The sequence below is a fragment of the Treponema maltophilum ATCC 51939 genome, assembly GCF_000413055.1.
In the GTDB taxonomy this organism is placed as follows: domain Bacteria; phylum Spirochaetota; class Spirochaetia; order Treponematales; family Treponemataceae; genus Treponema_C; species Treponema_C maltophilum.
This window is the reverse complement of sequence record NZ_KE332518.1, coordinates 132,833-190,503: the sequence shown is the minus strand read 5'-3', so window position 1 is coordinate 190,503 and position 57,671 is coordinate 132,833. Positions and strand designations below refer to the sequence as shown.

The following is a 57,671-nucleotide window of genomic DNA, read 5'->3' as shown; positions in this document are numbered from 1 at the left end:
GCGGAATGTCGGGGAGCACGTCGGAGGGCTTATAGCCTTTGTCCAGCGCGAGCGCGTACAAAAAAGGTTTTGAGCTCGAACCGCTTTGGTTCATCGCGGTAACGCCGTCGATTTGCCCCTGATGGTCGCGGTCGAAATACGAATTGGAACCGACCCAAACGATGATGTTCCCCGTTTCGTTTTCGATTGCAAACACCGCGCCGTTGTACACGCGCGCATATGAATTGTTTGCAAGTTCGCCCGCCAAAAGATTTTCGGCGTGAAAAGAAAAAAGCGCATCCGCAGTCAAACGCATTTCCGGGGGAAGAGAGCGGCCCTCGCGCGCAAACCGCTTTTTCAAAAAATCAACGCAGTGCGGCAAATAAAACGGATATTCCGCCCGCCGCGCGTTTTCGGCAATGCGCACAAAGTGTTCAAGCGGCACGGATCCGATTGATGCGCCGAGACCGGAATCGGCGGCAGCTAGCGGACTGCGGAGCGAACGGTACAGTTCACAGGCACGCTCGGCGCACACCTGCGGGTGCTCGAGCGGATTGTTGCCCGAAGGGCGGCGCGGTATAACCGCAAGGCAGCACAGCTGCTCGATGCTCAGCTCTTCAAGGGGTGCGGCAAAAAAAGTTTTTGCGGCGGACGTAATGCCTTCGGTTTGGAAACCGAAGGGCAGCGTATTCAAATACAACTCGAGTATTTCGTTTTTGCTTAAGCGCCGCTCTATGCGAAGCGCGTTCCATGCTTCGTTGAGTTTTGCCGCAAGCGTGCGTTTTTTTGCCGGAACGACGATGCGTGCAAGCTGCATCGTAACGGTCGAAGCGCCGCTCACTCTTTGAGCGTTCCGTATATTTTGCAGCGCGGCGCGCACTACGGCCGAAAAATCAAGTCCGCAGTGCGAAAAAAAACGTTTGTCTTCCGCTGCTAAAAAAATATCAATGGCTTGCCGCGGCATAGCCGAAAGCGGAGTAAATTCTCGGCGCACGCCGCCTTCGAGCGCAAGCACTTGCACCAATGTGCCGCGCCTGTCGTAAATGCGCGTACTCCAATCCCGCTTCCTGAATGCATTGAGCTTCGGAAACGGCAAAAAGAAGAGGTCAAGCGCGGCAAACAAAAGCAGCGCACCGGCCGCACAAAGGCCGGCGGCGCGAACGTTTTTTTGTATCTTCGAAACGACCTTCATTATTTTATCACAAACAGGTATCCGTCGGTACGGCCGAACACTTCGTTTTCATACATACATTCGGCGGTAAGCGGCGGACAGGGATACACTCCTTTTCTGACGGCGCGGAATTTAAAACGCACCGTATCGCTTCCCTTTACCCAATCGTTCCAAAAATACTGCACTTCGTTGTCGTAAATGCGCTGACTGCTCATCGGCCTTCCGTAAAACCAGCTATACCAATCGTCTTCATCGTCGGCATCCTCGTCTTCGGCACGATTGCTTCCGGTAAGGGAGGCGGTTGTAACAAAGGCCGCATCGATAATTTCCGCCCCCGACGGCACCGGTGCGCGCAGAGCGACAAAGCTGCGATCGCGTCCCGACGACAATTTTATTTCCATTTCGTAGGTTTTGCCGCTTTCAAGCTCGATAAGGGAAGAAGAAGCCGAAGACGGTTTTACGATTTTATCGGTTTCGGCATCGCGGAGAATATACGAAACGCCCAAGCCTTCATCGCGCGACGTTTGCATTTCCTGCGGAATGGCGTATCTGAGCGATGTCGTATAGTACAGCGGATTCGAACCTTTTTTTGTAATCGTAAGCGGAAGCAGCATATCGCGCTTTACGGTGCTCAACGGCTCTTCGTCAAAATCGGCGGTAAACGTAAGAGCTTGCGCTCCCGCGCCTTTAAAGCTTCCGGAAACCAATTCCTTTCCGTCCACCGATGCCGAAGCGCTCATATTCAAGTTGTCGAGTTTAGCCGTTTTTATAACCGTATATACCGAATCGAGCACAAAGGCGGTAACGGCCGTGCTTTTCCAATAGCCGGCTTTTTGGCGCTGCAAAAGCGTATACAAAAGCTTTGTAATCATATCGTCGTCGGCATTGAGCAGCGTAAACAGTTTAACCGTCAGCGCATAATCCATGGATTTGTCGTTTGCATACCAATAATAGTACCGCGATTCGTCGGGAGAAGTTATGTCCACGCCGCGCGCATCGGGCCGCAGGTAGCGGCGTATGGTGTCCGCGTACTGCTGCGCCTTTTCCTTATCGCCGGAAGAGCCGCGTTGGAGGCAAGCCAAGCCGGCCAAGGCCGCAGTCGAAATATCGGTATCTTTAGCGGATACGGACGGCAGCAAAGAAGCGGGGAAACTCTTTCCGTTGAGCGCGAGCACATAACACGCATACGTGCGAAGGTAATCGCTCAAATAGTTTTTGTTGATGTTTGACGAAACATATGAAGCAAGTCTTTCCGTATTGAGCGTAATATCCTTGGCACTGTAGCCGCGTTCCTTTGCAAGCGCGCACAAATGAGCGATGCGTACGCTCACGTAAAAACTCGACTCCGTACCCTCGGGCCAATACGGGAAACCGCCGTCGTCCTGTTGAATTTGCTTCCACGAGGCAAAGGTTTTTCTTACGGTTTTCTTTACATCGGGCACTTCGGTTTGCAGACCGAAGGTAGCGATGTAGTCGCCGAAAACAACCAAGGGCAATAAGCGCGCGCTTTGCTGTTCCATACAGCCGTACGGATAATTGAACACGTAATCGACCGCCGACGAAAGCGTCGCCAAGCGGGTTGCATCCAGCGTAATCGACAAAGAACCGGCGTTCAAATCGGCAAAAGACGGGAGCGCCACCTTTTCGGAAACCGACGAAGCGGAACGCTCGACGGTTCCCGTCGCCGTAAAGGTTTCGAACACAAAGGGGTGCTCGATAACAAGCGGCTGCACCAAACGCTCTTTTAAAATATCCGACGATACCGAAAACACGACTTCGACTTCTCCCGCTTTTTGAGCGGCAAGATCGAAATACACCGTCGACTGTGCGCCGCTTTCGACCTTCACCGTTTTTTGCGCGCTGCCGTCGAAAAAGGCTTTACCGGCGGCTTTGCCGAGGTTTGCCGAATCGGCTCCCTGCGGAGAGCGCACTTCGGCTTTTACCGTTATGCTGTGAGAACGCGAATCGAGGTTTGAAATCAGCACGCCGCATTCGGCCGTGTCGCGCTCGCGCAAGCGACGCGGTTTTACCGCAAGCACGTTTACGGGATTTTGCACGAGCATTTCATCTTCCTGCAAAGCGAGTAAATCCTCGTGAACGCCGAAGGCCGTAATGCGATAGGTCGTAAGCGTATCGGGCAAAGTGAATTCGGCACGGGCTTGACCGTTTTTATCGGTTTTTAAAACCGGTATAAAGACGGCTGTCGGGTCGAATTTTTTGCGCTCCTGTTCTTTTTCTTCATCGGAAGCATCTCCGCCTTTCAAGTTTTTTATTTCGTAGGTTACCGGATCCATAAGCAGCGCGCGCGAATCTCCGCCTTTTACGCACAGCGGAAAGTTGTGTTCATTGTAAAAAAAGTCTACGGGATTCGGAACGTGATAATTGATTAAATCCAAAACGCCGCGGTCTACCGCCATAAGGGTCAGCTCCGCGTCGGCAAGCGGTTCCCCGCCCTTTGTCGCATTCAGCACGATAACGGCTTTTTCGCCCGGACGGTACGAGGGTTTGTCGGCGGCAACGTCGATCGAAAAAGCTTTTACGCGCGGATTTACAAACACGGCGGTCGAACCGAAAAAGCCTTTGGGCTTGTCCATATCGGCTTCGCCGTACTGATGAGTCGGCTTTCCCGAACGCACGGAATACGAACACACGCTCACGTATATAACCGGCACGTAATTGAGCGCAATCGGGATTTCCAACACGGCGGTGCTTTCTTCAAAACGGCGCACTTCTTCGGTAAAAATTCCTTCGCGCTCAACGGTAATAAGATAGTTGCCGGCAGGCAGCGGGCTTTCGAGCAAAATGCGCGCCGTATCGCCGGGATTGTACTGCGATTGGTCGGGAGTGAGGCGCAGCGAAGATTCGAAGTCGCGGTTCCAAAAAACGGCTCCCGAACCGGTTACAAAAAAGGAATATTCGGTTTTTGCAATTTTACCGTTTTTATCGGTTCCGCTTAACACGAGCGTATAATAGCCGGCGTTTTTAGGCGTAACTTTTACCGAGCCTTTGAGCGAAGGTTTTACCGCCGCTGAATATTCGCTGACGCTTTGTTTTTCGTAGCTCGCGTATACGCTGCCGGAAGAACCGTACTGCTGCACCAAATGCCAATCGTCGCGTATAAGTTCGGCCGACAAATTGCCTTTAACAAAATCCAAAGAAGCAAGTGCTTTTCCGTCCGCGGAAGCAAGCATAAGCGGGAAATTCAATTCCTGCCCCTTTTTTGCGAAGCCGGTAACGCCGTCGGGTTTTACAACTCCGATGTAAAACGACGCGGGGTGAACCGTTACCGCATTGCGCGCCGCAATAAGCTGGTTGCTTATATCGGTTACCGACGCCTCGGCAAAGTAGCGGTACGGAGAACCGACAATGCCTTCTTGGGCGGTCGTATACGAAATGCGTGCACTGCCGTCGGCGGAAAGTTTTCCTTCAAACGAAGAAAGCTGTTCCATTGAGCGCTCGATTTCGCGCGGGCCGAAGGTATAATTTTTAAGTGCGGGGTCGTCGCTTGTAAAATCGCAGCCTTGGCGCACCCAGCCTCCCGTGTACGTCGCTTCGGGCAAAGAGCCGCCCGACAAATACGAAGCTTTAATCGAACCGCTTATCGTGTCGCCGGCAACGAGGGTCGCTTCGCTCAAGGCAACTTCCGCTTGGAATTTTAAGCGTTCAAAATACGCGATCGTAATATTGATTTTGCGGCTCCGCCACTCTTTTCTTCCGGGTCGCTCGTATACAAGCACGTATTGACCGGGCTTTACGTTTTCGGGAAGTTTAATCGAACCCCAAAATCCGCCCGATTCCGAACAAGTGCCGTTTAAGCATGCAATCTCTTCGGCATCGCCCCACACGTTTTCTTTTAAGGTTATCGTATACTCATCGGTATACGGAGTAAACGAGCCGAGCCTTTGCGTACGATCGATGCCGCGGAACGTAATCGTTTCGCCGGGCTGGTACAAGCCGCGGTCGGAAAACATAAATGTACGTTGAAAATTCTGCGCGCCGAAATCAATATCGCCGACCGAAGAAACGGAACGCCATTCGCTGTGCGTATCCGGATAAAACACCGCGCGGTCTCCGTCTTTTTCCACACAAACGGCTTCCCTGTATGAGTCAAAAAACGCCGCACTCCAACGATCAAACTTCAAAACGGCAAGTCCGTTTTTATCCGTTGTACCTGAACTGTACGCGGTTGTTGCCGCAGCGTTTACGGGTTGCTCACCGTTGTACATGTACACATTCGCGCCTTCAACGGGATTGCCGGTGGCAAGGCTTGTTACGAGCACAACCGCCCTATTTAATCCGTATCGAACCGTAATGCCCAAATCGGTTACCTGAATCGTCGTGCAGTTTTTCTGCGTGTAAAGATTATTTTTATCCCAATAGGACGGAACGGTCATCTCCGCATCGAAGCGCACAAAACCCTTGCCGTTACTATCCAAAAGCGGATCCAAATCGATAACTTCAAACTGCCTTTGGTTGCGTATTTTTATCTTCGGCTTTACAGCATCCTCTTCGTAAACATGTGCGTCCCACGACGATATGTCGAGCGGGTCCAGGGTTCTTACGATGCTGTAACGCGAGGGTTCGTACAGGTTTTGGTATTCGAACAAAAATTTATGCGGATAGGCGGCTTCGAGCATTTTTGTGCCGCTGTCCAAAAACCTCACGTAACTTGCCGCTTCGGGAACCTGAACCGAAACGGACTTTCCTGCTTTTAATTTTCTGCCGTATACATCCTTTATGCCGTCTTTTACAGTCAGCGTATATTTTGAATTAAAGTTGACGGGAAGGTCGTACACGATGACCGTACTTCCGTTTACTTCGATGTTTTCTTTCTTTATGGGCATCGACGGCTCAGTCGAAAGATTCGCCAAAACCGAGGAGGGGTCAACATTATGCGAAAAGCGTAGGTACACGGGATTTAAAAAGCGCCCTGCCGAACGCTCGACGTCGGTCCGTTCCAATCGGAACGGCAAAAGCGTGTGGTAACGGATGCACAGCTTATCGACATAAACATACACGTCGGTATCGAAAGGAATGTTTCCCTTTACCGTAACCAGCAGCGATTTGTCGTCTTTTTGGCTTACGGTGCAGGGCAAAACGCCGCCGTCAACTTCGGCACGGATACGGTTTGAAAAATCCTGCGCCTTAACCGGATAGTTGAACGTAAGCAGCACTTCGTTCGCCGCTTCGGGCACCACGTCGTCAGTGTCGATCCACATGCCGGATTTTTTTGCAAACGAATAGCCGACCGTAGAACCGGTAATGCGCAGCTCTTCGCTTTTGATTTTAAAAACGCGCTCGCCGGTAATCGGCTTTCCGCTCAAGGATTTTACGCTGCCGTTTACGGTAATCGTGTATTCCAACAAAGGATTGATGTTTTCGCTCGCTTCAAACGCCAAATGGCGCGAACCGTACCAGCGGAACACGCCTTCAACCGCAGGCTCAACTCTCATATAATCCGACTTTGAAGACGGTTCTTCGAGCGCGCTTATCGCCTTTACGGGAAGCGAAAACACGACGTAAAAAGACGGCTGGCGGATTGCCGCGGGCAACTCTTTTTGAGGCCCCCAATCGACGACGGTTAAATCGCCCTCTTCTTCCGCCGCGGGAAGAACTTCCCCCGAAACGCCTGCGGGTACGGCAAACGCATTTTTTGCAGGGCGCGTTGTCGTATACGCCGTTTTATATTCTTTTAAGGGGCGCACGCCGGAAGCTGCCGTTCCGGACGCGTTTTTTTTGACGGAATTCGCGGAAGGACCGCTTAGATTCCGTTTTTTTGCCGGCCGCTCGGGTTCCGGTTCGGCTTTTATATACAGGGGAACAAACGCATATCCAAAGTCGGGATCATTGGGATTATAGGCAAGAAAATCGCGGTGCCCTTCCCGCCACTCCGGTGCACTTTGCTCGGTTTCGGTTTTCTTTTTACAGCCTGCGGCACAAAACAAAACAACTGCTGCGATTAAAAGCACCGCCGTAAACGGTACAAGCATATTTTTTTTCATGGGAAAATCCTCCTCAAAATAACCGCGCCGACAGTCGGCAAGACCTCACCGCATACGGATATTGCCGCGGCGCAGCGGGCACAGCCTCGTTTTAAGCATATATTTTATCAATAAAACAATCGGCAAAAACCGTCATTCATCCTTACATAATATGCCGAATTTACTCGGAGCGCAAGTACCTCGGGGCGGACAGGCCCATAAAAAAAAGCACCGAAATTCGCCACAAAGAAAAAAAACGGAGAGAACTTGACTTTATTATTAAACATTGTTAAATTATCACCGTTCAATAAAATGCGGCAAAAAGCAAAAGAGGGCGAGTATGAGAAGGGCGAATACGGAAATCACGGCGACGATAAAGACAAAGACGCTTGAACTGCTTATGACAAAAAATCCCGATGCGATTGCCATGCGCGACATCGCCGCAAACTGCCGCATTACGGCGGCGAACATTTACCACTACTACAAGGACAAAGACAGTCTTTTTCAGGAAATCAGCCTCGATTGTTTGCGGGAATTGAACGAAAGGATACTTAAAGCCGTACACGCTTTGCACGCGGATAAAAAGAAACTGAGGGCCGCCATAGATATGTTCCGCGATTGGTGCTTCGAAAACCCGCGGCGCGCGCAGCTTGTTATGCAAGGGATCCGAACCGTTTCCGATGCCGACGATGAATTTATCGAGTCCTATTTTGTGTGCAATAAAACGGGAGCGGAACTTTTGAGAGCGTGCATACAAAACGGAAACGCCCGCTCGGCAAACCCGCAGCTCGACGTCGACATTCTCGTGTCGGGGCTGTGGGGCTGCGTTGAATCGGTTTTTCTTAAAAAATGCGATAAAAAATATTGGGACAACGGGATCGCGTATACGAACCGTTTTATTTCGCTATGGATGAATGCAATCTTCGGAGGTACAAAATGAAAAGAGCATTTGCCGTATTTATGATTTTATCGGCAACGTCGGCGCTTTTTGCAAAAGAAGTTACGGTCGCTATCGGCGCGGGAAAAAACTGGAAAGCGAAAATGGACCCGCAGTGCGCCGTATGGCTTGAAGATGCCGACGGCAATTACGTGCGCACGCTGTACATAACACAGCGCTCAAGCAAACGAAATTGGATTTTCGGTCCTAAAGAAGGAAGACCGGAATCGCTTCCGGTATGGTATCATGCGGCAAATTACGGCAGCGTAAAAAATGCGCCGATCAGCACAGAGGTGGATGCGGTAACGTCGGCAACGCCGAAGAGCGGCATCGTATTCACCGCACAAATCGGCGACGCCGAATATGTAATCAAAGCCGAATTCAACACGAGCTTCGATTACAACGATTTTTACACAAAGAAAAACTCGGGCGTAAACGGTCAACCGTCCGTCGTGTATGAAGCAAAAATTCCGGCAGGCGAGGCATCGAACGGAGAAATAACGCTTTCGCTTGCCGGAACGGGTTCGGAAAACGGTGCCGACGGAAAGATTTACGAAGACGTTTCAAAGCTGACGACGGCAAAAAACATCGTCGAAAAAATCACCGTAACGCAAAAATAAAACCACTTTCGGTTTACGCTTTCAGCGGGCCGCGGTCTTTTGAAAATCGTCCCAGAGCGGATTCAAAAATTCCGCGGCTTTTTTGTACAGCGCATAGCGCGCATCATACGCGTTTTTGTTGCGCACGTCGGGTTCAAAGCGCGCGACAATACGGCACATTTTTTCGGACGCTGCGGCAAGCGAAGGACTGTCGCCCGCCGCCGCCGATACCGCCATTGCGCAGCCCAGTGCGCCCGCTTCGTGCGCATCGGTAATTTCCACAGGCAAGCCTAAAATGTCGGCAAACATTTGCGCCCACAACGGGCTGTTTGCGGCCCCGCCGGTTAAGCGGACGACGGAAAAGGGCTTTTGCGCGCCGACAGCCAGCCGGTCGATATGCACGCGGTGGCAAAAGACAATGCCTTCGTAGACGCTGCGCAGCACGTGGGCGCGCTTATGAGATGCCGAAATTCCTAAAAAACAGGCTTTGGCGTTCGGGTGGGCATTGCTTCCCATCACAAAGGGTAAATACAGGGGAAGGTGTTCGTAAGGCAAAACGGAAGCGACGGTTTCGTCCAGGCGCTTGTACACGTTTTCGTTGTTCCGTTCGGCTTTTTCAATCAATTCGGGAAACAGTTCCTGCACGACCCACGTCAGATTTCCCGCCGAGGTTGCGCTCGATTCTTCGATAAAATAGCGGCCGGGAATGCAAAAAAGGCTGTTCATGCGAACGGAACCGTCCGTTACGGGGTCGGCGGCGATGTAACCGTTTATCGACCAGGTTCCGGCAACGACAATCAGTTTTGTTTCGTCGACAACGCCGGCGGCCAAAGCGCACGAATCGATGTCGAACATGCCGCCGATAACGGGCGTTCCCGCGGCAAGGCCGCATTCCTTTGCGGCTTCTTCGGTTACAACGCCGCATACGTCGGAAGAACGGCAAAGCGGCGGCAGTTTGTCTGCAACGGCTTCGATACCGAACAGCTTTAACAATGCGGGATCGTAAGAGTTCGTGTGCAGGTTTATCAAGCCGCTTCCCGAATAATCGGTCAGTTCGGCGCATGCCTTGCCGGTCATTCTGAAACGCACATAATCTTTACATTCGAACACCCATTGAATATCGGCGTATGAATCGCTTTCGTGGTCGCGAAGCCATACAAGCAGCGCAACAGGCTGACAAGCCAAAACGTGCTGACACGACAGCTCAAACGCTTTTTGCTCCGTACCGTCTTTTTGCCAGCGCGCCGAATATTCGTAAGCGCGGTTGTCGGAAGAAAGAATACCCTTGCGTACCGGCTTGCCGTTTTTTCCCCACAAATACAAGCCCTTGCCGTGCCCGCATATTCCGACACCGGCGATGTCCGTATTTTGTACGCCGCTTTTTGCAAGCACGTGCCGAATGACGGCGCAATTCGCCCGCCACATTTCTTCCATGTCGCGTTCGGCAAAATCGCTTTGAACGGTAATCGATGCGGTATCGACACGCGCAACGGCGACTTCTTTTCCGTCGGGAGTAAACAGAGCCGCTTTGGTTGTCGTCCCGCCGTTATCCAATCCCAGATAATACTTTTTTTGCTCATTCATTCCGACATCCTCCTTGTGTATTCAATCAATTCGGGACGATATTCAAAATGCATATTATCCCAAATGGGCCACTTGCCGCCCCAAATAAATCCTTCCGATTCAAAAGCTTGAATGACTTTAAGCGGAGGCATCCAGCGCTTATCGAGCGGGAGCGTCATCCAGCCGTCGGGATCGATGTCGCGCCGCCATGCCCAATAAATATTTTTTTGTCCCCAGCCGCGCGGAAGAATATCGATCGCAATGCCGTAGCTGTGGAAGGAACGCGATGCCCTGTCCGCAATTTCGCGCCAGTTGTAGCCGTCGCCGCGCGATACATTGTCGACAAAATCCTTTACTTCGGCGTCGGTTTTTGCAAGTTTGCCGATCTTCGCTTCGACGCGCGCAAGCGGTGCGAAAATCCATTCGTGCGCATTCGTGTATTTGCCGAGAAAGGATACGCGCTTGATATGAGTTTCAGTCGATCGGCGCGTTGCGCTGTCATACACGGCGTCAAAAAAGTCAAGCGACACGCCCGCTTGGCGCAAACGGTTTTCGGCCGAAGAAAAATTGCGCAAGCGCCGTATGTCTTCCTGCGAAAACCGTGCAGGATCGGGAATATCTTTCGCATACGCATACATAAGGTTCCAATAGGATTCCTTATCGCCGAGTTTTTCGGGCGGAAGCATTTTACCGCCGGCCCAATAAAAAACGGCCTTGTGCCGCGTACCGCCGCTGCCGGAGGCTTTGCGCGCAACTTCAATTTTAAAATCCTTTTGTTCATCATCGTACACACAGTTGAACGCTAAATCGGGATACGCGCTACGCAAAAAGGCAAGCTCGCCGGGTTCGGCGCGGGATTCGAAGGGAAGCGCGGCAAGGGTTACCGCAAAGCACAAAAACAAGGCCGGCACAATCGGCGCGCACAAACCGCAAAGGCGGCAAAGCGCTTTCTTTTCGGTAAACATTTTATTCATTATATGATATACTGCGCACGAGGTTCAACTATGGCATCACTGCCGGGATTTTTCAACACGCTTTTTGCGATTGCGGTTCCGATTATTTTGCAAAACTTTCTCCAAACATTCGTCAACATGCTCGACACGATAATGGTCGGCCGACTCGGAGCAACCGAAATCGCCGCGGCGGGATTGGGCAATCAAATCTTTTTTATTCTGAATATGATACTGTTCGGCATTTCGAGCGGCGGCGCGATTTTCGTCGCGCAATTTTGGGGCAAAAAAGACATTGCGGGCATACGGCGCACGCTCGGAATTACGCTTACGCTTTCCGTCGTACTTTCCCTTATTTTTATGAGCGCCGCGCTGTTTTTTCCGCGCGAGCTTATCGGGCTGTATTCTTCGGACGCGCGCGTTATAGAACTGGGCGGCCAATACCTGCGCTTTGTCGCGCCGAGTTATCCGATGCTTGCCGTCAGTTTTGCGTTTCAGCTTACTTTCCGCGCAACCGAGCACGTAAAACTGCCGACGGTGAGTACCGCCGTGTCTATTTGCGTGAACGCTCTTTTTAATTATCTGTTTATCTTCGGCGCAAGCATTCCGTTTTTCGGCACGGTCTTGGTCATTCCCGCAATGGGCGTAAAAGGCGCCGCAATCGCGACGGTGCTTTCCCGCTTTGTCGAACTGGTCATCACGGTCGGTTGGGCATACCGAATGCAATACGAAGCATGCGGGAATTTTTTCCAGCTTTTTTCGTTTACAAGCGATTTTCTTGCGCGCTTTGTGAGGATCGCCCTTCCCGTCATTATAAACGAAACACTGTGGAGCATCGGCATTACGACAGAAAACGCGATTTTTTCGCACGCGGGCACCGATGCAATCGCCGCATTCAATATAACGGGAACGATTTCTCAGCTCACGTGGGTGTTTTTTATCGGGGTCGGAAACGGTGCGGGAATAATCATCGGCAAAAAAATAGGCGAAGGAGCCGAACGCGAAGCGCGGCAATACGCGAACCGATGCGCATGGTTTATGCCCGCTTTGGCGGTTTTTATAGGATCGCTGCTGTTCCCGCTTTCGCTTGCGCTTCCCGCTTTGTTTAATGTCGAATCACACATTATAACGCAAGCGCAGATCATGCTGCGGATCCTCATGTGTATGTACCCGATAAACGCATTCAATATGTTTTTTATTGTGGGATTGTGCCGGTCGGGAGGCGATACCGTGTATGCCGCGTTTAACGACAGCGTATGGATGTGGTTTGTTGCAATTCCGTCGGCCGCAGCCGCGGCCTTTGCGCTGCACGCACCGCCGTACCTCATATACATGTGCCTGCAAATCGAACAGTTTTTAAAAGTCGGCGCCGGACTCCTCCGCGTACGCAACGGCAAATGGCTGCACAACGTAACAAAATAGAACTATAAGTTTTCCACTTCTTTTTTACTGAGGCCGGTAGCTTGCGCGATAATTTCAATGGAAACGCCGAGTCGTTTTAAGTTGCCTGCATCCTCTAACGCTTTTTGGCGCGAACCGTCGGAAAACCCTTGTGCAATACCTTCGCTTCGGCCTTCTTCCCGAGCATCCATTTCAAACCCCGACATAAAGCGGTATTCCTGTCGCGCCTGTTCGTTATTCTTTACTGCCTGTATCATCGTTTCTATCCTCCCGGTATACTTCGTATTCACCGTTCCGATTTTGACATATTCCAAAAAGCCTTTCAGTTCTTTATCGGTTGCTTTGCTGAAAGCTTCCGCATTTATTATAACCTTTTTTGTCCCGTCGCGTAAGGGTGTGTGCCGGTCTTCAAGACAAATATTTTCAAATGTATAAATCGGTTTATTCTTTCCGATTGCATCGAACACGCACACAAAGATAATGTAGCTGTCGTTTAATGCTTTGTAATGCACACCCTTGTCCAAGAATGCAATGTCGATTGCCGCCTGATAATAACGCATACGTTTCGGAAGATTGTGTTCGTTGCTTACCTGCATTTCTATATCATAGGACTTGCCGGCTTCGTCTTTTACAAACACATCAAGACGCACCGATTTTGCTTCGATACCGGTTGCAACACTGTTTTGCGGCGACAGGTAGGCGATTTTCCCGATTTTATCGGATAAGACCATTTCAAGGAACTCTTTGCAAATGCCTTCGTTCTGCATGACTTTACAAAACATAAAGTCATCGGCGATGGTTAAGTCATCAAAGCTTTTTGCCATAGTGTACCTCCACCCTTTATTATAGACGCGGACAGTACAAAAATAAGACAATGGCTGCACAACGTAACAAAATAGAACTAAACTTTCACTTTTCCCCGATTTTTTTTGATTTCCGAGCGCAGCTTTTTTACTTTGATTCGCCGTTCACGGGAAGCCTTTGTGGGCTGCGTCGGTTTCCGTTTTTTTACGGCGCGCGCCGCCGTAGTGATTTTTTCTTCAATGCGCATAAGCGCGATTTTTTTATTGCGTTCCTGAAAGCGCTCGTCCTGCACATCGACGGCAAAAACACCGCCTCGTATGCTTTTTGCAAGGCGCTGCATAACCAGCTTCCGCTCGGTATCTGAAAGTCCTTTTAAGTCGCCGAGTTCAATTGCCGCATGCACTTTCGTATTGACTTTATTTACGTTTTGACCGCCCGCCCCGCTTGAGCGGGCAAAAGTCATCACGGTGTAAACGGCAATGCTGTCGCGCAATTCCTGTTTGTTCATGGCGTGAGTATAGCACAGGCACCGACTTGCGGCAAATTGCAGCCGCCCTGTTCCTGTACAAATTCCCCGATTGCAGGCCGAGCGTTTTTTTGATATGATGAGCGCATGGCAAAAACGGTTGACGATAAAAAAATCATTTATTCCATGGATCGCGTATCGCGTTCATACGGAACAAAAACGGTGCTCAAAGACATAAGCATCTCCTATTATTACGGTGCCAAAATCGGCGTTATCGGTGCAAACGGATCGGGTAAGTCGAGTTTGTTCAAAATTCTTGCAGGCGTCGATACCGAATTTACGGGCGAAACATCGGTATCGCCGGGCTACACGATAGGCTATTTGCCGCAGGAACCCGTGCTCGACGACAATAAAACGGTAAAAGAAATCGTCGAAGAAGGCGTTAAGGAAGTAACGGATTTATTGGCCGAATTCGACGCTATAAACGAAGCTTTCGGCGAAAGCGATGCGGATATCGACAAATTGTGCGAAAAACAAGCCGCCGTTCAGGAAAAACTCGACGCGCTGGACGCATGGAACCTCGATTCCCGCCTTGAATTGGCTATGGACGCTTTGCGCTGCCCGCCGTCCGATATGAAAATCGGCGTACTTTCCGGCGGAGAAAAAAGGCGCGTCGCCCTGTGCAGGCTTTTGTTGCAAAAGCCCGATATTTTGCTTTTGGACGAGCCGACAAACCATTTGGATGCCGAAACGGTCGCGTGGCTCGAGCGGCACTTGCAGCAATACGAAGGAACGGTTATCGCCGTTACCCACGACCGCTATTTTTTGGATAACGTTGCGGGCTGGATATTGGAACTCGACCGCGGCGAAGGTTATCCGTACAAGGGCAACTATTCGGGCTGGCTCGAGCAAAAACAGGCGCGGCTCGCTCTTGAAGAAAAGGGTGAAAACGAACGCAAAAAAGCGTTGGCACGGGAACTCGAATGGATCCGCATGAGTCCGAAAGGCCGGCAGGCAAAGCATAAAGAGCATATTGCAAAATACGAGCAGCTTTTGGCGGCCGAAAATAAAACGCCGGTAAAAGACAGCGTTATTTCGATTCCGGCAGGACCGCGCTTGGGCAATGTCGTTATTGAAGCGCAAAATCTTACCAAATCATTCGGCGATAAACTTTTGTTTGAAAACGTAAACTTTACGGTGCCGCCGGGAGCCGTCGTCGGTATTGTAGGACCGAACGGTGCGGGAAAAACAACCCTGTTCAAAATGATTGTCGAAGCGGCCGGCTGCGGATCTCCGAGCGGCTCGAATTCGAAAAACGGCGAAAAGCCCGACAGCGGAACAATCCGCATCGGAGAAACCGTAAAAATCGCTTACGCCGATCAAATGCGAAGCGGCTTGGACCCGAATAAAACCGTATGGGAACAGCTTTCAGGCGGTCTCGACATCATAAAGCTCGGCGCGGTCGATAAAGACGGGAGAGCCGTAAACGGGGCGCTCCGCGAAGTAAACAGCCGGGCCTATTGCTCGTGGTTCAACTTCAGCGGCGCCGACCAGCAAAAAAAAGTCGGCGTGCTTTCAGGCGGGGAGCGCAACCGGCTCAATTTGGGCATGATGATAAAAACCGCCGCAAACGTTTTGCTCTTGGACGAACCGACAAACGATTTGGATGTTGCGACCATGCGCGCACTTGAGGAGGCCATAGAACGGTTTGCCGGCTGCGCGCTCATAATCAGCCACGACCGCTGGTTTTTGGACAGAATATGCACGCACATTTTAGCTTTTGAAAACAACAGCACCGTGCGCTGGTTCGAAGGCACATGGAGCGACTATGCCGAACAGCGCCGCAAAGAATTGGGCGCCGATGCCGACCGTCCCCATAAAACAATTTACCGCAAAATGGAACGGTGAAGTTGAAAAATACTTGACCGCCGGCTGCAATACATTATAGTATTATTTATCGAATAAAATGCATTCGGAAGCAAAGACTAAGGAGGAGTGCAAAAATGAAAATTATGAAAACGGTCTTGTCGGTATTGATCGCGATGGCTGTGATTATTTCGGCGGCCGGCTGTAAAGCAAAATCATCGGAATCGGCGGCTCAAAAGAAAGTTGTGTTGAATGTTTTATTTAACAACACGGATGAAAACGTCGTTGCAGAAATGAAATATGTCATGGATCGGCTACCGGAAATACTGCCGAACGTTGAAGCAAAATTGGAAATGGTTCCGGGCGACGCTCAAACGTATGAAACCAAAGTGCGAACGATGATCGCGGCCGGCGGCAGCGGCATTGACGTATGGTGGGAAAGAGGCGGAAGTTTCGCCACGTCGATATTAAAATCAAACAGTGCATTGGCGCTTGATCAATATCTCGATGCAAACGGATATTGGGATCAAGTTATTCCCTCGGCAAAGCTTCCGGCCGAAGACGGTAAAATCTACGCCGTTCCGTTTGAAGATATCGCCTATGAGATTTTGCTGTACAATAAACGGATTTTTTCGCAAAACAATCTGCAGGTTCCGAAAACCGCGGCGGAATTAAAAACGGTCGTGGAAAAACTTGCCAAAACCGATGTCGTACCGATTTCGGTCGGCGCTAAAGACGGATGGTGCGCGGCAATGATGGCGGAAGGATTCGCTTACTCGATAGATCCCGAAATCACCGAAAAAATCGTTAAAGGCCAAGCGAAGTTTTCCGACGAACCTTACGCCAAGAGCGCGGCATTTTTAAAAGAATTGCTGAACATGAAGGCTTTTTCCAAAAACGTCGCATTAACCGGAATCGACGAAGCTCTGCCGTTGTTTGAATCGGGCAAGGCGGCAATGATGGCCAACGGCTCTTGGGCTGTCGCTGCAGGCGCCGAAAAGATGGGCGACGACTTCGGATATTTTTACTATCCCGTACTTAACGATTCCGATCTGGCACGTTACGGTAAAAATGCCGCAGGCGGCGTTAAACAAAATTCGGGAATGATGGCCTATGCTAAAACCAAATATCCGGCGGAAGCCGCGGCCTTATGTCAGGCAATTTCTCAATTACGGTGCCAATTTGTCTATGAACAAAAAGGCAATCCGTTTACGGTTTATAAAGCCGATAAAATGGGTTGGAAATACAATAAAGAATTTGCCGCACCGGTAGCCCAGCTCGCAAAAGACATGCAAAATTTCGAACATGTTTTCGGCTTGGTCCAAGATGTTATGCCGACGGCGGCAGCATCCGCCGGAGTAATGCAGGCATCCAGCAAATTTATGACAAATGAGTACCCGGTAAGCGATTATCTGAAAGATCTGGATAAAGCGGCGGCGGAACAGTAAAAGCCGTACCGCTTTCAGTTAAAAACTCAGGCTTGGCTTGTTCGGAACAGTCGGACGGGGCAAGCCTGTATTTTAATAAAGTCTTCATTAAAGAAGTAATATGAAAAAAATACTCGAAAATAAATTATACATTTTTATACTAAGCTTGCCGGCCCTCGTGTTGTTCTCCGGCTTTGTATTGTACCCGATGTTATACAGCGGACTTATGTCTTTGCAAAAAACGGACGGACTGACAAAAGCAACTTTTGCAGGCATGTCGAATTTTATCAGGCTTTTTACCGATGAAGCGTTTTTACGGGCCAATTCGGCTTCGTTCGGACTCAGTTTGCTGGCGGTTATTTTCAACGCCCTTTTGGCAACGGCGGTAGCCGTTTTAGTTTGCGGCTTGGACACAAAAATACAATTTTTCCTGCGAACCGCTTTTATGATTCCGCTGGTGCTTTCGATTTCCGTTATCTCGCAGCTATGGCTCACGATTTATCACGCGGACTGGGGAATGTTGAACCAATTTTTGCGGATAATAGGATTGGATTTTTTACAAAACGAATGGCTGATCAATCCGAAAACGGCAATGATATGCGTGGCCGTAGTCGGAATGTGGTGGATGTTCGGTATGGATTTTTTGATGATTTCTTCGGCAATCGAATCGATTCCCGCACAGTATTTTGAAGCGGCGCAGTTGGACGGAGCCGGCCTGTGGCAAATTATTTCCACAATCACCTTACCGCTGATTTTGCCGGTTTTAAAAACATGCGTAACGATATCCGCGATCGGAGGACTGTTTACTTTCCCGCAGGTATTCATCATGACAGGCGGCGGACCGGGCGATTTAACGCAAACCGTAATGATGTATATGTACCGTCAAGCCTTTTCAAATCAAAGATACGGAATGGCAGCGGCCGTCGGCGTTATTGTGATTTTGGAAACCTGTATCCTGTTGGGTTTGATCGGCCTGCTGTTTAAAAAGCTCGGCTGCGAAGAAATAGAGGCGTCCAGATGAAAATACAAAAAAAATCAATTCGAATACCGCTCAGTGTTTTCTTTTCGATTTTTGCATTGTTATCGGTTTACCCGCTCTTTTGGATGCTGCTCAATTCTTTTAAAGACACGAATGAAATCGTTACCGGCGATTCCTTTAAGCTGCCGGCCGTTTGGAAATTTCAAAATTATACGGACGCACTGTTTGAACGCAATATCATGAAGTACTTTTTTAACAGTGTCCTGGTAACCGGTTTAACCTTGTTTTTAACGGTCTGCGTATCGATTATGTTGTCCTATGCTTTAACCAGAATGCGCTGGAAATGGTCTAAAAAAGTCGGTAAAATCGTTACACTCGGCATTCTGTTACCCTCGCAAATCGTAATTGTACCGGTTTTTATGATGATCCGCAGCCTGCATTTGGTCAATAATCCGATGTCGTTGGTTTTAACAATCAGCGCATTCAATATTGCCATATCGACCATGATGTGCAACAGCTTTTTATCGGCAATCCCGCTTGAAATGGAAGAAGCGGCCGTCATAGACGGCGCGGGACTGTTTTCAATCCTGACGCGGATTATTTTACCGATGATCCGTCCGGTAATTGCAACAATGTGCGTCAATGTTTTTATCAACAGCTGGAATGAATTTATCTATGCCTTGGTATTGATCGGAAGCGAATCGTTCCGAACCTTGCCGATCGCGCTGATGACATATTCATCGGGCAAATACGGGACGGATTACGGCGGCATGTATGCGGCTATGGTCATTACCAGCCTTTTACCGATACTCTTATTCGTGTTCTTCAGCCGCCAAGTAGAAAAAACCTTTTCCGCCGCTACCTTATTAAAATAACGGATGGAGATTCGGAGACGAAAATGAACGATTTTAATTATTTTGATCATGTATACGGCGGCTGGCTGGGAAAATGTCTGGGCGGCGCTGCCGGTGCTCCGGTTGAAGGGGTAAAAAAACTTATCGACCGCGACTTCCGAGAAATGATTCGGCCGGATTTACCCAATGACGATCTGGATATGCAGTTGCTTTGGCTGGAAGTTTTGGAAGAAAAAGGTCTTTCACTGACGGCAAACGATTTGGCAAAAGCGTGGGACGAGCACTGTTGGTACCCCTTCAGCGAATACGGTATTTTTCTGAAAAATTATGAAAGAGGCATTATGCCGCCTTACAGCGGCAGTTTTAATAATCCCTTTTTTTGCGAAGGCGAAGGATGCCCGATTCGTTCGGAGATATGGGCTATGGTATTTCCGAACGATCCGGACAAAGCCGCTTACTATGCCGGGCTTGACGGCAGTCTTGATCATGCCGGAGAATCGGTTTGGATCGAACAATATTACGCAGCGGTCGAATCCCGCGCCTTTACGCAAACGGATATAATCGACCTGTTAAAAAGTCAATTACATTTTTTGCCGGAAAGCTCGCGTGCCCGCGGATGCGCCGCATTGGTACTCTCGTCGGCGGAACAAGGCATCGCCGACTGGCGGAAAGTCAGAACCGCGGTTTTGCAAAAATACGGCCATAATGATTTTACCAACTCCGTCACCAATCTGGGACTGATGCTTATCGCTCTTTTATACGGCAAAGATAATTTGCAGACGGTAATAGATATAGCTTTCCGCAGCGGCTTCGATACGGATTGTACATGCGCAACCGCCGCGGCAATTTGGGGCATCCTTTACGGCGCAAAAAAAATTCCCGAGGAATTGAAAACGCTGGTTAACGACGGCTATGTGGTGGGAATCGACATTAAAAGCGACTGCCGTTCCATATACCGCTTGGCCGAACAAACCTGCCGGCTGGGCGAAACGCTGAAAAACGACAACCGGTTAACGCAGCCCCGCTGCGAGCAAAGATTCGATGAAGTAATTTATCAGGAAATCCGGTATTCGGATCGGCCGGCGATCGGGTTCAAAGACAGCTGCCGCATTAAACTCGTAACGCAAAACAGATCGGACCGGGCATACAGTCTGCGCAGCCGAATTGAAAATGTGCCCGCAGGCTGGACAGTCGAACCGGAGTATCGTGATTTTTTGCTTCCTGCAGGACAAACGGCCGAAGTCGAATTCACTATCAGGACGCCGGAACAAGTTAAAACCATTGCAAACATCAATAAATTAAAAGCCGTTACGGCCGAAAAAGAAAGACCGGAACAAAGTGCCGAATTAAGTTTCGGTATTGCCGGAGCAATGGACTGGATCGGTGTCGGTCCTTTTTTTGAAAATTTGGAAAAAGAAGATTTGCCGGGCATTCCGTCCGCCCACGGCGAAGGTTGTGTCTTGCCGACCTTGGAATGTATGGTCAATAATGCGGTGTATCTGAACAAAGCGTATATTGATGAAACCGATTTTGCGGCAGCATTTTCAGCTCAAGAAAAATACATCATCCGCGGTTATGAAGATTTATTGCCGCTTGATCAGGAGTTTGGGTGCCGGGGGCAAATGTGTGTTTATTTACGGCAGGAAGTTATATCGCCGAAAGATCAAGACCTTTGGCTTATAATCGGCAACAACGACGGTTTTGCGCTGTGGATAAATGACGAGAAAAAATTATGCTATGACGAGATGAGGCTGTGGACACCGTATAATCATTACGAGCTTGTGCGCCTTAAAAAAGGGAAAAACAGAATTGTTTTGAAACTCCTGCGCCGGGGCGAACGGTTCCGCTTCAGCCTCGGCTTTCGCAAATACGACGGCGAACATTTCCATAAAAAGCGGTGGTGTACGGATTTATCGGTAACATGCTGAAAGCCGGCCATGTGCTCATAATCAGCCATAATCGCCGGTTTTCGGACGGAATATACGGTACTTTTATAATACAACCGTTCGAACCGTTGACACACGAAGGCTTTTTCGGATAAAATAGTCGCACTGTATGGAGCGGTGTCCGAGTGGTTTAAGGAGGCGGTCTTGAAAACCGTTGTGCTGCAAGGTACCGGGGGTTCGAATCCCCCCTGCTCCGCGCTTGCAGAGGCTTTGGAGCGGTGACCGAGAGGCCGAAGGTGGCTCCCTGCTAAGGAGTTATACCCCTAAAGGGTATCGGGGGTTCGAATCCCCCCTGCTCCGTACCGCGTAAAAGCGGTCAAAATGAATGAGACTATAGCTCAGCTGGATAGAGCGTCAGATTGCGGATCTGAAGGCCGGAGGTTCGAACCCTCTTAGTCTCGTAACAAAACGTATTTTGGAGAGATGCGAGAGCGGTCGATTCGGGCGGTCTCGAAAACCGTTGTACCGCAAGGTACCGGGGGTTCGAATCCCCCTCTCTCCGCTCTTTTACGGAAAAGTAGTTGAGAATGCGTACGGTTTGAAAGCTTCGGTTTTCAAACCGTACGGACGTTTTGTTTTGGAGAGATGTCCGAGTGGTCGATGGTGCAGTCTTGGAAAGGCTGTGTACCGAAAGGTACCGGGGGTTCGAATCCCCCTCTCTCCGCATGTTTTCAATTCCGAAGGGAACCTCTAAAAATTGCGGTTTTTAGAGGTAACTTTAAAAATGCGATGTTGTAACTCACTGAATATCGGCCGCTTTTTAAGGCCCTTTCAATGAGTCCGGGTCCTATGCAAAAAACGTTTTCGAACCCCGTCAGATCCGGAAGGAAGCAGCGGTAGAAAGCCTCTTTTTGTGCCGTAGTTCACCCGGGCTCTTTGAAAGGGCTTTTTCGGCTTTATTGTTTCGGCTTGATACGTTTCGTCAGTTCGGCACGGCCCGGTTTGCGCCGTAAAAATCGTCAGGCAAAATATCCATAAGAATAATATTATGCGCTTTTCTTCCGTATATAAAAGCTTCGCGCAATTCTCCGACTTTTTTAAACCCGACCTTTTCATAGCAGCGGATTGCGCGCGCGTTGAACGAATATACATTCAGCGATATGTTGTGCAAATTCAAAACCGCAAAACAATAATCGATTAACAGCGACAATGCTTCGGTTCCGTAGCCTTTATTCCAATACTTTTTATCGCCGATAAAAATACCTATTTCGGCGTTCCGGTGAAGATGGTTCAGCTTGTGCAAGCCCGCATTGCCGATCAGCGAATCCGTTTCGGCATCGATAATTCCGTAATTATGATCGGCGGCGATTTTTTGCAAAAATTCTTTTTCGGTCTCAAGCGAAATGACGGATGATGCAAGAGTCAAATTGGCATTTACCTCGGAATCGTTGAGCCATGCGGTATATATCGGCGCATCGTTTACGTCGATGGGAGACAGATAACATTTTTTGCCGATCAGCTTTTTAAAGTACATATCGGTTTTATAGCATAGGGAAAAAGCTCTGTCAATAATAGTATCGGTGAAAACTGAGAGATGAAAAACCGCGCTGCATGCCGGCAGAGGGCTTGTTGTATACGTCGTTTTATTTTTTCTCGCATCAATCACCCATTGACCGCAGCCCTCCTTGTAAGTACAATACGCTTATGGATACGACAAACGTTATTATCACCGTTTCGGGAACCGATCAGGCCGGCATCATTGCGAAAGTCAGTTCGGCGCTTTTTTCGCACAATATAAATATCGCCGACATAAGCCAAACCGTTTTGTCCGGCAATTTTATTATGATGATGGTTGCGGACGTGTCTTCGTCTTCAATCGGCATTGCCGATTTGCGTAAAAGAATGGATGAGCTCGGCGAAAAGCTGGGCGTCGATATACACATTATGCACGAGCGGGTTTTCAATGCAATGCACCGAATTTAAAAAATACGCACCGTTCGCGCTTTCTCTGCTGCTCGCAGCCTGCGCAAGTTCCGCCCCGGAAACGCTTTCGACGACGCTTCAGGAAGATATTCAAACGGTGCAAATAATCGAAGAAGAGGGGCGAATTCAAAGCGCGGCACAAAATCCCGCCCAAGACGTACAAGTACTCGGTTTTGACGAAGTGTGGGTGTACGTGCTGAACAGGCATGAAAGCACTCTGCACGAGCGCATCAATGCAACCGACATCGGTTATTTCGGTGCGTCAATAAATTATCAAGGTCATTTGGACGACGTTCCCGACGCGCAAAAGCTGGCGCATTATCCGGCACGCGTGCATTTGGTTGTAACCTGCAATACCTACGGTATGACGCACATAGTGCTTTCTCCTGAATACCCGCTGCGCAAAAAGTTGATTGCGGATTTGACTCAAGCAGCAATGGACAAAGGATACGACGGAGTTCAAATAGACTTTGAAATGGTAAAAGCGGACGATAAAGAAAACTTTTTAAGTTTTTTAGCCGATTTGAAAAAGTCGCTTGCAAAAGCTTCAACTTCGAAAACCGCAAAAAGCGGCGGCACACAAAAACACCCCATGCTGTCGGCGGCCTTTCCCGCACGCATAAAAAAGCTCGAAAAAGACGCCTACGATTACGAAAAAGCGTCGGCTATTGTCGACCGATTTTTCGTTATGGCATACGACGAACATTGGAGCCGCAGCAAGCCGGGTCCGGTCGCTTCGTTCGACTGGTGCCGGAACATCGCATCCTATGCGCTGGAAACGGTCGCTCCGGAAAAACTGATTATGGGGCAGCCTTTTTACGGAAGAACATGGGGCAGCGTAAACGCCGACAAAGCGTTTTATCATTCGGGTATAGAGCGCCAAATCCGCGAATTCGACGTGCAGCGCATAGAAAAAGACGGCGGCGTATTTTATTTTTCGTACACCGTTCCTCTTACGGTAACCGCCTATTTCGACAACGCGCACACCATCGTCGAACGTTCGCTTATGTACAAAAATATGGGTGTGCTCTCAACCGGATTTTGGTGCCTCGGGCAGGAAGATCCGTCCGTCTGGGATTATATCCGCTGCACAAAATAGGATAGGATATGTTATTTTCAACTTCGGAAATTCAGGAAACGGTCAACATGTTTATGCGCTACAAGCTTGACGTGCGCGCAATCACGATGGGGGTATCGCTGCGCGATTGCTGCAGCCCTTCCGGAAAAGAAAGCCGCACGCGCATGTACGATAAACTGATGAAATACTGCAGTAAGCTTGCCCGCACGGGCGAAGACATAGAAACGGAATTCGGCGTTCCGATTATAAACAAACGGATTGCCGTAACGCCGATTGCCATGGTCGCCGAAAGTTCCGATGAAAGCGATTACACCGAATGGGCTAAAACGCTCGACAAAGCGGCAAAAGAGCTGAATGTCGACTTTATCGGCGGCTTTTCCGCCCTTATCCACAAGGGATTTACGCGCGGAGATACAAACCTGTGTAAATCGATTCCCGAAGCGCTCGCTTCAACCGACAGGGTATGCTCGTCGGTAAACGTGGGAACGACAAAAAGCGGCATAAATATGGACGCCGTAAAAACCATGGGCGAAATAATTTTAAAAACCGCCGAACTTACCGCGGATAAAAACGGCATAGGCTGCGCAAAACTTGTCGTATTTTGCAACGCGCCCGAAGACAATCCTTTTATGGCCGGAGCTTTCCACGGCCCCGGTGAAGAAGAAGCCGTGCTTTCGGTCGGGGTTTCCGGCCCGGGCGCAATAGATGCCGCGTGCAAAGAATACAAAGACAGCCCGCTCGACGAACTTGCGGACGTTATCAAAAAAAACGCTTTTAAAATAACACGTATGGGACAGCTTATCGGAACGGAAGCCGCAAAGCGCCTCGGGGTCAAGTTCGGCATTTTGGATCTTTCGCTTGCGCCTACGCCGGCGGTCGGAGATTCGGTCGCGCGCATTTTGGAACACATGGGCCTTGAATCGGCGGGTGCGCCCGGCACAACGGCCGCTTTGGCGCTGCTTACCGATATGGTAAAAAAAGGCGGCGTTATGGCAAGCACAAACGTCGGCGGACTTTCGGGCGCCTTCATTCCAGTATCCGAAGACGAAGGCATGATCGCCGCCGTAAAAGCGGGTTCGCTCACGCTCGAAAAACTGGAAGCGATGACCTGCGTTTGTTCGGTCGGCCTCGACATGATCGCCGTACCCGGCAGCATAAGCGCGTCCACAATCAGCGGCATAATCGCGGACGAAACGGCCATCGGCATGGTAAACAACAAAACAACCGCCGTCAGAATTATTCCCGTTCCCGGAAAATCGGTCGGCGATTGGGTCGAATTCGGCGGCCTTCTCGGCGGTGCTCCGATTATGGCCGTAAACGCTTTTTCCTGCGAAAACTTTATAAACAGAGGCGGACGAATTCCGGCTCCCATACACAGTTTCAGAAACTGAATGGTGAAATCGGTAACTTTCTCACGGACGGCGTGCTTTAAATATCGTATATTTATCTTATCCGTGTAATCAGGAGGTAAACATGAGCGCACTGGTACTTACAAAAGAAAACTTTCAAAAAGAAGTTATGGAATCGGATAAGCCCGTATTGGTTGATTTTTGGGCGCCGTGGTGCGGCCCCTGCCGCATGGTATCGCCCCTTGTCGATGAAATTGCAAACGAAATAGACTATGCGAAAGTCGGCAAGGTGAATGTGGACGAACAAAGCGAACTGGCGGCGCAATACGGCGTTATGAGTATTCCCACGTTGATCGTCTTTAAAAACGGACGCATCGCGCAGCAAGCCGTCGGCGCCCGCGACAAAACCGGCATACGCGCCTTGCTTTCCTAAGGCCGACACAGGTTCGGTAAAGCCGTAACGCGGAAACGGATAACGGCCGCTGTCCCAAAACTTAATTTAAAACTCGTCGGGGATGACACTTCGAAAGTTGCGCGCGGTTTTTAACCGCGTGGTTACCGGTTCCGTTCTTTTTTTAACCGGCTTTCCAAAAGTGCCTTATTCGTCAGCACAATGCCGCCGCGCTTTAATTCCACCGCGCCTTCGTTTTGAAAATACTGCAAAAGGCGGCTTATAACTTCGCGCGCGCTTCCCAAATGGTGCGCAATGCGCTCGTGCGTTATCTGCAGATTATCGGTACTTTCCAAATCGCTTTCATCGAGCAAAAAAAGTGCGAGCCTCTCGTCCATGCTTTTAAAAATCATCTGTTCGACAAGCCACATAACATCACTGAAACGCGACGCCATAATCGAATTCGTATAGTTTGCAAGCGCCGCCGATTCCTGCATGATTTTACGGTAAACATCCGCCGGTATAAGCCAAAAAGCCGTATCTTTTTCCGCCTCAAGCGTTATTTCAAACTGAATATCGGCCAACATGCACGAAGCCGACAGCAAACATATATCGCGATTAAACAAGCGAAACAGAGTTACTTCCTTTCCTTCGTTCGATGTTATATACGCGCGAAGCTGCCCTTCAAAAACCGTTATAACGCCTATGCAGTCCGCATTGCCGTCATGCAGAATCCGCCCTTTCGGCACATCGGTAAACACCGCCTGCCGCTCAAGCTGCTTCCGCTGTTCTTCGCTCAGCCCTTTCCAGGGCGGAAAATAGTCTTCAAAACGCGCTTCCATGGATTTATTATACAGACAACCGGGTTTTTGGACAACATTCAGCATCTCTTGCGCGTATTTGACTTGAAGCGTTAAAATCGCTAATATAAAAGAAGGTTTCCGAAGCGTCGACGACACCCCGGAAACCTTTTGTCCGGACACCCGGACATCGGAGAGAGTTTATCAGCTTATTTGCAAGCTTGTTTAAATGATAACACGGGTTTTTTCAGCTGTCAAGAAAAACCCGCCCGAAAAACGGAGCCGGCTCGGGACATTCCGTGGGACAAAGGCGATATAAAAGGCGGTAAAGCGGTGCATAAAATCAAACTGAAACCGATCGATTACATTATTGGCGTTCTCTTTTTGTGCACGGCGATTTTTTCACTCGTGTACGCAATCCGGCACAAAGACGGATCGCCGCGCCTTATCGTTACTGCGGGACGCACCGAATGGGTGTACCCTCTGAACGTCGACAGAACAATCGAGGTGGAAGGCGCCTTGGGAATAAGCCGCATCGCCATAGAAAACGGCTTCGTGCGCTTTCTCGATTCGCCCTGTTCGAACCGTATTTGCGTTCAAAGCCCGCCCCTTTGGCGCGAAGGCGATTGGTCGGCATGTCTTCCGAACCAAGTATTCCTGCGCATAGAAGGCGCCCCCTCTTATAAAGACGAATTCGACGCGATAGGATTTTAACCACTCACATTCGTTTTTCTGCGCTCCTTATGCAAAACGGGCGAGTTTTGCACTTTGCGATACGGATAATATGGATTAAAGCTGAGGCTTTGACCGCGAGGCGTTTTGAGCGTTTTTCTCCGGTTATTGAGCGCTAAAAGCTCAACCGCGCCGATACGGGTAAAGCCTCGCTATAAAAATCGTTATTTAGCGACCGGCTCGCAAAACTCGCCCGTTCGCCTATTTATTTTTTAGCCTTTTTACTATATACTATAAAGCAGAGTTTTTACATGTATACGCGAGTCATACAAAACGCTCCCGATTCGGTTGTCCGTTCAGGCGAACCTGTATTCGGGGATTTTGATAAAGCGCCCGATTTTTTCGATATCCGCAAACTCAAGCAGCCGTTCAGCCTTATGCCGCTGCCGTCTTTTTTTACCGATTCCCGCATCCGCAGCAATTTGTGCTTCACGTTTTTAACCGAAGCATATATGGGTACTATGGAAATTATGGATGCGAATTATTTCGGTTTTGCGGAAATCAACATGTGGGAAAAAGAAACGGGACGCAAGGTATCGTACCGTTCGTTTATTGTATTCCGCAGACGGCTGATTCCGCGCAAAATAAAAAGCGGCATCTGTAAATCGTTCCGGTCAAAGCGGATTTTTGCGATCCGCTGGGACTACGATTCGGGTAAATTTTCCGCGTTGTGCCGCTTAAAAGGCGACAAAACGCGGCCGGACATTTCGTTTGCATTTTCGGCGAATTTGCAGGAAGAACGCTGCGGTGTATATACGGCCGTCGTTCCAGCCCCGCTTATGCGCCGCTGCGCGGCAACCCATCACTGCGCGCCCTTTTTAAAAGGTTCGCTTTCCGGCGGCTTTTTTGCCAAAGACGGCCAAACGGGTGTCGCCGTTTCGGACGCCGCATCTTTGTTTACCGTGCGCACTTCGTACTACCGGTTGCGGCTCCACTGCTTTTCCGTAACGGGATTGGGAAATGTCGACGGCGCAAACATCCGCTTTAATCTGTATACGTCGAATCAGGATGCGGTCGATTCCGATTTATACAATGAAAACGTTTTATTTGCCGACACACAGCTTTCTCCGTTGCCGCCGGTAACGATTACGCATCCGTACGGACTTTCCGGGCAATGGATCATTCAGGATACCGAAAACATGGTCGACCTTACGTTTAACCCCTTGTCGGACACGGTGCGAAAAGAGAGCATACTGATTTTACGGACGGAATACCGTACGATTTACGGTACATGCGAGGGCGTGATTCGGGATAGGGACGGAAGAACCTTTACTTTAAAAGATTTTTGTACTATTGTAAAAAAGCAATATTTACGATTATAGAAGTATGGACATTGTTTCAAAAAAACCGCAGGCGAAATACGAACCCGGCGAACTTCAAAAAACACGCGAAAACATCGGCGACATTGCACGCGAAGAAGCCGAAGTGATGATGAAACGCCTTGGCGGAGAAATCGGCGTCGAAAAACCCGAAATCATCGACGACGAGGTTTTGAAAAAAGTCCGCTCGGCACGCAAATTCGTGCCCGGCAAAAACCGAAAAAAAAAGGATGAACAGACCGAGCAGGCCGAACGGCGGAACAGCCCGAACCGGCGGGGCGGCTCCGTCTTTTCCGCAGGCGAAAGAACTTCCGCCGTTATTTCGGGACTTCCCGGCAAAAAATATCGGCTGCCCCATTTGAGCCCGCGGCAAAAACAATTATTCGATAAACTGATGATTTCCCGCGAATACCACATCCGTAACGCGCCGGGCTTTTTTGCGATGCTGTTTTCGTTCGGCAGGGGCGGTCCGGAACGCGTCGCCGATTCTTTTATAAAAAACGATTTGACCGCCCACATCCGGCACATCGATTTGTTTATCGAAAGCGTACAGGCGCTGATTTTAGCCGTTCCGCCCTCATACAAAAATAAAATAAACACGGACAACGATTTTATCTACCGGGCATTGCGCGTTATCTATAATTGGGACACGCTGCCCGTAAAGGCCGAATTGTCTTTGCTTAAAAAGAAAAGCTCGTGGATTTTGATTGAAGACACTGTCCCGTTTATAAAAGAACTGTACCGGCCGCTCATACAGCTCTATTTCCTCGGCGAACTGGAAATGACGCGCATTATAAAAAAAACATACGGCTGGACGGTAAAAACCCAAATCAGGGAAAAAGAAAACATGCGCTGCTTAAACGCCGCGCGTCAGGCGGCCGCAGAATGGCTGTATATTTTCGGACAAGTCATTAAAGGCGCGTATCCGCTGCTTATGCGCATGTGCGTCAATGAATTCGAACCGTATCCGGATTTTTATACAAAGCGGATTTCAGACATCATGAACTTCCTTGAGATCACAAAATACGATATTGTGCTGCCGAAAAGGAACGACGAAAAAGAAAGGCTGCACAAAACGGTACAAATAAAAACCGAGGGAACCGAAGCCGCAAAAGCCGAAGAAAGCCCGAAAGAAACGGAAGAGGCAAAAAAAGAAAGTATGTCCGAAGAAAAGCGCGGCCTGATTCTTCAAAGTCTCGGCGTATTGGATAAGCTTTTTCCCGACGCGGGCTGGCTGCATTTGGCCGACCGCCCCGACATGTATCCGTACTTTCAGCCCTTGTATTCCTTTCCCGACGGATTCAACCTTCTTGCGCCGACAAATCCGCTGCAGATTACAATCGTTTTGCTGCGCATTATCGAAGATTTTTTTCAGGGCTGCAGAAACATTCCGCTGAGTCCGCCCGATACTGAAGACAATCCGCTCGAACGGGACAATCTGCAAAAAATATTTTCCGATTGGACGCTGTACCGCGAGTATCTTTTCGACAGACTTATGGCACCGGCTTTAAAAGAATACGTCAATCACGCATATACGCAAAGCGATTTCCGCAATTCCCGATACGCCAAGCGGGAGCTTTCAAATTGGCTTTGGCAAATTAAATTTTATTTTCATCCGCACTTGGTTTTCGAAATCACTTCGCTCGAATATCCGCGCATAGACAATTCGTACATTCCGCTTCCCGAACGTATACGGGCGCTTGTACAGGTTTTTTCGGATATGATCCGTCAAGCCGATGCATCGGAAGCGTCGATGCCGACCGATTTAAGCGACATTTATACATTTGACGTCGAAAATACCGTTTCGTATCGGCTCAATTTGCTTTTGGGCGGCAGCAAATCGAAAGAGCGTACGAATCTGAATCTTATGAAATACACGCTGTGCGCGCTGCGGGTTTTGGATTGGTGGATAAACGACAAAAGCAGTTATGCCTACGTATCCGAACAAAAGATACCGTACCGAACCTCCGGCGAAGGAGATACCCAGCCGCTTTTATCGGTGCCCGTACGATCCGACCAGCGCGACGTTTTTTTGCAGAATATCCGCCTTTTGCACGAAGCACAAAAATCGGACGCCGCAAGTACGGGAAACAGTGTACAAAATACGCCTCCTGCCTCCCAAGTGTAAGAAGCAAAGCCAAACAAAGAAAACGTCGAACTTAAAGTTGTTTGCGGTCACCTAAAGTTGTTTACCGCTTACGATTTTTTCGTTAAAACGTTCAAGTTTTTTGCCGCTCAACTCGCCGTTTTTCCCGTTCAGGCGGCGGCGCAGTTCTTCCATTTCTTCGCCGGAAAAACGCACGCCCTTATACATGTGGTTTTCAAACGAAGAAACGGCGGCCGGTGCGACGGCGCGGCTTATTTCCAGCAGTACGGCCGCATAATCGCGGATTTCTTTTTGCGCGTGAACGTCGAGGCGCAAACGCAAAAAGTGGAACAGATTGTGCAAATCTATTTGCCAATACATTTCGGTGTACAGCGACAAAGGAAGATTCACGCGCGCAAGCTCTCTGGCCGTCCCTTTTTCGACAAGCGCGCTGTAATCGGCGTAGGCGGCTTTTTGCCCGTTTTGCAAAGACGAAACAACGCTTTGAATAAATTCCGGCTCAAGGATTTCCTCCGAGCGCCCCTGTTTATTGTCGGAACTTTGCTTTGCAACGTCGGCGCTTTCGGGAACGTAAAATTCGTCGCTCATAACCGAATAGCGGCCGGAAATTTCGTTTACGCGAGCGGTACGGTGACGTATCCACTGGCGCGCAACGAAAATCGGCATTTTTATGTGGAATGTCAGCACAACCTGCTCAAAGGGCGAGGTATGGTCGTGGCGCAAAAGATAGTCGATTAAGGCCGCATCTTCGCGCACGGTTTTTGTTCCCGCCCCGTACGATACGCGCGCCGACTGCACAATGCGCGAGTCGGAGCCCATGTAGTCCACCAGGCGCACAAAGCCGTGGTTGTGTACTTTAAATTCTTTATCCAAAATCTTTTCGGCTTCAGCCGTCGTGCAATGCGCCATGTTCCCTCCCCGCAAGGCTTTTGCCTTTTATGCTTCGCAGTATATTTCGTGCTTCATACCATTATGCATAAAAAGACGCCCGTTGTACAGAGGCACCCGAACGTTGCGCGCGCCATAGTTTTTTATACGCCGTACCGGAACGCAGCAGTTTTCCGTGCGGCCCCGATTCGACCAGGCGGCCCGAATCGAAGACAAAAACGCGGTCGCAGTTTACGACTGTAGACAGCCGGTGTGCAATAATGACGGTCGTAATTCCGCATGCAAGCTTATCGACCGTCTGCATAATCGCCTGTTCGGTTACCGAATCGAGGCTCGCCGTCGCTTCGTCGAGGATGAGAATGCGCGGCCGGCGCAGCAGCACCCGCGCAAGGGCGATCCTTTGGCGTTCGCCGCCCGAAAGCGTTGCGCCCCGCTCGCCGACAAAGGTATCGTAGCGGTCGGGAAGCTTCGAAATAAACTCGTCGGCCATGGCGGCTTTGGCGGCTTCATACACCGCTTCGTCGGGAAGATATTCGAGCCCCAAGCGGATATTGTCTTTTATTGTGCCGGAAAACAGCAAAACGTCCTGCGGCACATAGCCTATCAATTTGCGGTAAAAAACCGTATCGTAGTCCTGTATATTTATTCCGTCCACGGTAATTTCGCCGGAATTGCAGGCATAGAATTTCATCAAGAGTTTTGCAAGCGTCGTTTTACCCGAACCGGAGGCGCCGACAAAGGCAACCTTTTGGCCGGGTTCTATCGATAAATTTATATTTTCAAGCGTGTTGCCGCGCGTCCCGTAGGCAAACGAAAGATTGTTAATCCGTATGCTTCCGCGTAAATCATCTTTTTTTATGCCACCGGAATTGATGTTTTCTTCGGGAATATCGAGGATTTCGGCCAAACGCACTGCGGCGACAAAGGCTTCCTGCAGCGAAGGCTGCAGCGTCAAAAGGCGCGCGAGCGGTCCTAAAAAATAACCCGACAGCAGCACAAAAGAAATAAGCCGGCCCAAACTCATGGTGCCGCTTAAAATACTCAAACTGCCGATCCAATACACGGCCAGCGTGCCGCACTGGTGCAAAAATCCGTGCAGGCCGTTTTCGATATTGCCCATTGTACCGAGCGAAATGCCCTTTTTGATTGAATCGACAATACGCATTTCGGTGCGTTCAAAAGCGTTTTTTTCGCACGAAAGCGTTTTCAGCGTTGCAATACCGTTGATGTTTTCGACCATTACCGACTGTTTGTCCGCATCGATAACGGCCTTTATTTTAAGCATATTTTTGTACGGGCCGAAAAACAGCCACGCCAAAAGCGCCGACAGGCATACGGGAATAACGGCCGCGACAAGCAGCTTTCCGCCGAAAATAAACAAAAAGGTACCGCCGATAACGAGCATAAGCGAATCGAGCACGACGGAAAGCGATGTGGACGATATGGCATAGCGGATGGTCGACGTATCGTTTATACGCGATAAAATTTCGCCCGTTTTCCGCGCGGTAAAAAAATCCATCGGCAGTTTTAATATGTGCCTGAAATATTCGGTCATCAAAACCGTATCGATTTTGCTTCCCATATACATCATAAGCTGACTGCGCGAAAAAAGTAAAAGGGCTTGAAACACGATAATGAGGGCGTACGCAAGCGAAAAAAGAGTCAGCGTCATTTTAACGCCCGTGTACAGCACTTCATCGATTAAAACCCTGAAATAAAAAGCGCTCGCTATGCCCAAAAAACTCAGCAAAACGCTTGCGGTAAAAACTTCGGCAAGAATTTTTTTGTGCGGCGCCAAAAGCTTTACAAAGCGGGTAAGTTTCGTATCGGTGTCTTTGTTCGTTTCGAATTTTTCCTGCGGCAAAACAATAAAAAAGATGCCCGTCCACAACGTTTTAAAATCGGCAGCTTTCATCTTTCTCAATCCGTATGCGGGATCGCCTATGTGCAGCCGCCCGTTTTTACACGAATAGACGACAACATAGTGGTCAAAATTGTTCTGTTTGATGTGGGCGATAAGCGGATACACCATATTCGGTGAAAAAGTTTTATCGGGACTCACGCCGCCCTTGCACAAAAAACCGAGTTCTTCCGCCCCGCGGATAATGCCGAAGCCGGAAGTTCCGTCTTTGTCCGTACCGGCAAAACGCCGTATCGTCGTAAGCGGAATTCGTTTGCCGTAATACTTACATATTGAAGCCAAACACGCAGGTGCGCAGTCGAATTCATCGTGCTGCAGCACCAATGCGCGCCGATTCAAAATCGTGTTAAACATACTTCCTCCATAAAAAGTTTTTGAGGAAACATCGGTTTCCGATAAAACTTTTTTCAGCGCTTTCGCAAACGTCAGTTGAGAAAGCGCAATAAATAAGCGTGTTTGCAACGCAAACACGGCATAAAAAGCGGCGACGCCATTTGAGACGCCGCTTTTTATCATTCCTCCATTTCTAATAACCGTTCAGCAGTGCGGCGACAATGCGCAGCCGCACTTCCTTATATGCGTTTTCCGCAAGCGCGGCATTAAGGACCTGATATTCAAAATCCGTAGCGGTAAGCCGCTCCCGGTCTGCCAGCGCCCGTGCCGCAACAACCTTATTGCCGGCATCCGTTTTATCGAGCAGCGCCTTTTCCGAAAGCTTTTTAAGCAAATAGAGATTCGTTTGGTATTGTTTTTCCTGCGCTTCGCGGCGTTTAAAAAGTTGCCGCTGCGACAATTCGTACAAGCGCTGCGAATTGAGCGAAAGCGCGTTGCGCGAATATGCGGGAGATGCCGGCGAAAGCGGAAGGCTCAGCGCGATTTTAAAATCCCAATTCCATTTTGTGCCGCTTTTCCAATACTGCACAAAAGAATCTTTAAAAGAATTCGAAACGCCGTTTCTTGCGGCAGGTTCGGCCGATGCGGAAAGCCGCAGCACCGGAAGATCCGCAATATGCCGTTCCGTTTCGTTATAAAAGTTTTTTTCCGCCTGCTTGCTTTCGAGCGCGGAATTAAGGCCGTTTTCGATCGGATTTTCGGCAGCGAACGCTTCCCAACAGGCAATCCACAAATCAATATCGTCGGGAAGAGAAGCTTCTTCCAAGCCGAAAACGTATAAGTTTTCGACAAGGCGGGAAAGATTTTGGCGCATTTGCAGCAGCGACACATAGGATTCAAAGCGCTTCGTATTGCGCTCGGACAAATCAAAGGTTGAAAGTCTTCCCAAAAGCCACAGTTTTTCGTCGGCTTCGGCTTCTTTTCGGATAAGGTTTTGGCGCCGCTCTTCCAGCTCGATGCGCTCTTTTAAAAGGAGGCAGTTGCCGACCGCATACACCGCTTCGGCTATGAGGCGCTTTTTTGCAATATTCAATTCAAGATTGCGGATATCTTCGCTCAAGGCGAACGAAGCCGCTTGCCCGGCAAGGGCAACGGCACAGGTATCGGGAGCCGCCGCGTAAAAGGGAACGTTCAGCGCAAGCGATGCGGCAAATTCGTACGCGGCCGTTCTCGCGGCATTCGCGTCGACGGCAAAAAACTGGTCGGCCTGCACCTGAAAATCGATGCCGCCGGGAATCTCCTGCGCCACAACAAACGACGCTTTGAATAATTGCGACAACGAAGAGGCCGAGTTTCCGCTCATAGACGCGCCGTATCCTGCAGCGAAAAAGGGCTGCGGAAGCCGGCGGTACTTATACGCAAGAAGTTCAAGGCCGGCATTTTTGTATTCCAAAAGCGCGCTTCGGTACACGGGACTCGAATCCAAAACCGTACGGATAAAATTGTCGCATTCTCCGGCAAAAGAGGTGCCGCACAAAAAAAACGCCGCGAAAACTGCCGGCACAAACCGCTTTTTTACCATACCAAGTCGAGTTGTTTTAAAATGTACCATAAGATTGTCCGCTCCCTAAGGATGATTCTCGCTTCGGTTTCCAAGCCGCTTTTTACCGGATAGCGCCGCTTTTTCCTATCTTCCAAAAACGCTTTATCGATATTCGCCGAAACGGTAAAGTACAGCATACCGTTGACGTCGGCCGTCGCGTCAGGATCGATCGAAACGACGGTACCTTCCGCCCCGCCGAATTCGTGGAAGGGAAAGGCCGGAAAGCGCAGTTTTACGCGCATGCCTTTTTCCAACTTTCCGCTCATCTTTGCCGGAATTTTAAGTTCGGCTTTATACGTTCCGCCGTCGTCCGGAACGATGTTCAGTATTTTTTGATCCGCAAAAAGATAATCGTTTTTATTCAACGAAGAGATTTCCTGTACCCTTCCCGCAATGGGCGCGTATACCGAAGAATTTTTTATACTTTGGCGCACTTGTTCCGCCTGACTTTTCACCTCTTCAAGTTCGACGGCGCATTGCGCGTATTCGGCGCTGATTTCTTTTATAAATGACGACTTGTATGTTTCCAAATTAAGCAGCTGAATGTCCGCTTCGTATCCGAGTTCGCGCAGCTTCGCGCCCGTTATCGCATCGGAAGGCATGCGTAAGGCCTCCTGCCGTGTTTTTTCGGCAAGCGCGTATCGCTTTTCGAGCAATTCTTTTTGGTACGAAAATGCCTGAAAACGCGTAAAGGCTTCGGTATTGTGCTTATCGATGCATGCGGCGGAGCCGTAAAAGCTTTTTTCGGTTTGGCGCAAGCCTTCGGTTTTTACAACAAGCTTTTCGTAAGCGCTTTTAAGAGCGGCTTCCTTTGCCTTTAAAGAGCGCGTGTCGATTTGCAGCAAAAGTTCGCCCTTTTCGACCCGCTCGCCGTTTTCGTAATACAAACCGACAATTTCGCCCGGCACCGCATTTTTTACCTGCGAAATATTCGAAATCGGGCGCACCAAGCCCTTTGCGCGCACAACCTCTTCGGCTTTGCCGAAGACAATCCAGCACAAAACAACCGCAAACAGCGATGCGATTATCCACACGGTCAGCGAAAGTTCTTTCGGTTCCCTGTATAAAAGCACTTCCTGACTGTAATCAAGGCTGTCCGCAGGCATAAGAATTACCGGTTCTTTCATAGTCCTCCCCGGAATAAAATGCGCCGTTCCGGCCGGCACTTTTATTTCTCTTTAAGACGTTCCGACTTATTTATAGTGCCGGACAATAAAAAAAACACGTTTTGCGGCGGAATTTTATGCAAAAGCACGCGCTATTCCCGATGTATTCGAGCGCGGAAACTTGACATAGATAAATTTTGTACTATAATAAATCTATGGGCGAAATAAGCTTATCAACCGAAAAAATCCAAAAAGCCGTTCAAGCAGGAATTCCCTTATCAATTACAACGTACACGCTGCCGCATCAAATGGAACTGTACATGGCCGAAGTTCTTACGGCATTTTTAAAAGAACTGAATCAGGAAGGAATGACCGAATATTTGGTCTATTGTATAAACGAACTGACGACAAACGCAAAAAAAGCCAACACAAAACGAATCTACTTCAAAGAAAAGGGCTTGGACATAAACAATCCCGACGATTACGCGATCGGAATGGAAACGTTCAAAGACGATACGCTCGACAATATCAGATACTACCTGCAAGCGCAAAAAAATGCCGGCCTGTACATAAAACTTGTTTTGCAGTATGCGGCCGGAAAAATAAAAATAGAAGTCCGCAACAATTCGGAACTCGTAACGGAAGAATACAAGCGCATTCACGATAAAATAACGCGGGCGCAACAGTATGCATCGGTCGAAGAAGCTTTTTCGGCGGCGGTTGACGCAACCGAAGGAGCGGGGTTAGGCCTTATCATTATGGTTTTGATGCTCGCAAAAATCGGCGCATCAAACGACAGCATCCGCGTTACCTGCGAAAACGGAGAAACCGTAAGCCGCGTTATCGTGCCGCTCAATAAAGAATACAGCCAAAACATCTCCATGCTGTCGAAAGAACTGGTCAGCGTCATAGACACGCTGCCGCAATTCCCCGAAAACATCGTGCGCATAACCAAAATGCTCAACGATCCGGACATGAAACTTTCCGATATTGCGGTTCACATAAGCAACGACGTCGCGCTCACCGCCGACTTGTTAAAGCTCGTAAACTCGGCCGCATTTTCGCTTACCAGCCCCTGCCGCAATATCGCAGATGCGGTAAAACTGGTCGGTATAAACGGCATACGCAACCTTTTGTTCTCTCTCGGTTCTTTAAAAACGCTGGGTAGTTCCACAAAGGCGCAGCGGCTCCTATGGAACCACTCGTACCGCGTCGCCTTTTATTCGTACAACCTCAGCAGGAATTTTTACGCATCGGACAGGTTCATTGTGGATTCTTCGTACGTATGCGGACTTTTGCACGATATGGGAAAGGTTGTCTTCGATTCGGCACACCCCAAACTCATCGAAAAATTCAACGAGCTGTGCGAAGCGAAGGGGCTGCCTTCGACCCTGTTTGAACGCCTGGCCGGAGGAACGAACCACGCCGAAATCGGCTATCTTATCGCCGAAAAATGGAATTTCCCGAAGGTAATAGGCGAAGCAATCCGTTATCATCACGACCCCGCAGCCGCATCCCGCGATACGAAAAAACTTGTGCAAATCGTTTATTTTGCGAATATGATCGCCCACTATCAGGAAGGCACCGTTGAATTTTACCAATTCGATTCGGATATTCTAAAAGAATTCAATATCGAAAACGAAGAGCAGCTTCAAAGCCTGTCGGGCAGGCTGCAAAAAGCATTCAGGGAAGAATCCTAAAGCATTCCCGTCCGCACTAATTAAAAACTGCCGCCGTCCACGCCTGCATAAGAATACCGAACGCGACTCCCACATTGAGCGACGCCTTTACGCCGCTTACGGGAATGCTGACGATTCCGTGCGACATTTTCTTTAAGGTGTCCGGATTTATGCCCAATTCTTCCGAACCGATAACGACGATGCCGCGCCGGGGAAACTTAAACTGCGAAAGCGGCGTCCCGCCCGTTTCAAGCGCAAAGACGGGAAGGTCCGGCATTGAAGCGCACAGTTCGTCAAGCGAGATCCGTTCGCTCGGTAAAAAATCGATGCAGCCCATTGCCGAACGCACGGCCCGCGGGTGTGCGGGATCCGTGCAAAAAGGCGATAAAAAAAGTTTTTCCGCACCGAATGCTTCGGCCGTGCGAAATATCGAACCCAAATTAAACGGCGAGCGGATATCTTCGGCATACACGAAAATGCCCTCGCGGTACGGCCGAACGGCTGCCGCACGGTTTTGCGTTGCCTCCTGCGCGGTGTGTTCCGCGGGCGCCGCATGCGGCGCGATTATAAGGTCCCACTCCGCGCTCGGCGTTCCCGCAACGGCCAGCAAGTGATTGCGCGCCGTATTGCACAGCCTGCGCTCGTCACAGGGCACTTCCGCAAGCAGGGTGCATAATTGAAGGCGCGCCGCTTCGGGCAGTTTCGGATCTTCGCAGATAATCCGTACAATTTCTTTCAGGTATTCCGTCCGGTCGGCGAAACCGTCAAAAAACGCAGCGGAACGGAATGTTTCGTCCGGCACTCCGGCTATGTCGCGCTCCAAAGCGCCGAGCGTCAGAATAAGCTTTCTGCGACGGAATCCGCCGCGCATGGATTTCAGTTTTGCAGGAGCGATCATCGATTATTCAAAATCAAAAAGCGTATTTGACGATATCGAACAAATCGTCTTCGGTCATCGAACGGTGGAATTCCGGCGTTACATCGAGTTTTCCCACGTCGTCGATGCACAGGGCAAGCTGTTCGAGCGAAACGGACACATCTTTAAGGCGCGCCGGCAAATTGAATTGAGCGATTTTACTGCGCACGGCTTCGGCAAACAAACCGACGGCCGTATCGTTGGATGAATTTTCGCCGGCCACATTGAGAATGCGGGCAAGCTTTGCCAAGCGGTCTTCTTTGACCGTTGCGGCGTCTTCGATAATGTGCGGCAGCAAAATCGCCGCAGTCAGCGCAGGCGAAACTTTGCAGCGCGCGTTGACGGCATGAGAAAGCAGCGTTGCAGCCCCGCTCGAAGCCGACGCCGCCCCCAAGGCCGCCATGCAGCCTCCTTCCATTGCCAGCTGCTCTTTCGGCGTAGCCGTCATTAACGCGGGCGTTTCGGAAAGAACATAGCCGAGCAATTCGGCAGCCTTTTCGATAATCGTATCGGAAAAAAAATTGGCTTTCTGTGAAACATATGCTTCGACGGTGATACAAACGGCGCGCAAAATCATCGCCATAAATTGATTTTCGGTCAGCGACACGATCAAGTTGGGATCGGAAACGACCAAACGGCACAAGCCCGGCTGAAACCGGAGCATTTTCAGCTGCCCCGTTCGCGCATCTATAATCGGCGCTTTGTCGGTAAATAAAAATTCATTGGAAACCGTCGTCGGAATGCAAATACAGGGCAGTGCCTTTTCGCTGAAGGCGGCGCCTTCCATAAAATCGTACACGGTCTTTTTTTCGTCGAACAGCGCACATACGATTTTGCCCGTGTTCGAAATCTTCATTCCGCCGATCGTGATAAGGCCGTGTACCCGCGCATCGCGCGCAAGCTTGAGCGCCTGTTCGACAAGAGCCGTGTCGGAATTTGAAGATATTTCGTCAAAGATAACACAGTCTATGTTGTAATCTTTTAACGATTGGACGGTTTTTTCCGTTATGCCGAATTCGGACAAAACGGGGTCGGCAACGAGCAAAAAACGGCTGCCCCATTCCCGGACAAACTGCCCCGTTCTGCTTGAAGAATATGAACCCAAAACGATATTCGGAGAAATTCGGAAAACAAAGTCAGCCATAAGCGCTCCGATTTACAAACCGAAGCTGTCCATAATTTTATCTGCCGTAGATGAAATAACGTCGGCGTTTAAATAGGCCGGATCCTGTATTTTTTCGCGCACTTGAGCGATGCGGTCAGCGCGCACGTCGGGAGTTTCCGCCGCAATCGACGATAAATAATATGCTTCGGCCATTTCGCGCGCTTCATTGGAAATGCTTATACTGTCATGACCGGACTTTACGTGCTGTTTTGCCGGGGTTTTGTAGTTGTTTTGAATGTCTTTTAGAGGGTCGATTCCTCCGAGTCTGTCAATAATCATTTTCGTTTGCCTCTCTTTTTATATCGGATTCTCCTTTAGAAAATTTGAGCTTTTTTCCTGCAACAAAGACGGTAAATTCACCCTGAATCTTCGTTCTTCCGGCAAATTCTTCCCTGACTTGCGCTGCAGGCCCCTCGACAATTTCTTCGTGCAGTTTTGTAAGCTCGCGGCCCACGACTACACGGCGCTCATATTCAATATCGGCAATATCCGACAAAAGCTTAACTATTCTGAACGGGGATTCGTATAAAACGAAGGCCCATCCCGTTTCCAAAAGTTCTTTTACGCGGCTTTTCCGCTTTCCGCTTTTTTGCGGCAAAAAGCCTTCAAACACAAGCGTTTTACCGCCGCAGCCGGCAACACTCGTCAGCGCGGCAAAGGCCGATACGCCCGGAATCGGCACAACATCGTGCCCCGCCGCGCGCACAATGTCGGTTAAAACGGCCCCCGGATCACTTATGCCCGGGGTTCCCGCATCGCTTGCAAAGGCAACCGACTTTCCTTCGTCCAAAAGCTTTACAATCTTTTGCGCGGCTTCTTTTTCGTTTTGCGCCCGGCAGGAAATAAGCGGCTTTTGTATGCCGAAGTGCGTTAAAAGCTGCAGCGTATGCCGCGTATCTTCGGCGGCGATAATATCTGCTGTGCGGAACGTTTCAAGCGCCCTGTAGGTTATATCGCCCAAATTCCCTATAGGCGTTCCGACAATGTATAAACCGGACACACCTTAAGTATACCGCTAAAACATGCTTCTTTCAAGCCGATTTTACGCGCTCGGCGCAATTTTAAATCGAATGCGGCAAAATGTAGCGAAAAAAATCAAAAAACGTTATGATTGTACTATGAATATTCTGCGTTTTATCGGCATAGCCGCAGCCGTTTCGGCGGCGCTTTTCATATTTTATCTTTTTTGGCGATTTTTTTTAACGTATTTTTATGCACCGCGGGTAAAAAACCGAAAACCTGCGGCAAAAGAAAAGACGCCCTGTCCTCTGTGCGGTTCAAAACTGTATACGGGCGAAAACCTCGTATCGCGGGTGTACAAAACCGCCACCATAAATGATTTACCCTGCACGATTCACGGCTGCCCGCACTGCTATCCCGTTCCCGAGCCGGGAATCAAGCGCACTTGTCCCGTGTGTCATAAAGAAGTTCCCGTAGAAGGACATTTGGACGCACACCTTTTTACGCGCCGCACGGGCAAAAAGCACGTTCACGTTACCGGCTGTACGGAATGCCACAAAAAGAAAAAATAAATCTATAGGACACCGCGAAAAATTCGCCTTTAGCGATTTTCTCGAGATGCCGCCGTTCCCTATAAGGAAGTGCGGCCGCGGAAACTGCGCGCGAGGGTCAGTTTGTCGGCGTATTCCAAATCGCCGCCGACGGGAAGCCCCGAAGCCAATCGGGTTACTTTTATGCCGATCGGCGATAAAAGCTTGTTCACGTACAAGGCGGTCGTATCGCCTTCGATCGTCGGAGGCGTTGCGATAATAACTTCTTCCGTTTCGCCTTGGTGAATGCGCTCGATTAAGGACGCAATGCGAAGCTGTTCGGGACCGATGCCGTCAAGCGGGGCAATCAAGCCGCCCAGTACGTGAAAAAATCCCCGGTATTCGTGCGACGCTTCGATAATATCGATATCCTGCGGCTGTTCGACGACGCACAAAAGCGTTTTGTCGCGCAGCGGATCGGTACATATCGGACAGGGGTCGCTTTCGGTGCATGAACCGCACACCGAACAATAGGTAATGCGGCTGTGCAGGCTCGACAATTGATACGCAAAGCGTTCCAAAAATCCCTGATCGACTTTAAGCAAGTGGTGGACAAGGCGCGTCGCCGTCTTTTTGCCTATGCCCGGCAATCGGGAAAAGCTGTCGGCAAGTTCGTCGATAACCATCATTGCGCGCCCAAAAGTCCGGAAAGGTTTAAGCCGGGAATGTTCATGTTTTGCAGCACGGGACCCATTTTGTCTTTTATAGCCGACTGGACTTTTTCCTGCGCATCGTGCGCTGCCGCTACGATGAGGTCTTGCAGCATTGCAATGTCGCGCGGATCGACGGCCACCGGATCGAGTTGAACCGAAACGATTTGGAACGAACCGTTCATCGAAACCTTTACGATACCGCCGCCGGAACTTCCCGTCGCCGAAACGCTTTTAAGTTCTTCCTGAATTTTTGCCAATTCGCCTTGAATATTTTGAGCGTTTTTTAATAAATCAAAGGGATTCATCTTCGCCGTTATCTCCCTGCAGCACCGCGCTTTGTGTATCGGGCTGCTTTACTTCTATTTTTTCGATTTCGCCTTGGAACGCGTCACGAACCATGCGCACGTGGTCGGGAATCTCTTCGTGTTCCGGCTGTTGTTCCCGCGGCAAAACGAGTTCGACGCTGCATTGCAGTTTTTCGGGCCACAAGCCGGACACGGTTTGACTGAGAAGCGCCAGTTCGCTTTGGAGCTGATTTTGCTCGAACGCGGTTTGCACCGGTATGTGCAGCGTCGAGCCAGACAGCAACCACGTTTGCGTACGCGAAAGAGCCGCGGAAACCGCCGCCTTATGTTTACCGAGGGCTGCGACCGTTTTATCTTTTAAATCTTCAACGCTTTGCGCTTTAACCTGCGCAGCAGGCTGAGCAGGAGCGGCCGACTGAGCCGAAGCGGCGGGCTGCGAAATTGCCGCCGGCTCCTGTGCAAGTGCGGCCGCCTGTGAAACCGCTGCCGGCTGAGCGGCTGCATTTTCCTGTGCGGGAAGGGGTTGTTCCGAAGCCGCGTGAGGCGGATTTTGCGGAAAGCGTCTGAACGAAATTTTGTTTTCACTCGAAGGTACCGAAGCGCGCTCCGACTGATTCGCCGCGGCGGGAGCCGAAACGCCGCCCGAAGCAGCCGACGACGGAGCCGGCTCGAAATCGGCGCCCGTTAAAAGCCGTGCCGCCCTGTCTACGGCTTTTTTTACGTCCTCGTTCGATATGCGCGAAGAAAGCGCGCACAGTTTTTCTATCGCCAATTCAAGTTCGTAGCGCGGATTAAGCGAATAACGCACATCGCGGTACAGCTGCAAAAACAGTGACAGCGCACGCTCCAACTGCGATTCGGTCCACGCGTCCTTAACTTCCCGGGCGTAACGCTCGGGTGCTTGGCCGAGCAGGGCTTCTTTTGTAATACCCGATTTTATAAACAGCAAGGAGCGCAGATAATCGACCATGTTCGAAATACACTGCTCGACGGACACACCGCTTTGCAAAAGCGTATCGGCAAAAAGCAGCGCTTCCTTTGTGTTTTGCGCGGCGCACAGACGGCACAAATCGTTCAACTGTTCTATGCCGGCAATGCCGAGCTTGTCGCGTATTTTTTCGTAAGTTATGCTGCCGCCGCTGAACGCGGCAACCTGATCGAACAGCGTATACGCGTCGCGGAAGCTGCCGGTGGATTCGCGCGCTATCCAATACAGCGCTTCGTCGTCCGCCGTTATGCCCGCTTCCGCGGCAGCCTGCGCAAGCAAGGTTTTTATCTGTTCCATCGAACCGAGCCTGAAGTGGAACTGCTGACAGCGGCTTTTTATCGTCGCCGGCACTTTGTGAAGTTCCGTTGTCGCGAAAATAAAAATAACGTAGGGCGGAGGCTCTTCAATCGTTTTTAAAAGCGCGTTAAAAGCGCTCGTCGAAAGCATATGCACTTCGTCGATTATGTAGATTTTGTATTTTAAAGAATTCGGCGGGAACAGCACTTCGTCTTTTATCTGGCGGACATCGTTGACGCTCGTGTTCGAAGCGCCGTCTATTTCGATGACGTCCATGCATGTCCCTTTTGCAATTTCCGTACAGGCGGAACAAAGTCCGCAGGGCTTTTCGCCGCTTGATGCCTGACAGTTTAAAACCTTTGCCAAAATACGCGCAGCCGAAGTTTTTCCGCAGCCGCGCGGCCCCGAAAAAAGGTAGGCATGGGCGGTTTGACCGCTTTCTATGGAATTTTTAAGCGTCGCCGTAACAAAATCCTGCCCGACCAGTTCTTCAAACCGCTGGGGCCTTTTGCGCGCGGCCGTTACTTCATAAGCCATAGAAAACAGCATACCCGAAAACGCCCGATTCCGCAAGCGCTTGAATTTTCCGTATACAAGAATTCAGCATGAACGGGAACGGCTTATGAGCGAAGCGAATTGCCTGAACGCTTCCTTTTTTTATGCACGATTATAGGAGCGAGCAGTTTTTATCGACATTTCCGTTCATGCGGAAACTCTTACCACCCCAAAATCTCTTTGCGGTGAAAAAGACCCGTCCGATGAAGGTTTTCTTTCAGCGTCAATTCGGGCTGCGATTTTTCTTTTAAGTCTATTAAAAAGCGGTTCATCGAAAAATGCTGATACACGAATACGCTTGCCCGAGCGGAATCTTCAGACGGGCATTCCTTGTAAGCCGCATTCAGTGCGTCGCGGTAGGGCACAAAAAGCCCTTTCGGCCGCAATTCGGCATAGCCTACGAGCCACAGCTCGCATGAACATTGGTTCCGCGCTTCGGCGGAGCTCGAACACAGGGCGCGGTGCAGCATTGCCGTCGCCTCGGCAAACCATATTTGACTTTCAAGGATAATGTCGGCAACCAAAGGCGGCCCTTCTTTTATAAGCAGGGCAAGTTCCTTTGTTTTTGCCGTATGCAGCGGCGTTTTATTTAAAATCAACACGTTTTTGCGGAAGTCGATTCTCAATTCGGGATTTTTGCGGAAAAACCCGTCGGCGATTTTTCCGGACTGACCGACCAGATAGCGGCGGTTGCGCTCAAGTTGCTCGTCTTTTCCGGGGTTGTCGCCGATCAAAATAATTTTTATATCGTCTTCTTTTTTTACGTCGTCGATGCTGCGATTGTACACAATTTGAGTATCGAGCGAATAAGGCGGAACGCCGTCGCGTTCGGCGGCTTTTTTTTGCAGCGCGCGCAGCGCATCGGCTAAACCCGCGCTTTCGATGCGGTATCGCCAATCCGCCGTTTTTTTTGCAAAATCCGCCTTAAATTGCGTAAAAGAGCGCCACTGAGCGTCGGTCATGCTTATTTCAGTTCAAAAACCGCTTTTACCGTAACCGACACTTCCGTATCGCCCGGATTTATCGGCGTACTTTCTTCATAGACGGAGGACTTCAACATTGCCGTGTCAAAGGCCACCGCATTGCGGTAGACCGAATCATTTGCAAACTCTTCGATAAAAATAAGTTTCCCCGTTTTGCGTCCGGCGCTTTCGCTCAGTACTCGCGCGGCATCCTGCGCATGCATAACGGCTTGTTTGCGCGCCTGAGTATACGCTTGGGTCGTATCGTTCGTATAAAAAGATACATTCGAAAGCTGATTCGCTCCGGCTTTGAGGGCCGCGTCGATAACCTTTCCCGTTTCGTTTATATTGCGCACGGTAACGGTCAGGTTGTTGCTTACCTGATATCCCTTTTCTTCCTGTTCGCCCGTCTGCGAATTATAGCGCGATTGCCGGTACACGTTGTAATTGCGCGTCGCCATATCTTCGGCTTTTATGCCGCAGTTTAAAACGGCCTTTGTTACCGCAGCCATAAGTTCGGCATTTTTCGCGGCGGCGGAAGCGGCTTCTCGGTCATCGGTTACGACGGCCAGCGTTATGGATGCCGTATCGGGCTTTGTCGTAACAATACCCGTTCCCGTTACGGTAATGCCGGTTTGTTCCGGTTTTGAAGACGCGTACAGCGCCGCACCTAAAAGAAAAACGGCCGAAACCAAAGCGGCATAAAATTTTCGATTCACATTCATTGTAAAAACCCTCCGAAGTTTCTTCGTGTTTTAATGAAAGACGGTTTTTTATTTTGGCTACACATAAAAAACTGTCTCAAAGAGGCTTTGACCGCGGAGCGCTTTGAGCGTTCCTCTCGGGTGATTTCACCTTAAAAGCTCAACCGCGCGTATGCGGATGAAGCCTCTTTCCGACGACGATTTTTATCGGTAGTCGTATAAAGCCGTTTTTCATATAACTATAACAATTAAGGCCGACCAAGGCTACACGGATTGGCAAAAAACTCATTCGGTAAAAAAAGATGCAATACGGACTATTCCCTTTTTAAGAAAAATATTGTATAATAAATTAACGAAAACACATCCGAGAGGAAAAGGTATGTACGAAATAATCGAAAAAAGGCAGCTTTCTGCCGACGTTTTCTACATGAAAGTAAATGCGCCGGACATTGCCCATAATCGCAGGGCGGGGCAATTTGTGCTGGTACAGATCGATACGGAATTCGCCGAACGGATTCCGCTGACGATTGCCGATGCCGACGCAAAAGAAGGGTGGATTGCCATCGTTTTTCAAACGGTGGGCGCTTCCACGATGAAACTGTCGCGCTTTAATACGGGCGACAAGATCGGCGCCGTATTGGGTCCGCTCGGGAACCCGACGCATATCGAGAAAAAAGGGACGGTTGTCTGTGTCGGCGGCGGTATAGGCGTTGCGCCGCTTCACCCGATAGTACAGGCGCACAAAGCGATAGGAAACCGCGTTATCGTGATTATGGGCGCGCGCACAAAAGATCTGATTATTTTTGAAGATGAAATGCGTGCGCTTGCCGACGAATTGTATCTTATGACCGATGACGGAAGCGCCGGCACCAAAGGACTGGTAACCGAACCGCTGAAAATGCTGTGCTCGAAAGAACCGAAACCTGCCGAAGTCGTCGCAATCGGACCGCCGATTATGATGAAATTCTGCTCGTTTACGGCGAAAGAATTCAACGTGCCGATAACGGTTTCTCTGAACACGATTATGATCGACGGAACAGGCATGTGCGGCGGCTGCCGCGTTCACATCGGCAACGAAACGAAATTCGTCTGCGTAGACGGTCCCGAATTCGACGGTCACTTAGTCGATTGGGACAATATGATGCTCCGTATGAAGGCGTTCAAACCGCGCGAGCTTGAACAAATCCACAAATGCAAATTGGACGCCGCTGCAAGCGCAGCGAAAGGAGGCAACGCATGAGCGCATACGTAGACGCAAAAACATTGCAGCAAAACGCCGAAAAAGAATATACGGTTTTGGAAGAAAAACTGAAGGCGGCACCTTTAACAACAAAGGAACGCACTTCGCTGCCTCAACAGGAAATGCCCTGCCGCGAACCGCATGAACGCGCAAAGCAAATGGAAGAAGTCGCGCTCGGCTACACCAAAGAACAGGCGATAATCGAAGCAAACCGCTGTCTGCAGTGCAAAAACCAGCCCTGCGTTGCCGGCTGTCCGGTCAATATTCCCATTCCGCAATTTTTGGCCGAAACGGCGAAAGGCGAGTTTAAAAAAGCCGTCGACATTATAAAAACGACAAACCTGCTGCCGGCAATATGCGGACGGGTATGCCCCCAGGAAAAGCAGTGCCAAGCGCAGTGTACGGTCGGAAAGATTTTTAAAGACGTTGAGCGCTCGGTTTCGATCGGCCGTTTGGAGCGTTTTGTCGCCGACTTTGAGCGGGAAAACAATTTGCAAACGCCGCCCGCGCCGGCTGCCGATACGGGCAAAAAGGTTGCCGTGGTCGGTTCTGGACCTGCCGGATTAACCGTTGCGGCCGACGTGCGCCGCGCGGGGCACCGCGTTACCGTTTTTGAAGCCTTCCATAAAGAAGGCGGCGTTATGGTGTACGGTATTCCCGAATTCCGTTTGCCCAAATCCATCGTCGCTGCGGAAGTCGCCATGCTCGAAAAAATGGGTGTGGAATTCCGCACGAACTTTTTGGTCGGACGCACGGGAACCCTGCCCCAGCTTTTAAAAGAACAGGGCTTTGACGCCGCCTTTGTCGGAACCGGAGCGGGCTTGCCTAAATTCATGAATATTCCCGGCGAAAACCTCATCGGCGTATTCAGCGCGAACGAATACCTTACGCGCGCAAACCTTATGAAAGCCTATGACACCGCCCATGCCGCCACGCCCCTGTACGAAGCAAAACAAGTGTGCGTTGCCGGCGGCGGAAACGTTGCAATGGATGCGGCGCGCATGGCACTCAGGCTCGGTGCCGAAAAGGTGTCGATTATTTACCGGCGCACGCGGAACGAAATGCCCGCCCGCCGCGAAGAAGTCGCCCACGCCGAAGAAGAAGGCGTTATTTTCCGCTTTTTGGAAAATCCCGTGGAAGCACTCGGCGACGAAGAAGGCCGCATAAAGGCGCTGCGTTTGCTCTCTTACGAACTGGGCGAACCGGACGCATCGGGAAGACGAAGCCCCGTCGCCATAAAGGGAAGCGAGCACGAAATTCCCTGCGACGCGCTGATTGTCGCTTTGGGCAACGGATCGAATCCGCTCATGGAAAAAACGACGCCCGGTCTTGAAGCCGATGCCAAAGGCCACATCAAAACGGACGAGGAAGGCAAAACGTCCTATCCTGCCGTATGGGCCGGAGGAGATATCGTATTGGGAGCGGCGACCGTCATCCTCGCGATGGGCGAAGGCCGCAAAGCGGCGGCAAGCATAAACCGCTATTTGGCTTCGTTGTGAAAATTCTTATCATGGGCGGAAGCGGCACCATTAGCACGGCCCTTACCGCCCGTTTAGCCCTGACATCGCAGGCGGACGTATTCGTCGTAAATCGAGGTAATAAAAATGCCGAAATCGACACCGCCTGCGAACGTGAGGCCGTTCTTTTAAACCTTTCCGTAAAAAAGCCCGTTTATATACAAGCCGACTGCAAAGACGAAGCGCGCATGAACGCCGTCGTTGCCGATTTGCTTAAAAAAGACGAACGCTTCGATGCGGTTATCGATTTTATCGCATTCACCCAAGATGACGCCGCGCGCGACAAACGCGTGTTTTCGGGAAAAACGAAGCAATACATTTTTATAAGCTCGGCTTCGGCCTACTGTAAACCGCTCAACGATTACCGTATAACGGAAAGCACGCCGCTCGCAAATCCTTTTTGGCGGTATTCGCGCGACAAAATCGCCTGCGAAAACCTGCTCACGGACGCTTTCCGCAGCGAGGGCTTTCCCGTTACGATTATCCGTCCGAGCCATACCTACTGCGAACGTTCCGTTCCGCTCGGCCTGCACGGAAAAGAAGGCAGCTGGCAAGTCGTGCGCCGCATGCTCGACGGTAAAAGCGTCATCATTCACGGCGACGGTACTTCTTTGTGGACAATGACGCACAGCAGGGACTTTGCCCGCGCACTGTGCGCCCTGGTGTGCAATGCGCGCGCCGTAGGTGAAACCGTGCAGATTACGGGCGATGAAAGCCTTACGTGGAATCAAATATACGGCTTTATTGTCGGCGCGGCCGGCGTCCCCTTACGTGCGGTTCACATTTCTTCCGATTTTTTAATCAAAGCGGGCGCACTCGCGCTGACGCAAAGTGGCGCGTACGATTTTAACGGCACACTGCTCGGCGACAAAGCGCATTCGGTCGTTTTCGACAACGCAAAACTCAAGCGCTTGACAAACGGCTTTTGCTCGCAAATCCGCTTCGAAGACGGCGTGCGCGAAACGATACATCATATTTTAAAACATCCCGAGCTGCAGCGCCTCGACCCCGAATTCGACGCATGGTGCGACAAGGTCATAGCAGCGCAGAAAAAAGCCCTCGACTTTTTGAAAAACTGATTTCCTCGTTATCCTTACCGCGCCGCGGCCGCTCGTATGCGTTTTCTGATCTCCTGTGCAAATGCGGCACGCTGGTCCTTTGTCGTAAGCGCAGCTTGAGCCGCGTCGGGAACCATGGCGTCGGCGGCGCACACATATGAAAGGGCAAGGGCGGCGGGCAAAGAACTTTCGGCATTCGGATTGACGGGCACCAGCATTGCGCTTTGCGCGAGTTTTGTCTGCGAAATCGACGATACCGATTCGCGTATAAGAGCGCGCACCGAATCCAGTTTTTTGCGCGCTTGCGCCGCGCTTTGCAAAGCCGATTTGGGAACCGAAAATTGCAGCGCCGCAACCGTCCGGACAATCGCGGTGCGTTTCGACGAAGCCGCTCTGCCGGGCATATACCACAAAGTATAATCGTCGGCGATTTTTTCGTTCAAAGTGCCGTAAAAAGACCATGGCGCAAAAACAATCAGCGCGGAAGACGCTTCCATCGCGGCCGCCGTTTCCCTACTCGTCAGTTCAAGCCATTTCGAAGACAAAAATCCGCGTTTTTGCCAATCGGCAAGACGCTCGACCGCGGCATTCACCGGTTCAAACGAAAAAAAAGCGGAAAAATCGTTTTGCCCGTCCAACAGCGCAACGGCTTCTTCGAGCGCGTCGGCACTTTCGGCGGCTTCAAGTACGGACGAAAAAAATGCTATCAGATGGTTGTCGTCGGCGCCCGCACACATAAAAGGAGCGGGCGAAGTTCCCCTTCCCCTTTCGGAAAGCGAAAGGCGGCGCTCAGCCGCGTTTTCAAGCTGCTCGAACGACAGCGGCTCCGACATATTCAGGCGGGCAAAAGAATCTTTACGGCACAAAAGCGCGAACGGATCGAGTAAAACGGGCGTACCGATTAAGCGTCTGTCGGTTTGCACGGCAATGCGGACGGGAAGCGGAAGAATCTGCAAGGCCGCCGTTTCGGCATTGCGCACAATCGGCTGCATCGAATCCATATTCGCCCCGTCGCAGATAAAAAGCATATCGTACTGCGATGAGCCGGAAATCAAAGCGCTCAGCGGTTTAGAAGCATCGAAAACGGCTGCTTTATAGCCGATGCCTTTTTTGTCCAGCCACGAACAAATCGCGGCGACCTCGGTTTTGTTCAAATCGTAAAACGCGACCCGAACCGTGTTCGTCTTTAAACTGAAGTGCGCATAGAGCGCGCTTAAAGCGGCGAGGACTGCGATCACGATTACCGTAACCGCAGCATTTTTCGACTTTTTCATGCCGTTATTATACCACAAAAACACCGGCAATAAAATAGAATAGACAATAAGCTTACAAATTCTTATACTCAAACATATGAAAACAATTCTTTGTTACGGCGATTCAAATACATGGGGCTATAATGCCGTTTCGGGAGGCCGCTTTGCCTACGAGATTCGCTGGACAACCCGTGTAGCCGAATTTTTAGGAAAAGATTACAGAATTATCGACGAAGGCTTATGCGGCAGAACGACATCGTTCGACGACCCGCTGACATACGGTTTGAACGGGTTAAGTACGCTCGAACCGATTATAAAAAGCCATAGCCCGCTGGACCTTTTGGTCGTCATGCTCGGTACAAACGACTGCAAAGGATATTTCGGTGCAACGGCACGAAATATTATGGAAGGCTTGCGTCGCCTTGTACTGCAGGCGCGTTTTTTAGATGTCAAAAAGATTCTTATCATTACACCCATAAACATCGACCCGCGAATATACGGAACGGAAGAAGGGCACGTGATGGGAAAAGAATGCAGCGAAAAATCGATGCTGCTGAACGATTATTATAAAAGACTCGCCGCCGAACTTAACCTGCACCATATAGACGCAAACGAATCCGCTTCGGTAAACACGGTCGATTTTATGCACTTCGACGAGCAAAGTCAGGAACGCTTCGCGCGCGTTTTATGTGAAAAGATTAAAACGATTGTGTAGTCTGTTCCGCCGCCCGCTACAGGCGGCGGAATGCGCGGCCGCAGTCCGGTTCAGTTTTTATTTTTTAAAATATCGCGGATTTCTTCCAAAAGAACCACGTCGGCGCTCTTTGCAGGCGGCGCTTCCGTCTTTTCTTCTTTTTTCTTAAAGCGCTCGAAGATTCTGACAACGATAAAAATACAAATCGCGACGATTAAAAAATCGACGATGGTTTGAATAAACTTGCCGTACGCGATAACCGCTTCGCCGATCGTTACGCTTAAATTCGTAAAGTCGATACCGCCGATCAATAACCCGATTGCCGGCATAATAACGTCGTTGACAAGGCTCGAAATGATTTTGCCGAACGCACCGCCGATTATAACACCGACCGCCATATCGACGACATTGCCGCGCGAAATGAATTTTTTAAAAGCGGTCGCTTCCTTTGATGCCGCGGCAAAACCGCCCTTTAAGCTGAATTTACCTTCGGAATTGTTTTCACTCATAGGTTCCTCCATAAAAAACCTTTTGCTTTATACGGCCAGCATATGCTTTGCCACGCCTTTTGTCAATTGAAGAACGCGAATACGCTAAATACTGTACGTTTTTCCGTATTTGACTATTTCCGTGTCTTTGTAGCCCTTCCCGTTCAAATAAGATGCAAACGATTCCTGAACGCCCTTTTCGCCGTGCACCAAAAAAATCTTTTTAAGGCGCGACGTATCGATACTGTCCAGCCATTGGGCGCATTCGGCGTAATCGGCGTGGGCGCTGAACGCGTTTATGCGACGCACCTCGGCATTCACTTTATAAAAATCACCCATAATCCGCACCTCTTTTTGACCGTCGGCAATGCGCCTGCCCAGCGTATTTTCGGCCATGTAGCCGACAATCAAAATCGTGTTTTCCGACTGCGAAATATTGTTCGCCACATGGTGTACAATCCTCCCCGATTCGCACATTCCGTCGGCGCTGATAATAATCATCGGCCCCTTTTTTTTATTCAGCGCCTTCGATTCTTCCACGCTTGCAATAAACGACAACGCGTTAAAGCCGAACGGATTTTTGTGGTGCGTTAAAAACGCTTCAAAGGTTTGCAAATCGTAACATTCCGGATGAACTTGAAAAATTCCGGTCGCACTCGTCGCCATCGGAGAATCGACGTAAATCGGCACTTCGGGAATGCGCTTTTTGTCGACAAGCAAATGAAGATAATAGACCAGCTCCTGCGTGCGCTCTATCGCAAAGGCTGGAATAATCACCTTGCCCTTCAAGGCGACCGCCCTGCGCACAACCTGCTCCAATTCATCCATCGCCGTATCAGAATCCTCGTGCCGGCGGTTACCGTAGGTGCTTTCCAAAAAAAGATAATCGACTGCGGGAATGTCCGTGTCCGGATCGCGTATAATCGCCTTGTTTTTGCGCCCCAAGTCTCCCGTGTACGCAATGCGGATTTCCCCGTCTTCCGCCCCGCCTTTGTAAAGCGCGCCTCCGCTTTTGCGCGCAATCGTAACGACCGCCATCGCCGAGCCCAAAATATGCCCCGCGTCAAAAAACTCAAGTCGAACGTCGCTTGCAATATGCATTTTGCGCCGGTACGAAAGCGCGACAAACTGATCCGCCGCGCGCACTACATCCTTTTCGCCGAACAAGGGCTGCCACGTAAAGCGCTCTTTTTTCTTTTGCGCCTGCTTGCGCAAATAGTCGGCATCCCGCGCCTGAATGCGCGCACTGTCCATCATAATAAGGCTTGCCAAATCGCGCGTAGCCGGCGTCGAATAAATGTTTCCGGTAAAACCTTTTTTTACCAACAGCGGCAAAAGCCCGCAATGATCGAGATGCGCGTGAGTCAAAATAACGGCTTCGATCCTGTCCGCCGGAACCTGAAAGTCGCGGTTTTTCGCGTCCGCCTCTTTTCGTTTGCCCTGAAAAGCCCCGCAATCGACCATAAACGCGCGCCCGTCGATTTCAAAAATATGCTTCGAACCGGTAACCTCTTGCGCGGCTCCCAGCGAATACAGCGAAATACCCATGGCCCCATATTAGCAACAACGCTTCGTTTGCACAAGGCGCACGCAGAGCATGCCCTCAGAGCAACGAAAATGCAGGGAATTCGGCGGCAAAACCTTGCCCCGACCGGCTTTCCGCGGCTTGCCCTCACGGCCGGTCGGCGCGGGGTAGCCGGAGCCGCACACGCGGGATTCGCAATCAAGCCTTCCCGCGCCGACGGCATTCGCCCCGCTCCAATCCGGGCCGGAACTTCAAAAGAAAATCACAAAATATAAAATTTTATGTATAAAAAATGATTGACACGAATAACTGCGAGTGCTATGCTGAATCCGTTAAAACCGACACATGCCGGAAAATGTAAAACCTATTGCAAGGAGAAAAACATGAGCATTAAAAAGGTTGTTGTAGCGGGCGGCGGCGTTTTGGGAAGCCAAATCGCATTTCAAGCGGCATTCAAAGGATTCGACGTTACGATATGGCTGCGTTCCGACGCATCTATCGGCCGTTCTCAGCCGAAAATCGATCGGCTGCACAATATCTATCTTGCGGAATTTAAAGACATAAAAACAAAACTCGGCACAAAGGGCGCAGCCTTCCCCCGCGGCCTTATCGATGATCCCGAACACATAAGCGCCGAAAAAATCGCCGAACTCGAAGCAAAAACCGAAGCGGCGTATAAAAACCTCAAACTCACAACCGACCTTGTCGCCGCGGCCAAGGATGCCGACATCGTCATCGAAAGCATGGCCGAAAATCCTCAAGCGAAAAAAGAATTTTACGACGCGCTTTCGGCCGTCCTTGAAGACAAAACCATCGTCGCGACAAACTCGTCTTCGATGGTACCGAGTATGTTCCGCGATCACGTCAAAAATCCGAAACGCTATTTGGCCATCCACTTTGCAAACAACATCTGGCGCAACAACATGACCGAAATTATGGGACACGACGGAACCGATCCTGCCGCATTCGACGCGGTCGTCGCTTTTGCCAAAGACATCGGCATGATACCGCTCAAAGTTTTAAAAGAACAGCCCGGCTATCTTCTCAATTCCATGCTCATACCGTTTTTAACGGCCGGCGAAGCACTGCTTGCAAACGAAGTCGGAGACGCAAAAACCATCGACTTGGCATGGAGGCTCGGCACGGGAAGCCCGCTCGGTCCCTTCCAAATCCTCGACATCGTCGGTTTGGAAACGGCATACAACATTACGATGAACCGCCCCGACGCATCCGATCCTGCGTCGCTCCACGGCCGCATCGCGAAAATTCTCAAGGGTTACATCGACCAAGGCAAAACGGGCATAAACGCGGGCGAAGGTTTTTACAAATACAAATAAAACTCCCGTAGGCGCGGCCGGTCGACACCGGGTGGGCTCGCAACCGAGTTCGATTGCGAGCCCACCCGCGCGTCCCCATGGGCATTTATGCACACACAAATCTTAAATATTTTTCACTTCTTCTTTTGAAAGACCCGTTGCCTGTGCAATGTTTTCAATCGACAACCCTAAACCGCGTAAATTCTTGGCCGTTTCGAGCTTTGCATGGCGCGAACCGTCGGCGAACGCCGTTTCACGTTCTTCTTCCCGTTGAACTGCAATATCGGTATCGTAATCATATTCGGCTATCAACATGTTCATAACCTCCCGTGACTTTCGCTCCAAATAATTCCGTAAAATATCGTTTTGTATACACTCTTTAATCGCATTCTTAAAGCCGTTTTCTCTGTCGAGCTTGGTATGCCGGCGCACCGCTTCAACAAACAGCGTGTATTCCTGAAGCGGTTTACAAGCTGCCAACAGTTTACTATCTTTATTGTAATTGATGTTCAGCACTTTTACAAGCAATTCCAAGCACGGTTTTGCGGATTTTACCGCGAACGCATCAGAGAGCTTGAGTTCCGCCTGTACCGGGTATTTTTCTTCACCGTTGTAAAAGACATAGAACTCAGGTGTCGGAATCTGTTTGAGTTTACGCAAATAGCGGTCGCGCGGATTTTGGATTTGCTCATACAGACGGGCGCTATATTCCAAAAACCGTACCGGCATGTTATCGTTGATGGTTGACTGGTGTTCGGCCAGCACGATGATTTTGTTGTCGATAAGACAGGACACATCGTTACAAAAACTCATGTACATGACGTGCTCAAGTCGCAGCGGTTTGAGTTCGGTCGAGCTGTCTAAATGTGTACCGTGCAGAGCGTTGTACAGGGACAAAAAATTTTCTTTTGCGTCTTTGTCCTCGCCGAATATATCGACGAACACGGAATCCTTATAGCGGCGGTTATGTTTTGCCATAATGCACCTCCACTCTTTATTATAGGCGCAGAGAATAAAAAAAGTGTAAAAAAACAGTTGCGGGAGAAAGCCTCGCGGCATTTACATTTTCAGGCGTTTGCCGTAAAATAGCGCTCTATGGAATTTACGCAGGAATTTATCGACTCTCTTTCGGCAAACGAAGACGCCGTTACAAAACACGTCGCCGACGAATTGAACATACGACCGCAGCAAGTGCAGGCGGTCGTTTCGCTTATAAACGAAGGCTGTACCGTGCCTTTTATTTCGCGCTACCGTAAAGAAAAACACGGCTCTTTGGACGAAGTGCAAGTGCGCGACTGCGACCATCTTTTTAAAAGCCGCATGAATTTGGAAAACCGCCGCATCGAAATTATCCGCGGCATTTTTGCCCAGGGAAAACTGACCGACTTTTTATACGAAGCGGTAACGGCGGCAAAAACGCTCACCGAACTTGAAGATTTATGGGCGCCCTTCAAAAAGAAAAAGAAAACGCGCGGCATGCTCGCCGCCGAACGCGGGCTTGAACCCTTGGCCGAAGCGATGACGCAACTCGACGAAGCGGCAATAGAAAAAAAAGCCGAAGAATTCGTAAACACCGATGCGGAAAACGAAGAGCTTCGCGTGCCTGACGTTCAAGCCGCCCTTGCGGGAGCGCAGGACATTATTGCGGAGCGTACGGCGCAGGACGGAAGCAACCGTGCGGCCGTGCTCGACTTTTACGTAAAAAGCGGCACAATACGCGTAAAAGGAATCGGCGACGACGAAGCGAAAAAAACGTCGGTGTATCAAATGTATTGGGATTATTCCGAGCCGCTCAACCAAATAAAGCCGCACCGCATTTTGGCGGTAAACCGCGGCGAGCGGGAAGGCGTGCTCGAAGTAACGGTCGATGTGGATATCGACGGGGCTTCCGACCTCTTAAAAAGGCGTACAACGATCCATAACACCTATCACGCCCAGGCGATTGAAGACGGCCTTGCCCGCCTCTTATCGCCCGCCGTCGTGCGCGAAATACGCGGCAACCAAAGCGACGAAGCGGACGATCACGGCATAGGCATATTCAGCGAAAACTTAAAAAACCTTTTAATGACTCAGCCCATAAAGGGTACGCGCGTTTTGGGCGTCGATCCGGGCATACGCACGGGAACCAAGTGCGCCGCCCTCGACGAAACGGGCAAATACTTGGGCAACTTTGTCATTTATCAGCACAAGGCCGATGAAGCCTATGCGGCCTTGCGCAAAGCCGTTAAAGATTACGGCGTTCAGCTTGTCGCCGTCGGGAACGGAACGGGCACAAAAGAAGTGCAGGAAATCGTTTCAAAGGTTCTCACGGAAAATTTTCCCGACGTTTTATA

48 protein-coding genes, 5 tRNA genes and 1 other RNA gene (2 of these 54 running past the window's edge) are annotated in these 57,671 nt (G+C 50.1%); 29 read left to right on the top strand and 25 right to left on the bottom strand.

The window, feature by feature from the left end; genetic code table 11:
- Both HMPREF9194_RS00845 and HMPREF9194_RS00840 read right to left on the bottom strand, forming a co-directional pair.
- On the bottom strand, positions 1-1,171 hold the start of the coding sequence (locus HMPREF9194_RS00845; RefSeq protein WP_016524468.1) for a transglycosylase domain-containing protein. The gene continues 1,205 nt to the left of window position 1, outside the view; 1,171 of the gene's 2,376 nt are visible here — the first part of the coding sequence; it begins with the start codon at positions 1,169-1,171; the stop codon falls past the left edge of the window.
- Positions 1,171-7,152: an alpha-2-macroglobulin family protein gene (locus HMPREF9194_RS00840; RefSeq protein ID WP_016524467.1), complete on the bottom strand. Its 5,982-nt coding sequence runs from the start codon at positions 7,150-7,152 to the stop codon at positions 1,171-1,173. The genes HMPREF9194_RS00845 and HMPREF9194_RS00840 overlap by 1 nt, the downstream gene beginning before the upstream one ends.
- 319 nt (positions 7,153-7,471) lie before the next feature.
- On the opposite strand from HMPREF9194_RS00840, the gene HMPREF9194_RS00835 reads away from it, so the two are divergent.
- Positions 7,472-8,071: a TetR/AcrR family transcriptional regulator gene (locus HMPREF9194_RS00835; RefSeq protein WP_016524466.1), complete on the top strand. Its 600-nt coding sequence runs from the start codon at positions 7,472-7,474 to the stop codon at positions 8,069-8,071.
- A complete protein-coding gene (locus HMPREF9194_RS00830) occupies positions 8,068-8,688 on the top strand; it encodes a DUF2271 domain-containing protein (protein WP_016524465.1) in 621 nt (206 codons plus the stop codon). The genes HMPREF9194_RS00835 and HMPREF9194_RS00830 overlap by 4 nt, the downstream gene beginning before the upstream one ends.
- Before the next feature lie 21 nt (positions 8,689-8,709).
- On the opposite strand, the gene HMPREF9194_RS00825 is transcribed toward HMPREF9194_RS00830, so the two are convergent.
- Positions 8,710-10,251: an FGGY-family carbohydrate kinase gene (locus HMPREF9194_RS00825; RefSeq protein WP_016524464.1), complete on the bottom strand. Its 1,542-nt coding sequence runs from the start codon at positions 10,249-10,251 to the stop codon at positions 8,710-8,712.
- Positions 10,248-11,195 (bottom strand): M15 family metallopeptidase, encoded by a 948-nt coding sequence (locus tag HMPREF9194_RS00820; protein WP_040846418.1) that lies wholly within the window; start codon positions 11,193-11,195, stop codon positions 10,248-10,250. The genes HMPREF9194_RS00825 and HMPREF9194_RS00820 overlap by 4 nt, the downstream gene beginning before the upstream one ends.
- Positions 11,196-11,234: 39 nt before the next feature.
- Here HMPREF9194_RS00820 and HMPREF9194_RS00815 point away from each other — a divergent pair, with 39 nt between their 5' ends.
- A complete protein-coding gene (locus HMPREF9194_RS00815) occupies positions 11,235-12,602 on the top strand; it encodes an MATE family efflux transporter (RefSeq protein WP_016524462.1) in 1,368 nt (455 codons plus the stop codon).
- A 2-nt stretch (positions 12,603-12,604) separates the two neighbouring features.
- Here the strand turns inward: HMPREF9194_RS00815 and HMPREF9194_RS00810 are convergent, their stop codons facing one another.
- Positions 12,605-13,405: an Rpn family recombination-promoting nuclease/putative transposase gene (locus HMPREF9194_RS00810; RefSeq protein WP_016524461.1), complete on the bottom strand. Its 801-nt coding sequence runs from the start codon at positions 13,403-13,405 to the stop codon at positions 12,605-12,607.
- A 77-nt stretch (positions 13,406-13,482) separates the two neighbouring features.
- Entirely contained in the window at positions 13,483-13,893 is a 411-nt protein-coding gene (arfB, locus tag HMPREF9194_RS00805) for an alternative ribosome rescue aminoacyl-tRNA hydrolase ArfB (RefSeq protein WP_016524460.1), read from the bottom strand.
- Positions 13,894-13,998: 105 nt separating this feature from the next.
- On the opposite strand from arfB, the gene ettA reads away from it, so the two are divergent.
- The 11 genes from ettA to ffs all read left to right on the top strand — a co-directional run bounded on the left by ettA (position 13,999) and on the right by ffs (position 21,799).
- The gene (ettA, locus tag HMPREF9194_RS00800; protein ID WP_016524459.1) at positions 13,999-15,759 is read left to right on the top strand and encodes an energy-dependent translational throttle protein EttA; all 1,761 of its coding nucleotides are present in this window, start codon (positions 13,999-14,001) and stop codon (positions 15,757-15,759) included.
- A 95-nt stretch (positions 15,760-15,854) separates the two neighbouring features.
- Entirely contained in the window at positions 15,855-17,165 is a 1,311-nt protein-coding gene (locus HMPREF9194_RS00795; protein ID WP_016524458.1) for an ABC transporter substrate-binding protein, read from the top strand.
- A 100-nt stretch (positions 17,166-17,265) separates the two neighbouring features.
- Positions 17,266-18,165, top strand: a complete 900-nt coding sequence (locus HMPREF9194_RS00790; protein WP_016524457.1) for a carbohydrate ABC transporter permease — start codon at positions 17,266-17,268, stop codon at positions 18,163-18,165.
- Complete coding sequence (locus HMPREF9194_RS00785; protein WP_016524456.1) at positions 18,162-18,998, top strand: carbohydrate ABC transporter permease; 837 nt, start codon at positions 18,162-18,164, stop codon at positions 18,996-18,998. Before HMPREF9194_RS00790 ends, HMPREF9194_RS00785 begins: the two co-directional genes overlap by 4 nt.
- Positions 18,999-19,021: 23 nt before the next feature.
- Positions 19,022-20,905: an ADP-ribosylglycohydrolase family protein gene (locus tag HMPREF9194_RS00780; RefSeq protein ID WP_016524455.1), complete on the top strand. Its 1,884-nt coding sequence runs from the start codon at positions 19,022-19,024 to the stop codon at positions 20,903-20,905.
- Positions 20,906-21,034: 129 nt separating this feature from the next.
- Positions 21,035-21,119, top strand: a tRNA-Ser gene (locus tag HMPREF9194_RS00775).
- Between the two features lie 16 nt (positions 21,120-21,135).
- A tRNA-Ser gene (locus HMPREF9194_RS00770) sits at positions 21,136-21,223 on the top strand.
- A gap of 27 nt (positions 21,224-21,250) precedes the next feature.
- Positions 21,251-21,324 (top strand) — tRNA-Arg (locus tag HMPREF9194_RS00765).
- A 16-nt stretch (positions 21,325-21,340) separates the two neighbouring features.
- Positions 21,341-21,425: transfer RNA gene (locus HMPREF9194_RS12210), tRNA-Ser, on the top strand.
- A 77-nt stretch (positions 21,426-21,502) separates the two neighbouring features.
- Positions 21,503-21,587 (top strand) — tRNA-Ser (locus tag HMPREF9194_RS00760).
- Between the two features lie 114 nt (positions 21,588-21,701).
- Positions 21,702-21,799, top strand: an RNA gene (ffs, locus tag HMPREF9194_RS12030) — signal recognition particle sRNA small type.
- A gap of 46 nt (positions 21,800-21,845) precedes the next feature.
- On the opposite strand, the gene HMPREF9194_RS00755 is transcribed toward ffs, so the two are convergent.
- A complete protein-coding gene (locus HMPREF9194_RS00755) occupies positions 21,846-22,397 on the bottom strand; it encodes a GNAT family N-acetyltransferase (protein WP_016524454.1) in 552 nt (183 codons plus the stop codon).
- Between the two features lie 170 nt (positions 22,398-22,567).
- On the opposite strand from HMPREF9194_RS00755, the gene HMPREF9194_RS00750 reads away from it, so the two are divergent.
- The 4 genes from HMPREF9194_RS00750 to trxA all read left to right on the top strand — a co-directional run bounded on the left by HMPREF9194_RS00750 (position 22,568) and on the right by trxA (position 25,706).
- Positions 22,568-22,846 (top strand): ACT domain-containing protein, encoded by a 279-nt coding sequence (locus HMPREF9194_RS00750; RefSeq protein ID WP_040846098.1) that lies wholly within the window; start codon positions 22,568-22,570, stop codon positions 22,844-22,846.
- On the top strand, positions 22,827-23,945 hold the full coding sequence (locus HMPREF9194_RS00745) for a glycosyl hydrolase family 18 protein (RefSeq protein ID WP_016524452.1): 1,119 nt from the start codon (positions 22,827-22,829) through the stop codon (positions 23,943-23,945). Before HMPREF9194_RS00750 ends, HMPREF9194_RS00745 begins: the two co-directional genes overlap by 20 nt.
- An 8-nt stretch (positions 23,946-23,953) precedes the next feature.
- Complete coding sequence (locus HMPREF9194_RS00740) at positions 23,954-25,315, top strand: PFL family protein (protein WP_016524451.1); 1,362 nt, start codon at positions 23,954-23,956, stop codon at positions 25,313-25,315.
- Positions 25,316-25,397: 82 nt separating this feature from the next.
- A complete protein-coding gene (gene trxA, locus HMPREF9194_RS00735; RefSeq protein WP_016524450.1) occupies positions 25,398-25,706 on the top strand; it encodes a thioredoxin in 309 nt (102 codons plus the stop codon).
- Positions 25,707-25,828: 122 nt separating this feature from the next.
- On the opposite strand, the gene HMPREF9194_RS00730 is transcribed toward trxA, so the two are convergent.
- Entirely contained in the window at positions 25,829-26,506 is a 678-nt protein-coding gene (locus HMPREF9194_RS00730) for a Crp/Fnr family transcriptional regulator (RefSeq protein WP_156827975.1), read from the bottom strand.
- 171 nt (positions 26,507-26,677) lie between these two features.
- Between HMPREF9194_RS00730 and HMPREF9194_RS11720 the strand changes: the two genes are divergently transcribed.
- From HMPREF9194_RS11720 to HMPREF9194_RS00715, 3 genes are all read left to right on the top strand, one after another.
- Complete coding sequence (locus tag HMPREF9194_RS11720; protein ID WP_169558717.1) at positions 26,678-27,178, top strand: NusG domain II-containing protein; 501 nt, start codon at positions 26,678-26,680, stop codon at positions 27,176-27,178.
- Positions 27,179-27,447: 269 nt separating this feature from the next.
- Positions 27,448-28,518, top strand: a complete 1,071-nt coding sequence (locus HMPREF9194_RS00720; protein WP_016524447.1) for a DUF2804 family protein — start codon at positions 27,448-27,450, stop codon at positions 28,516-28,518.
- A 4-nt stretch (positions 28,519-28,522) separates the two neighbouring features.
- Positions 28,523-30,643 carry a hypothetical protein gene (locus HMPREF9194_RS00715; RefSeq protein ID WP_016524446.1) on the top strand — a complete coding sequence of 707 codons (2,121 nt, stop codon included), beginning with the start codon at positions 28,523-28,525 and terminating at the stop codon, positions 30,641-30,643.
- 51 nt (positions 30,644-30,694) lie between these two features.
- Here the strand turns inward: HMPREF9194_RS00715 and thyX are convergent, their stop codons facing one another.
- The 4 genes from thyX to HMPREF9194_RS00695 form a co-directional block, all read right to left on the bottom strand.
- Positions 30,695-31,531 (bottom strand): FAD-dependent thymidylate synthase, encoded by an 837-nt coding sequence (gene thyX, locus HMPREF9194_RS00710; protein WP_016524445.1) that lies wholly within the window; start codon positions 31,529-31,531, stop codon positions 30,695-30,697.
- Between the two features lie 61 nt (positions 31,532-31,592).
- Positions 31,593-33,785: a peptidase domain-containing ABC transporter gene (locus HMPREF9194_RS00705; RefSeq protein ID WP_016524444.1), complete on the bottom strand. Its 2,193-nt coding sequence runs from the start codon at positions 33,783-33,785 to the stop codon at positions 31,593-31,595.
- Between the two features lie 172 nt (positions 33,786-33,957).
- Positions 33,958-35,346, bottom strand: coding sequence for a TolC family protein (locus HMPREF9194_RS00700; RefSeq protein ID WP_016524443.1), 1,389 nt, complete (start codon positions 35,344-35,346; stop codon positions 33,958-33,960).
- On the bottom strand, positions 35,340-36,494 hold the full coding sequence (locus HMPREF9194_RS00695) for a beta-barrel domain-containing protein (protein WP_016524442.1): 1,155 nt from the start codon (positions 36,492-36,494) through the stop codon (positions 35,340-35,342). Before HMPREF9194_RS00695 ends, HMPREF9194_RS00700 begins: the two co-directional genes overlap by 7 nt.
- 194 nt (positions 36,495-36,688) lie before the next feature.
- Here HMPREF9194_RS00695 and HMPREF9194_RS00690 point away from each other — a divergent pair, with 194 nt between their 5' ends.
- Positions 36,689-38,173, top strand: a complete 1,485-nt coding sequence (locus HMPREF9194_RS00690; protein ID WP_016524441.1) for an HDOD domain-containing protein — start codon at positions 36,689-36,691, stop codon at positions 38,171-38,173.
- 16 nt (positions 38,174-38,189) lie between these two features.
- Here the strand turns inward: HMPREF9194_RS00690 and HMPREF9194_RS00685 are convergent, their stop codons facing one another.
- From HMPREF9194_RS00685 to rsmI, 4 genes are read right to left on the bottom strand one after another with little or no spacing between them, the layout of a single operon-like run.
- The gene (locus HMPREF9194_RS00685) at positions 38,190-39,050 is read right to left on the bottom strand and encodes a TrmH family RNA methyltransferase (RefSeq protein WP_016524440.1); all 861 of its coding nucleotides are present in this window, start codon (positions 39,048-39,050) and stop codon (positions 38,190-38,192) included.
- A 13-nt stretch (positions 39,051-39,063) separates the two neighbouring features.
- Positions 39,064-40,212, bottom strand: a complete 1,149-nt coding sequence (locus HMPREF9194_RS00680) for an iron-containing alcohol dehydrogenase (protein ID WP_016524439.1) — start codon at positions 40,210-40,212, stop codon at positions 39,064-39,066.
- Between the two features lie 12 nt (positions 40,213-40,224).
- Positions 40,225-40,512 carry a flagellar biosynthesis anti-sigma factor FlgM gene (locus HMPREF9194_RS00675; RefSeq protein WP_016524438.1) on the bottom strand — a complete coding sequence of 96 codons (288 nt, stop codon included), beginning with the start codon at positions 40,510-40,512 and terminating at the stop codon, positions 40,225-40,227.
- Positions 40,502-41,233 carry a 16S rRNA (cytidine(1402)-2'-O)-methyltransferase gene (gene rsmI, locus HMPREF9194_RS00670; RefSeq protein ID WP_016524437.1) on the bottom strand — a complete coding sequence of 244 codons (732 nt, stop codon included), beginning with the start codon at positions 41,231-41,233 and terminating at the stop codon, positions 40,502-40,504. Before rsmI ends, HMPREF9194_RS00675 begins: the two co-directional genes overlap by 11 nt.
- A 118-nt stretch (positions 41,234-41,351) precedes the next feature.
- Between rsmI and HMPREF9194_RS11715 the strand changes: the two genes are divergently transcribed.
- A complete protein-coding gene (locus HMPREF9194_RS11715) occupies positions 41,352-41,765 on the top strand; it encodes a hypothetical protein (protein ID WP_016524436.1) in 414 nt (137 codons plus the stop codon).
- A 59-nt stretch (positions 41,766-41,824) separates the two neighbouring features.
- Here HMPREF9194_RS11715 and recR read toward each other — a convergent pair whose 3' ends face one another.
- The 5 genes from recR to HMPREF9194_RS00640 all read right to left on the bottom strand — a co-directional run bounded on the left by recR (position 41,825) and on the right by HMPREF9194_RS00640 (position 46,268).
- Positions 41,825-42,412, bottom strand: coding sequence for a recombination mediator RecR (gene recR / locus HMPREF9194_RS00660; protein WP_016524435.1), 588 nt, complete (start codon positions 42,410-42,412; stop codon positions 41,825-41,827).
- The gene (locus tag HMPREF9194_RS00655) at positions 42,409-42,741 is read right to left on the bottom strand and encodes a YbaB/EbfC family nucleoid-associated protein (protein ID WP_016524434.1); all 333 of its coding nucleotides are present in this window, start codon (positions 42,739-42,741) and stop codon (positions 42,409-42,411) included. Before HMPREF9194_RS00655 ends, recR begins: the two co-directional genes overlap by 4 nt.
- Positions 42,728-44,563 (bottom strand): DNA polymerase III subunit gamma/tau, encoded by a 1,836-nt coding sequence (gene dnaX / locus HMPREF9194_RS00650; protein WP_040846411.1) that lies wholly within the window; start codon positions 44,561-44,563, stop codon positions 42,728-42,730. The genes HMPREF9194_RS00655 and dnaX overlap by 14 nt, the downstream gene beginning before the upstream one ends.
- Positions 44,564-44,742: 179 nt before the next feature.
- Entirely contained in the window at positions 44,743-45,543 is an 801-nt protein-coding gene (locus HMPREF9194_RS00645; RefSeq protein WP_016524432.1) for a hypothetical protein, read from the bottom strand.
- A 2-nt stretch (positions 45,544-45,545) separates the two neighbouring features.
- Positions 45,546-46,268 (bottom strand): SIMPL domain-containing protein, encoded by a 723-nt coding sequence (locus HMPREF9194_RS00640; protein ID WP_016524431.1) that lies wholly within the window; start codon positions 46,266-46,268, stop codon positions 45,546-45,548.
- 358 nt (positions 46,269-46,626) lie between these two features.
- On the opposite strand from HMPREF9194_RS00640, the gene HMPREF9194_RS00635 reads away from it, so the two are divergent.
- From HMPREF9194_RS00635 to HMPREF9194_RS00625, 3 genes are read left to right on the top strand one after another with little or no spacing between them, the layout of a single operon-like run.
- Positions 46,627-47,487 carry a sulfide/dihydroorotate dehydrogenase-like FAD/NAD-binding protein gene (locus tag HMPREF9194_RS00635; protein ID WP_016524430.1) on the top strand — a complete coding sequence of 287 codons (861 nt, stop codon included), beginning with the start codon at positions 46,627-46,629 and terminating at the stop codon, positions 47,485-47,487.
- Positions 47,484-48,986 carry an NADPH-dependent glutamate synthase gene (gltA, locus tag HMPREF9194_RS00630; protein ID WP_016524429.1) on the top strand — a complete coding sequence of 501 codons (1,503 nt, stop codon included), beginning with the start codon at positions 47,484-47,486 and terminating at the stop codon, positions 48,984-48,986. Before HMPREF9194_RS00635 ends, gltA begins: the two co-directional genes overlap by 4 nt.
- Positions 48,983-50,083, top strand: coding sequence for an NAD-dependent epimerase/dehydratase family protein (locus HMPREF9194_RS00625; protein WP_040846095.1), 1,101 nt, complete (start codon positions 48,983-48,985; stop codon positions 50,081-50,083). Before gltA ends, HMPREF9194_RS00625 begins: the two co-directional genes overlap by 4 nt.
- A gap of 14 nt (positions 50,084-50,097) precedes the next feature.
- Here the strand turns inward: HMPREF9194_RS00625 and HMPREF9194_RS00620 are convergent, their stop codons facing one another.
- A complete protein-coding gene (locus HMPREF9194_RS00620) occupies positions 50,098-51,336 on the bottom strand; it encodes a hypothetical protein (protein ID WP_016524427.1) in 1,239 nt (412 codons plus the stop codon).
- A 76-nt stretch (positions 51,337-51,412) separates the two neighbouring features.
- On the opposite strand from HMPREF9194_RS00620, the gene HMPREF9194_RS00615 reads away from it, so the two are divergent.
- A complete protein-coding gene (locus tag HMPREF9194_RS00615; protein WP_016524426.1) occupies positions 51,413-52,030 on the top strand; it encodes an SGNH/GDSL hydrolase family protein in 618 nt (205 codons plus the stop codon).
- A gap of 50 nt (positions 52,031-52,080) precedes the next feature.
- On the opposite strand, the gene mscL is transcribed toward HMPREF9194_RS00615, so the two are convergent.
- Positions 52,081-52,518 carry a large-conductance mechanosensitive channel protein MscL gene (mscL, locus tag HMPREF9194_RS00610; RefSeq protein WP_016524425.1) on the bottom strand — a complete coding sequence of 146 codons (438 nt, stop codon included), beginning with the start codon at positions 52,516-52,518 and terminating at the stop codon, positions 52,081-52,083.
- 84 nt (positions 52,519-52,602) lie between these two features.
- Positions 52,603-54,045, bottom strand: coding sequence for an MBL fold metallo-hydrolase RNA specificity domain-containing protein (locus HMPREF9194_RS00605; protein ID WP_016524424.1), 1,443 nt, complete (start codon positions 54,043-54,045; stop codon positions 52,603-52,605).
- A gap of 360 nt (positions 54,046-54,405) precedes the next feature.
- On the opposite strand from HMPREF9194_RS00605, the gene HMPREF9194_RS00595 reads away from it, so the two are divergent.
- Positions 54,406-55,359, top strand: a complete 954-nt coding sequence (locus tag HMPREF9194_RS00595) for a 3-hydroxyacyl-CoA dehydrogenase (RefSeq protein ID WP_016524423.1) — start codon at positions 54,406-54,408, stop codon at positions 55,357-55,359.
- Between the two features lie 102 nt (positions 55,360-55,461).
- On the opposite strand, the gene HMPREF9194_RS00590 is transcribed toward HMPREF9194_RS00595, so the two are convergent.
- Positions 55,462-56,316, bottom strand: coding sequence for an Rpn family recombination-promoting nuclease/putative transposase (locus HMPREF9194_RS00590; RefSeq protein ID WP_016524422.1), 855 nt, complete (start codon positions 56,314-56,316; stop codon positions 55,462-55,464).
- A gap of 117 nt (positions 56,317-56,433) precedes the next feature.
- Here HMPREF9194_RS00590 and HMPREF9194_RS00585 point away from each other — a divergent pair, with 117 nt between their 5' ends.
- On the top strand, positions 56,434-57,671 hold the 5' portion of the coding sequence (locus HMPREF9194_RS00585) for a helix-hairpin-helix domain-containing protein (RefSeq protein ID WP_016524421.1). Its footprint extends 1,156 nt past the window's final position; the window shows 1,238 of its 2,394 coding nt (coding positions 1-1,238); the start codon lies at positions 56,434-56,436; its stop codon lies beyond the right edge, outside the window.

Coding starts and splice junctions, on each gene's coding strand:
- HMPREF9194_RS00840 (WP_016524467.1), bottom strand. CDS start 7,152: ATGAAAAAAAATATGCTTGTACCGTTTACGGCGGTGCTTTTAATCGCA.
- HMPREF9194_RS00835 (WP_016524466.1), top strand. CDS start 7,472: ATGAGAAGGGCGAATACGGAAATCACGGCGACGATAAAGACAAAGACG.
- HMPREF9194_RS00830 (WP_016524465.1), top strand. CDS start 8,068: ATGAAAAGAGCATTTGCCGTATTTATGATTTTATCGGCAACGTCGGCG.
- HMPREF9194_RS00825 (WP_016524464.1), bottom strand. CDS start 10,251: ATGAATGAGCAAAAAAAGTATTATCTGGGATTGGATAACGGCGGGACG.
- HMPREF9194_RS00820 (WP_040846418.1), bottom strand. CDS start 11,195: ATGTTTACCGAAAAGAAAGCGCTTTGCCGCCTTTGCGGTTTGTGCGCG.
- HMPREF9194_RS00815 (WP_016524462.1), top strand. CDS start 11,235: ATGGCATCACTGCCGGGATTTTTCAACACGCTTTTTGCGATTGCGGTT.
- HMPREF9194_RS00810 (WP_016524461.1), bottom strand. CDS start 13,405: ATGGCAAAAAGCTTTGATGACTTAACCATCGCCGATGACTTTATGTTT.
- arfB (WP_016524460.1), bottom strand. CDS start 13,893: ATGAACAAACAGGAATTGCGCGACAGCATTGCCGTTTACACCGTGATG.
- ettA (WP_016524459.1), top strand. CDS start 13,999: ATGGCAAAAACGGTTGACGATAAAAAAATCATTTATTCCATGGATCGC.
- HMPREF9194_RS00795 (WP_016524458.1), top strand. CDS start 15,855: ATGAAAATTATGAAAACGGTCTTGTCGGTATTGATCGCGATGGCTGTG.
- HMPREF9194_RS00790 (WP_016524457.1), top strand. CDS start 17,266: ATGAAAAAAATACTCGAAAATAAATTATACATTTTTATACTAAGCTTG.
- HMPREF9194_RS00785 (WP_016524456.1), top strand. CDS start 18,162: ATGAAAATACAAAAAAAATCAATTCGAATACCGCTCAGTGTTTTCTTT.
- HMPREF9194_RS00780 (WP_016524455.1), top strand. CDS start 19,022: ATGAACGATTTTAATTATTTTGATCATGTATACGGCGGCTGGCTGGGA.
- HMPREF9194_RS00755 (WP_016524454.1), bottom strand. CDS start 22,397: ATGTACTTTAAAAAGCTGATCGGCAAAAAATGTTATCTGTCTCCCATC.
- HMPREF9194_RS00750 (WP_040846098.1), top strand. CDS start 22,568: ATGGATACGACAAACGTTATTATCACCGTTTCGGGAACCGATCAGGCC.
- HMPREF9194_RS00745 (WP_016524452.1), top strand. CDS start 22,827: ATGCAATGCACCGAATTTAAAAAATACGCACCGTTCGCGCTTTCTCTG.
- HMPREF9194_RS00740 (WP_016524451.1), top strand. CDS start 23,954: ATGTTATTTTCAACTTCGGAAATTCAGGAAACGGTCAACATGTTTATG.
- trxA (WP_016524450.1), top strand. CDS start 25,398: ATGAGCGCACTGGTACTTACAAAAGAAAACTTTCAAAAAGAAGTTATG.
- HMPREF9194_RS00730 (WP_156827975.1), bottom strand. CDS start 26,506: ATGGAAGCGCGTTTTGAAGACTATTTTCCGCCCTGGAAAGGGCTGAGC.
- HMPREF9194_RS00720 (WP_016524447.1), top strand. CDS start 27,448: ATGTATACGCGAGTCATACAAAACGCTCCCGATTCGGTTGTCCGTTCA.
- HMPREF9194_RS00715 (WP_016524446.1), top strand. CDS start 28,523: ATGGACATTGTTTCAAAAAAACCGCAGGCGAAATACGAACCCGGCGAA.
- thyX (WP_016524445.1), bottom strand. CDS start 31,531: ATGGCGCATTGCACGACGGCTGAAGCCGAAAAGATTTTGGATAAAGAA.
- HMPREF9194_RS00705 (WP_016524444.1), bottom strand. CDS start 33,785: ATGTTTAACACGATTTTGAATCGGCGCGCATTGGTGCTGCAGCACGAT.
- HMPREF9194_RS00700 (WP_016524443.1), bottom strand. CDS start 35,346: ATGGTAAAAAAGCGGTTTGTGCCGGCAGTTTTCGCGGCGTTTTTTTTG.
- HMPREF9194_RS00695 (WP_016524442.1), bottom strand. CDS start 36,494: ATGAAAGAACCGGTAATTCTTATGCCTGCGGACAGCCTTGATTACAGT.
- HMPREF9194_RS00690 (WP_016524441.1), top strand. CDS start 36,689: ATGGGCGAAATAAGCTTATCAACCGAAAAAATCCAAAAAGCCGTTCAA.
- HMPREF9194_RS00685 (WP_016524440.1), bottom strand. CDS start 39,050: ATGATCGCTCCTGCAAAACTGAAATCCATGCGCGGCGGATTCCGTCGC.
- HMPREF9194_RS00680 (WP_016524439.1), bottom strand. CDS start 40,212: ATGGCTGACTTTGTTTTCCGAATTTCTCCGAATATCGTTTTGGGTTCA.
- HMPREF9194_RS00675 (WP_016524438.1), bottom strand. CDS start 40,512: ATGATTATTGACAGACTCGGAGGAATCGACCCTCTAAAAGACATTCAA.
- HMPREF9194_RS11715 (WP_016524436.1), top strand. CDS start 41,352: ATGAATATTCTGCGTTTTATCGGCATAGCCGCAGCCGTTTCGGCGGCG.
- recR (WP_016524435.1), bottom strand. CDS start 42,412: ATGATGGTTATCGACGAACTTGCCGACAGCTTTTCCCGATTGCCGGGC.
- HMPREF9194_RS00655 (WP_016524434.1), bottom strand. CDS start 42,741: ATGAATCCCTTTGATTTATTAAAAAACGCTCAAAATATTCAAGGCGAA.
- dnaX (WP_040846411.1), bottom strand. CDS start 44,563: ATGGCTTATGAAGTAACGGCCGCGCGCAAAAGGCCCCAGCGGTTTGAA.
- HMPREF9194_RS00645 (WP_016524432.1), bottom strand. CDS start 45,543: ATGACCGACGCTCAGTGGCGCTCTTTTACGCAATTTAAGGCGGATTTT.
- HMPREF9194_RS00640 (WP_016524431.1), bottom strand. CDS start 46,268: ATGAATGTGAATCGAAAATTTTATGCCGCTTTGGTTTCGGCCGTTTTT.
- HMPREF9194_RS00635 (WP_016524430.1), top strand. CDS start 46,627: ATGTACGAAATAATCGAAAAAAGGCAGCTTTCTGCCGACGTTTTCTAC.
- gltA (WP_016524429.1), top strand. CDS start 47,484: ATGAGCGCATACGTAGACGCAAAAACATTGCAGCAAAACGCCGAAAAA.
- HMPREF9194_RS00620 (WP_016524427.1), bottom strand. CDS start 51,336: ATGAAAAAGTCGAAAAATGCTGCGGTTACGGTAATCGTGATCGCAGTC.
- HMPREF9194_RS00615 (WP_016524426.1), top strand. CDS start 51,413: ATGAAAACAATTCTTTGTTACGGCGATTCAAATACATGGGGCTATAAT.
- mscL (WP_016524425.1), bottom strand. CDS start 52,518: ATGAGTGAAAACAATTCCGAAGGTAAATTCAGCTTAAAGGGCGGTTTT.
- HMPREF9194_RS00605 (WP_016524424.1), bottom strand. CDS start 54,045: ATGGGTATTTCGCTGTATTCGCTGGGAGCCGCGCAAGAGGTTACCGGT.
- HMPREF9194_RS00595 (WP_016524423.1), top strand. CDS start 54,406: ATGAGCATTAAAAAGGTTGTTGTAGCGGGCGGCGGCGTTTTGGGAAGC.
- HMPREF9194_RS00590 (WP_016524422.1), bottom strand. CDS start 56,316: ATGGCAAAACATAACCGCCGCTATAAGGATTCCGTGTTCGTCGATATA.